This is a genomic window from Lentzea sp. NBC_00516 (genome assembly GCF_036346835.1).
GTDB classification, from domain to species: domain Bacteria; phylum Actinomycetota; class Actinomycetes; order Mycobacteriales; family Pseudonocardiaceae; genus Lentzea; species Lentzea sokolovensis.
In genome coordinates this window covers 3955531-4012856 of the sequence record NZ_CP107840.1, presented here as the reverse complement: position 1 = coordinate 4012856, position 57326 = coordinate 3955531, and the positions used below count along the sequence as shown (strand labels likewise).

At 68.9% G+C, this 57326-nt stretch carries 52 protein-coding genes, 1 pseudogene and 1 riboswitch (1 of these 54 running past the window's edge); of the genes and pseudogenes, 26 read left to right on the top strand and 27 right to left on the bottom strand.

Annotated features, from left to right (window positions below; genetic code table 11):
- The 5 genes from ctaD to OG205_RS17645 form a co-directional block, all read right to left on the bottom strand.
- On the bottom strand, positions 1 to 689 hold the start of the coding sequence (gene ctaD / locus OG205_RS17665) for an aa3-type cytochrome oxidase subunit I (RefSeq protein ID WP_330277341.1). It extends 1072 nt beyond the left edge of the window; 689 of the gene's 1761 nt are visible here — the first part of the coding sequence; the start codon lies at positions 687 to 689; its stop codon lies off the left edge, out of view.
- A gap of 38 nt (positions 690 to 727) precedes the next feature.
- Positions 728 to 2053 (bottom strand): esterase/lipase family protein, encoded by a 1326-nt coding sequence (locus OG205_RS17660; protein ID WP_330277340.1) that lies wholly within the window; start codon positions 2051 to 2053, stop codon positions 728 to 730.
- Positions 2053 to 5949, bottom strand: coding sequence for an AAA family ATPase (locus OG205_RS17655; RefSeq protein WP_330277339.1), 3897 nt, complete (start codon positions 5947 to 5949; stop codon positions 2053 to 2055). Before OG205_RS17655 ends, OG205_RS17660 begins: the two co-directional genes overlap by 1 nt.
- Before the next feature lie 67 nt (positions 5950 to 6016).
- The gene (locus OG205_RS17650; RefSeq protein WP_330278177.1) at positions 6017 to 6796 is read right to left on the bottom strand and encodes a slipin family protein; all 780 of its coding nucleotides are present in this window, start codon (positions 6794 to 6796) and stop codon (positions 6017 to 6019) included.
- A gap of 52 nt (positions 6797 to 6848) precedes the next feature.
- The gene (locus OG205_RS17645; protein ID WP_330277338.1) at positions 6849 to 11009 is read right to left on the bottom strand and encodes a glycoside hydrolase family 2 TIM barrel-domain containing protein; all 4161 of its coding nucleotides are present in this window, start codon (positions 11007 to 11009) and stop codon (positions 6849 to 6851) included.
- Between the two features lie 236 nt (positions 11010 to 11245).
- On the opposite strand from OG205_RS17645, the gene mshC reads away from it, so the two are divergent.
- The gene (mshC, locus tag OG205_RS17640; RefSeq protein WP_330277337.1) at positions 11246 to 12484 is read left to right on the top strand and encodes a cysteine--1-D-myo-inosityl 2-amino-2-deoxy-alpha-D-glucopyranoside ligase; all 1239 of its coding nucleotides are present in this window, start codon (positions 11246 to 11248) and stop codon (positions 12482 to 12484) included.
- Between the two features lie 53 nt (positions 12485 to 12537).
- Positions 12538 to 13548 (top strand): hypothetical protein, encoded by a 1011-nt coding sequence (locus OG205_RS17635; RefSeq protein ID WP_330277336.1) that lies wholly within the window; start codon positions 12538 to 12540, stop codon positions 13546 to 13548.
- A gap of 64 nt (positions 13549 to 13612) precedes the next feature.
- Here OG205_RS17635 and OG205_RS17630 read toward each other — a convergent pair whose 3' ends face one another.
- Entirely contained in the window at positions 13613 to 15319 is a 1707-nt protein-coding gene (locus tag OG205_RS17630; RefSeq protein ID WP_330277335.1) for a S8 family peptidase, read from the bottom strand.
- A gap of 499 nt (positions 15320 to 15818) precedes the next feature.
- On the opposite strand from OG205_RS17630, the gene OG205_RS17625 reads away from it, so the two are divergent.
- Positions 15819 to 16919 carry a S1 family peptidase gene (locus OG205_RS17625; RefSeq protein WP_330277334.1) on the top strand — a complete coding sequence of 367 codons (1101 nt, stop codon included), beginning with the start codon at positions 15819 to 15821 and terminating at the stop codon, positions 16917 to 16919.
- A 71-nt stretch (positions 16920 to 16990) separates the two neighbouring features.
- Positions 16991 to 17872: a hypothetical protein gene (locus OG205_RS17620; RefSeq protein WP_330277333.1), complete on the top strand. Its 882-nt coding sequence runs from the start codon at positions 16991 to 16993 to the stop codon at positions 17870 to 17872.
- Between the two features lie 7 nt (positions 17873 to 17879).
- Here the strand turns inward: OG205_RS17620 and OG205_RS17615 are convergent, their stop codons facing one another.
- Positions 17880 to 18377, bottom strand: coding sequence for a GbsR/MarR family transcriptional regulator (locus OG205_RS17615; protein ID WP_330277332.1), 498 nt, complete (start codon positions 18375 to 18377; stop codon positions 17880 to 17882).
- 83 nt (positions 18378 to 18460) lie between these two features.
- Here OG205_RS17615 and OG205_RS17610 point away from each other — a divergent pair, with 83 nt between their 5' ends.
- Positions 18461 to 19348, top strand: a complete 888-nt coding sequence (locus OG205_RS17610) for an ABC transporter ATP-binding protein (protein WP_330277331.1) — start codon at positions 18461 to 18463, stop codon at positions 19346 to 19348.
- A complete protein-coding gene (locus OG205_RS17605) occupies positions 19345 to 20928 on the top strand; it encodes an ABC transporter permease (RefSeq protein WP_330277330.1) in 1584 nt (527 codons plus the stop codon). Before OG205_RS17610 ends, OG205_RS17605 begins: the two co-directional genes overlap by 4 nt.
- On the opposite strand, the gene OG205_RS17600 is transcribed toward OG205_RS17605, so the two are convergent.
- From OG205_RS17600 to OG205_RS17590, 3 genes are all read right to left on the bottom strand, one after another.
- Entirely contained in the window at positions 20858 to 22018 is a 1161-nt protein-coding gene (locus OG205_RS17600) for an MFS transporter (protein ID WP_330277329.1), read from the bottom strand. The genes OG205_RS17605 and OG205_RS17600 overlap by 71 nt on opposite strands.
- 74 nt (positions 22019 to 22092) lie before the next feature.
- Positions 22093 to 22266: a hypothetical protein gene (locus OG205_RS17595; protein ID WP_330277328.1), complete on the bottom strand. Its 174-nt coding sequence runs from the start codon at positions 22264 to 22266 to the stop codon at positions 22093 to 22095.
- Positions 22267 to 22406: 140 nt separating this feature from the next.
- The gene (locus tag OG205_RS17590; protein WP_330277327.1) at positions 22407 to 23306 is read right to left on the bottom strand and encodes a PAC2 family protein; all 900 of its coding nucleotides are present in this window, start codon (positions 23304 to 23306) and stop codon (positions 22407 to 22409) included.
- 48 nt (positions 23307 to 23354) lie between these two features.
- On the opposite strand from OG205_RS17590, the gene metH reads away from it, so the two are divergent.
- Both metH and OG205_RS17580 read left to right on the top strand, forming a co-directional pair.
- Positions 23355 to 26894 (top strand): methionine synthase, encoded by a 3540-nt coding sequence (gene metH / locus OG205_RS17585; protein ID WP_330277326.1) that lies wholly within the window; start codon positions 23355 to 23357, stop codon positions 26892 to 26894.
- Positions 26887 to 27543 carry an HAD family hydrolase gene (locus OG205_RS17580; RefSeq protein WP_330277325.1) on the top strand — a complete coding sequence of 219 codons (657 nt, stop codon included), beginning with the start codon at positions 26887 to 26889 and terminating at the stop codon, positions 27541 to 27543. Before metH ends, OG205_RS17580 begins: the two co-directional genes overlap by 8 nt.
- A 28-nt stretch (positions 27544 to 27571) precedes the next feature.
- On the opposite strand, the gene OG205_RS17575 is transcribed toward OG205_RS17580, so the two are convergent.
- The 8 genes from OG205_RS17575 to OG205_RS17540 all read right to left on the bottom strand — a co-directional run bounded on the left by OG205_RS17575 (position 27572) and on the right by OG205_RS17540 (position 33477).
- Positions 27572 to 27709: a hypothetical protein gene (locus OG205_RS17575; protein WP_330277324.1), complete on the bottom strand. Its 138-nt coding sequence runs from the start codon at positions 27707 to 27709 to the stop codon at positions 27572 to 27574.
- A gap of 430 nt (positions 27710 to 28139) precedes the next feature.
- On the bottom strand, positions 28140 to 29180 hold the full coding sequence (locus OG205_RS17570) for a hypothetical protein (protein WP_330277323.1): 1041 nt from the start codon (positions 29178 to 29180) through the stop codon (positions 28140 to 28142).
- The gene (locus OG205_RS17565; protein WP_330277322.1) at positions 29177 to 29653 is read right to left on the bottom strand and encodes a hypothetical protein; all 477 of its coding nucleotides are present in this window, start codon (positions 29651 to 29653) and stop codon (positions 29177 to 29179) included. Before OG205_RS17565 ends, OG205_RS17570 begins: the two co-directional genes overlap by 4 nt.
- On the bottom strand, positions 29653 to 31083 hold the full coding sequence (locus OG205_RS17560) for a WXG100 family type VII secretion target (RefSeq protein ID WP_330277321.1): 1431 nt from the start codon (positions 31081 to 31083) through the stop codon (positions 29653 to 29655). The genes OG205_RS17565 and OG205_RS17560 overlap by 1 nt, the downstream gene beginning before the upstream one ends.
- The gene (locus OG205_RS17555) at positions 31080 to 31535 is read right to left on the bottom strand and encodes a YbaB/EbfC family nucleoid-associated protein (protein WP_330277320.1); all 456 of its coding nucleotides are present in this window, start codon (positions 31533 to 31535) and stop codon (positions 31080 to 31082) included. The genes OG205_RS17560 and OG205_RS17555 overlap by 4 nt, the downstream gene beginning before the upstream one ends.
- Positions 31536 to 31595: 60 nt before the next feature.
- Entirely contained in the window at positions 31596 to 32354 is a 759-nt protein-coding gene (locus OG205_RS17550) for a CbtA family protein (protein ID WP_330277319.1), read from the bottom strand.
- Positions 32355 to 32379: 25 nt separating this feature from the next.
- Positions 32380 to 32568 (bottom strand): CbtB domain-containing protein, encoded by a 189-nt coding sequence (locus tag OG205_RS17545; protein ID WP_330277318.1) that lies wholly within the window; start codon positions 32566 to 32568, stop codon positions 32380 to 32382.
- Between the two features lie 33 nt (positions 32569 to 32601).
- Positions 32602 to 32778: riboswitch (cobalamin riboswitch) on the bottom strand.
- 48 nt (positions 32779 to 32826) lie between these two features.
- Positions 32827 to 33477, bottom strand: coding sequence for a (2Fe-2S)-binding protein (locus OG205_RS17540; protein ID WP_330277317.1), 651 nt, complete (start codon positions 33475 to 33477; stop codon positions 32827 to 32829).
- Between the two features lie 108 nt (positions 33478 to 33585).
- Between OG205_RS17540 and OG205_RS17535 the strand changes: the two genes are divergently transcribed.
- Genes OG205_RS17535 through OG205_RS17525 form a run of 3 tightly spaced genes read left to right on the top strand, consistent with a single transcriptional unit; the run spans position 33586 to position 35033 of the window.
- Positions 33586 to 33849, top strand: coding sequence for a phosphoribosyl-ATP diphosphatase (locus OG205_RS17535; protein ID WP_089912086.1), 264 nt, complete (start codon positions 33586 to 33588; stop codon positions 33847 to 33849).
- 15 nt (positions 33850 to 33864) lie between these two features.
- Positions 33865 to 34725 carry an ATP phosphoribosyltransferase gene (gene hisG, locus OG205_RS17530; RefSeq protein ID WP_330277316.1) on the top strand — a complete coding sequence of 287 codons (861 nt, stop codon included), beginning with the start codon at positions 33865 to 33867 and terminating at the stop codon, positions 34723 to 34725.
- The gene (locus OG205_RS17525) at positions 34722 to 35033 is read left to right on the top strand and encodes an antibiotic biosynthesis monooxygenase family protein (protein WP_319973137.1); all 312 of its coding nucleotides are present in this window, start codon (positions 34722 to 34724) and stop codon (positions 35031 to 35033) included. The genes hisG and OG205_RS17525 overlap by 4 nt, the downstream gene beginning before the upstream one ends.
- On the opposite strand, the gene OG205_RS17520 is transcribed toward OG205_RS17525, so the two are convergent.
- Complete coding sequence (locus OG205_RS17520) at positions 34994 to 35608, bottom strand: phosphoribosyltransferase (protein WP_330277315.1); 615 nt, start codon at positions 35606 to 35608, stop codon at positions 34994 to 34996. The two genes, OG205_RS17525 and OG205_RS17520, sit on opposite strands and share 40 nt — an antisense overlap.
- A gap of 128 nt (positions 35609 to 35736) precedes the next feature.
- On the opposite strand from OG205_RS17520, the gene OG205_RS17515 reads away from it, so the two are divergent.
- From OG205_RS17515 to OG205_RS17505, 3 genes are read left to right on the top strand one after another with little or no spacing between them, the layout of a single operon-like run.
- The gene (locus tag OG205_RS17515; protein WP_330277314.1) at positions 35737 to 35919 is read left to right on the top strand and encodes a hypothetical protein; all 183 of its coding nucleotides are present in this window, start codon (positions 35737 to 35739) and stop codon (positions 35917 to 35919) included.
- Positions 35920 to 35977: 58 nt separating this feature from the next.
- Positions 35978 to 36499: an RNA polymerase sigma factor gene (locus OG205_RS17510; protein WP_330277313.1), complete on the top strand. Its 522-nt coding sequence runs from the start codon at positions 35978 to 35980 to the stop codon at positions 36497 to 36499.
- Positions 36496 to 37218, top strand: coding sequence for an OmpA family protein (locus OG205_RS17505; RefSeq protein ID WP_330277312.1), 723 nt, complete (start codon positions 36496 to 36498; stop codon positions 37216 to 37218). Before OG205_RS17510 ends, OG205_RS17505 begins: the two co-directional genes overlap by 4 nt.
- On the opposite strand, the gene OG205_RS17500 is transcribed toward OG205_RS17505, so the two are convergent.
- Together OG205_RS17500 and OG205_RS17495 are read right to left on the bottom strand one after the other, a co-directional pair.
- Positions 37219 to 37992, bottom strand: a complete 774-nt coding sequence (locus OG205_RS17500; RefSeq protein ID WP_330277311.1) for a thioesterase family protein — start codon at positions 37990 to 37992, stop codon at positions 37219 to 37221.
- Entirely contained in the window at positions 37992 to 38837 is an 846-nt protein-coding gene (locus tag OG205_RS17495; protein WP_330277310.1) for a RecB family exonuclease, read from the bottom strand. Before OG205_RS17495 ends, OG205_RS17500 begins: the two co-directional genes overlap by 1 nt.
- 85 nt (positions 38838 to 38922) lie before the next feature.
- Here OG205_RS17495 and OG205_RS17490 point away from each other — a divergent pair, with 85 nt between their 5' ends.
- Together OG205_RS17490 and OG205_RS17485 are read left to right on the top strand one after the other, a co-directional pair.
- The gene (locus OG205_RS17490) at positions 38923 to 40041 is read left to right on the top strand and encodes a site-2 protease family protein (protein ID WP_330277309.1); all 1119 of its coding nucleotides are present in this window, start codon (positions 38923 to 38925) and stop codon (positions 40039 to 40041) included.
- A 12-nt stretch (positions 40042 to 40053) separates the two neighbouring features.
- A complete protein-coding gene (locus OG205_RS17485) occupies positions 40054 to 40881 on the top strand; it encodes a tRNA (adenine-N1)-methyltransferase (protein WP_330277308.1) in 828 nt (275 codons plus the stop codon).
- Positions 40882 to 41039: 158 nt separating this feature from the next.
- On the opposite strand, the gene OG205_RS17480 is transcribed toward OG205_RS17485, so the two are convergent.
- Positions 41040 to 41897 (bottom strand): Rv0361 family membrane protein, encoded by an 858-nt coding sequence (locus OG205_RS17480; RefSeq protein WP_330277307.1) that lies wholly within the window; start codon positions 41895 to 41897, stop codon positions 41040 to 41042.
- Positions 41898 to 42609: 712 nt separating this feature from the next.
- On the opposite strand from OG205_RS17480, the gene arc reads away from it, so the two are divergent.
- Complete coding sequence (gene arc, locus OG205_RS17475; protein ID WP_090070210.1) at positions 42610 to 44409, top strand: proteasome ATPase; 1800 nt, start codon at positions 42610 to 42612, stop codon at positions 44407 to 44409.
- A 51-nt stretch (positions 44410 to 44460) separates the two neighbouring features.
- Here the strand turns inward: arc and OG205_RS17470 are convergent, their stop codons facing one another.
- Positions 44461 to 45270: a CPBP family intramembrane glutamic endopeptidase gene (locus OG205_RS17470; protein ID WP_330277306.1), complete on the bottom strand. Its 810-nt coding sequence runs from the start codon at positions 45268 to 45270 to the stop codon at positions 44461 to 44463.
- Positions 45267 to 45602 carry a hypothetical protein gene (locus OG205_RS17465; RefSeq protein ID WP_330277305.1) on the bottom strand — a complete coding sequence of 112 codons (336 nt, stop codon included), beginning with the start codon at positions 45600 to 45602 and terminating at the stop codon, positions 45267 to 45269. Before OG205_RS17465 ends, OG205_RS17470 begins: the two co-directional genes overlap by 4 nt.
- A 63-nt stretch (positions 45603 to 45665) precedes the next feature.
- On the opposite strand from OG205_RS17465, the gene OG205_RS17460 reads away from it, so the two are divergent.
- Positions 45666 to 46058 (top strand): GntR family transcriptional regulator, encoded by a 393-nt coding sequence (locus OG205_RS17460; protein ID WP_330277304.1) that lies wholly within the window; start codon positions 45666 to 45668, stop codon positions 46056 to 46058.
- Positions 46055 to 47026: a DUF5808 domain-containing protein gene (locus OG205_RS17455; protein ID WP_330277303.1), complete on the top strand. Its 972-nt coding sequence runs from the start codon at positions 46055 to 46057 to the stop codon at positions 47024 to 47026. Before OG205_RS17460 ends, OG205_RS17455 begins: the two co-directional genes overlap by 4 nt.
- On the opposite strand, the gene OG205_RS17450 is transcribed toward OG205_RS17455, so the two are convergent.
- Together OG205_RS17450 and OG205_RS17445 are read right to left on the bottom strand one after the other, a co-directional pair.
- Entirely contained in the window at positions 47009 to 47638 is a 630-nt protein-coding gene (locus OG205_RS17450) for a response regulator transcription factor (RefSeq protein ID WP_330277302.1), read from the bottom strand. The genes OG205_RS17455 and OG205_RS17450 overlap by 18 nt on opposite strands.
- Complete coding sequence (locus tag OG205_RS17445) at positions 47635 to 48702, bottom strand: sensor histidine kinase (RefSeq protein WP_330277301.1); 1068 nt, start codon at positions 48700 to 48702, stop codon at positions 47635 to 47637. The genes OG205_RS17450 and OG205_RS17445 overlap by 4 nt, the downstream gene beginning before the upstream one ends.
- A gap of 113 nt (positions 48703 to 48815) precedes the next feature.
- On the opposite strand from OG205_RS17445, the pseudogene OG205_RS17440 reads away from it, so the two are divergent.
- The 5 genes and pseudogenes from OG205_RS17440 to OG205_RS17420 form a co-directional block, all read left to right on the top strand.
- Positions 48816 to 49457: pseudogene (locus tag OG205_RS17440) on the top strand (ABC transporter ATP-binding protein); the annotation flags it as partial.
- A 56-nt stretch (positions 49458 to 49513) separates the two neighbouring features.
- The gene (locus tag OG205_RS17435; protein ID WP_330277300.1) at positions 49514 to 50269 is read left to right on the top strand and encodes an ABC transporter permease; all 756 of its coding nucleotides are present in this window, start codon (positions 49514 to 49516) and stop codon (positions 50267 to 50269) included.
- A gap of 96 nt (positions 50270 to 50365) precedes the next feature.
- The gene (locus OG205_RS17430; protein ID WP_330277299.1) at positions 50366 to 51421 is read left to right on the top strand and encodes a glycoside hydrolase family 5 protein; all 1056 of its coding nucleotides are present in this window, start codon (positions 50366 to 50368) and stop codon (positions 51419 to 51421) included.
- Positions 51422 to 51494: 73 nt separating this feature from the next.
- Entirely contained in the window at positions 51495 to 52373 is an 879-nt protein-coding gene (locus OG205_RS17425; protein WP_330277298.1) for an aldo/keto reductase, read from the top strand.
- 13 nt (positions 52374 to 52386) lie between these two features.
- Positions 52387 to 52722 (top strand): antibiotic biosynthesis monooxygenase family protein, encoded by a 336-nt coding sequence (locus OG205_RS17420; RefSeq protein WP_330277297.1) that lies wholly within the window; start codon positions 52387 to 52389, stop codon positions 52720 to 52722.
- On the opposite strand, the gene OG205_RS17415 is transcribed toward OG205_RS17420, so the two are convergent.
- A complete protein-coding gene (locus OG205_RS17415; RefSeq protein WP_330277296.1) occupies positions 52719 to 53204 on the bottom strand; it encodes an NUDIX hydrolase in 486 nt (161 codons plus the stop codon). The two genes, OG205_RS17420 and OG205_RS17415, sit on opposite strands and share 4 nt — an antisense overlap.
- Positions 53205 to 53311: 107 nt before the next feature.
- Here OG205_RS17415 and OG205_RS17410 point away from each other — a divergent pair, with 107 nt between their 5' ends.
- The gene (locus OG205_RS17410) at positions 53312 to 55708 is read left to right on the top strand and encodes an FtsX-like permease family protein (RefSeq protein ID WP_330277295.1); all 2397 of its coding nucleotides are present in this window, start codon (positions 53312 to 53314) and stop codon (positions 55706 to 55708) included.
- Between the two features lie 73 nt (positions 55709 to 55781).
- Positions 55782 to 57275, top strand: a complete 1494-nt coding sequence (gene dop / locus OG205_RS17405) for a depupylase/deamidase Dop (RefSeq protein ID WP_330277294.1) — start codon at positions 55782 to 55784, stop codon at positions 57273 to 57275.
- Positions 57276 to 57326: the final 51 nt, after the last annotated feature.

Genomic DNA, 57326 nt, shown 5'->3' with positions numbered 1-57326 from the left:
CCCATCAGCGCCGCGGTCAGGATCGGGAACGCCAGCAGGATCAGCACGGACGTGACCAGGATGTTCCAGGTGAAGATCGGCATCCGGAACATCGTCATGCCCGGCGCCCGCAGGCACACGACGGTGGTCGTCATGTTGACCGCGCCGAGGATCGTGCCCAGACCGGAGATCGCCAGACCCATGATCCACAGGTCCGCGCCGATGCCCGGCGAGTGCACGGCCGAGGAGAGCGGTGTGTAGGCGAACCAGCCGAAGTCCGCCGCGCCACCGGGCGTCAGGAACCCCGAGACGGTGATGATGGCGCCGAACAGGTACAGCCAGTACGAGAAGGCGTTCAGGCGCGGGAACGCGACGTCCGGCGAGCCGATCTGCAGCGGCAGGATGTAGTTCGCGAACCCGAACAGGATCGGCGTCGCGTACAGCAGCAGCATGATCGTGCCGTGCATGGTGAACAGCTGGTTGTACTGCTCGTTCGACAGGAACTGCAGGCCCGGCCGCCCCAGCTCGCCGCGCATCAGCAGCGCCATCACGCCGCCGATCATGAAGAACGCGAACGACGTGGTCAGGTACATGATCCCGATCTGCTTGGGATCTGTCGTCTTGAACAGCGAGAGGAAGTACGAACCCTTCGGCCGTGCACGCGCCGCCCCCGGATGGGGCACCACAGGCGTGGGCTTGATCGTGGTCATCGCGCCTCCTCCGTGCCAGACGTGAATCGTCCTCCCGGTCAGACCGAGGGGCAATCCATGACGAGCACCGCACTGGTCACCGGGACCACCGGAGCGCCTACCGAAATGCCGCTGACCTGCACGTAGTAGGCGCCGGGGGCCAATTCATCGAATTTGATCGTCATCCTCTCGGAGATCGCCGGACTGCGCGATTCGACCTGTTTGCCCTGCTCGTTCAGCAGCGCCACCTTCACCGCCCGCGCCGCCGTGTCCTTCAGCTCGACCGTGACCTCCAGGTCCTCCCCGGTCAGCACGAGGTCGGGCACCGTGAGCTGAGGCTCGGTCGCCGTCACGTTGCGCGGCACGACTGCCTTCGCGGTCAGGAACGACTCCACCGCGTCCAGTACGGCAGCGTTGTCCTGCAACGACGTGTGCTGCTCCGTCACGCGGTGCAGCGTGTTCGACGACAACGCCAACCCCCGCCGTGCGCCGCCGACCATGGGCACGGTCGCGTCCCCGTACAGGTCCTCACCCTCATATGTCCGTGAGCAGGTGACTTTGCCGTCGGCGATACGAGCGGTGGTCGCCGTCGGCTGCTTACCGCCGAGGATCGCGTACGTCTGGTCAGCGAACGAGTCGGTCAACGCGCCGTGGAACGCCATCGCGTCCGTGACCATCTTCGTGTCGAGTTCGGGCAACGAGGTCTCGGTGGTCTTGAGCAGGCCGCCCGGCGACTCGATGCACGCGTACTCAGGCAGCAGCTGGTGCAGTGACGGCATCGAGCGCGCGAACTCCGTCAGGTCGATCGCCAACGGCCCGAGCCCCTTGCGCACGCCGTTGACCAGCTGGTCCACCGCGGTGGCGGCCCCGCGATAGGGCGTGCCCATCGTGATCAGCTTGGCTGTGCGCTCGGCCATCCCGCACTGCTCGATGCACCACCGCGCCACCAGTCCGCCCATCGAGTGGCACACGAAGCTGACCTTGGCGTCCGGCCCGATCCGGTCCAGCGCCTCGTCCACCCGCCGGGCGAGCAACGCGCCGTTGTAGCGGTTCGACAGCCGCCAGTCGTAGGCGAACAGCAGCAGAGTGCCCTTCTCCACGCTGTAGCCGAGCGAGTTCATCCTGCGCGTCACCCGGTCGTAGCCCTTCAACGGCGTCCAGATGCCCGGGATGACGTGCAGGTCCGACATCAACGCGACGGGCTCGACGCCGTCACCGGGATGTTCGTCGCCGATGCCGGCGGGGAGCTTCAACCGCGCCAGGCTGCGGCCGAGCGTCAGCACCGCGCGCAACGCGGCCTTGCCGGACACCTCCCAGACCACGCCGTCGGCGTTGCGCAGCGTGCTGCCGAGAATGCCGGGCAGGACCACCACCAGATCGGTCATCAGGTCTCCTCGGCGAGCTTGCGGATGAGGGAGAGCAACGCGAGGTTCGCGGGCACCAGATAGGTCAGCTCGTGGATCCAGGCCAGACGCTGCTCCGCCGCGGGCAACGCCAGACGTTCGTCACCGGCCCGAGCGCGCGCGACCGCTTTGTACAGCGCCGCCAACGCGTGCGGCTCCAACGCCGTCACAGCCTGGGTCAAGGCCTGCGGTGACGCACCAGCGGCGAGCCCGCGCAGAATGTCGGTCACGCGCGTGGGGTCTTCCACGGCGTCCAGCACGAGGTCGAGCACATCGGCGTCCTCGTCGGCCAGCAACAGCAACGCGTGCACGGGCCTGTTGTCGCGGACGTTCTTCAGCACTTCCTTGTCCAGCAACTCCTCCCGCCGTGTGGCGAGGAGTTCGCGACGGCGCGTGGGCGTGGCGTCCATGAACTCGTCCGCGAGACTCGCGAGCAGCCACGGCCGATAGGCGAGCGCGACGCCCTGCTGCTGCGCGGTCGTACGGCGCGACTGGATGACCTGAGCCTCGATCAGGCTCGTCCCGTACAACGCCTCCGTGACGGCGACATCCGCGTCCGTGGACAACAACTCGGGGTGTGTGACCAGGAGCGCGCGCTCCTCGGCGTACGACCGCGCGAACACCCACGAGCGGGCAGTCCGCAGCAACGCACGGTCGACCGTCAGCCAGTCCGGCGTGGAGTCCCACGGCCACGGACCCGAGTCGTAGTGGCGGCGCGCGATGTCGTGCACGTCGTGCATCGCCTGCCGTGACTGGCCGACGTGCGTGAGCGCCTGGCACAGCCACTTCGCCGCCGCCGGATCACCGGCTCTCGTCGCGGCCGCCCGCAGCATCAGCAGCGTGGCGAGATGCGGGCCGTTGAACCGCGCGGTCACCCGTTCCCAGGTCTCCTCGACGATCTCGGGCTGCTTGAGTCCCGCGCAAAGGGTGTCGAGCGTGAACAACGCGGCGGCCAGTGTCGAGAGCCGGTCGGTGTTCTCCGGCAGCAGGCAGACCTCGACGGTCCTCAGCCCGGTGGCCAGCGCGTCCCTGTGCTTGTCCGCGTCACGCTGGCGGCGCATCAGGTTGTGCAGCGCCTGGGCGTGGATCCGCGAGCCGTCGGCGAGGTCGGCGGCCTGCCGGGCGGCGTTGAGGGCCGCGTCCGTGCGGTCGACCATGCTGTAGGCGACGCTCAGGCTCAGCGCCGCGTCCGCGAGCTGGGGACGGAACGCCGCGTGCCGGCCGAGCGTGCCGCTGATCTCCGCGGCCTGCCGGGTCATGCTGTCGGAGTCGGACAGCCTGCCCAGGGCGAGGTAGTCGCGGCTCAGTTCCACCAACGCGCTGACCAGGTCCGCGAGGAACACCGGGTTCGTCTGCGCGAGCGAGTAGTACAGCTCGACGGCCTGCTTCGACCGTTGCATGGCCTCGTAGCGCAGGCCGGAGTCGCTGCACCGTGCGGCGAGACACGTCACCGCGCGCGCAAGCGGTGCATCGATTTCGACCGCCGCGACGGCGTCACGAGCCGTGGACAGAGCCTCCCGCCTACGGCCGAGCATCGCGTAGACCTCGCTCAGGTCCACCAACGCGCCACTGAGGTGCGCCGCGTACGTCGGGTTGTCACCGCCGTGCGTCGTCGTCTTCGCGATGCGTTGCGCGAGCCGTTTGTGTGTAAGGCTTTCCGCTGTCGTCGGTGTCGACGCCACCAGCTCGCGGTAGCGCACGGCGGCCTCTTCGGCGGGCGCCACGGCCTGCTGGAGGCGTCCGGCGTCACGGAACCGCCGGCCGAGCTTGTTCAGCACGAAAGCCAAGTCCGCCAGGTACATCCGCAACGTGGGCACCAACGCGCGGAAGTGCTCGGCGGCTTCTTCGAGAGGCGCGACGGCCTCGTCGTCGCGACCCCAGTGCATCAGCTCGTTCGCCGCCGTCGTCGCCGCGAGTGCGATGTCCGGCAACAACATCCGGTTCATCCCCGCGAGATCGCGCAGCCCGTCCAACGCCTGCGTACCGGCGTGCCCGCAGTGCCGCCACGCGTACTTCCACAGGTAGCCCGGCACGTTCGGCGGCACGCCGGCGTCCATGCGCTGCCGGTAGAGCCGGATCAACGCGCAGGCCACCTTCTCCGCGCCAGGGGCGAACACCACGTCCCGGCTCGGCGCGAACTGCGGCCGCAGGTGGTCTGCGAACGTCTGGTGCGTCAGCTTGAAGACCGCCGTGCCCTCCTCTCCGTCCTGCACGACGTGACGGCCCAGTTCGGTGAGCACGGCGGTGATGTCGTCACGGGTGAACTCCTCGCCGGACAACGCCTGTGCGACCGCCATCCACTCGGCCTCGGGGAAACCCGCGCCGTAGCTCCACGTCAACGCGGTGAGTAGCGCACGGGCTGAGGACACCTTCGCGAGTTCACGGTCGAACGCGGCCTCCAATGAGAACCGGAGGTCGCCGCCGCCGTCGGCCAGCACCTGGTCGGTGATCATCCACGCGGTCAGGAACGGCAGCTTCGCCAGTTCGTCCACAGTGGACTGCGGTGCGCCGGATCCCAGGCGCGCCAGGACGTACTCGCGCACATCGGTCTCGCTGCCCGCCTCGTCGAGGTCGAGCACCTCGACGGGCGACAGCTCGGTCAGCAGGGGAGCGCCACCCGCGACCCGGTGCGCCTGCCGCGTCGAGACGATCACGACGGCGTAGGCCGCGAGCTTGGTCAGCAGCGAGGTGGCGATCGAGAACGACTCGCCGCGCGCCTCGTCCAGGCCGTCGACCACCAGCACCGGCGGTGTGCTCAACGCGCTGACCACGCCCACCAGTTCGGCGGCGCCCCGGCGCGGGCCGTCGGGCGCGGGGATCAGACCCGCGGCGACGAGCTGACGGCTGAGCAGGTCGGCGACGCGGTCGGCGTCCATCGCGCGGGCGTGCACGGCCGCGTCGACCGACTCGGGACCGGGGTCGGCGTGCCGGAACGACGGCCCGGCGGACAGCAGGCGGTCGCGCTCGGCCGAGTTGGACAGGCTGACAACTCGGCCGACGACCGCGGACTTGCCCGTGCCCGGCGACCCGGTGACCACCCGCAGGCCTGCCGCGCCGGACTTCACCCAGCTCACGACCTTGTCGACCTGGGCGGTGCGGCCGGTGAACCACGACCGGTTGGTCGTGGAGTCACCACCGCGGGCCGCGAGCAGAAGGTGCTTCACGACCGTGTTCGCGGCGTAGAGAGGGTTCGGCAGCATCGGCTGTGCGGATCCGTACTGCATGAAGCGCGGCCGTTGGATATCGCTGTCCCACGCGTTCAGCAGCGCCGTACCGACCGCGCCACCGTCGATCAACGCGATGCGGTCGCTCCACCGCCGTGCGTCCTCATCGGCCGTGGGACCGGCACGCAGCAGCTTGCGGAGCTTGCCGCCGAACAGGCCGTCACGGGCCGTTTCGACGCTCGAACACGACACCAGCACGCCGGCCCAGTGCACCTGACCGGCCAGCAGCTCCTCCTGGGCGGCCGCGACCGTGCGGACGGCCTCGTCGAGCTGGGCGCCCGAGTAGCAGGCGTCGATGATGATGAGCACCTGGTGCGCGCCCGACGCGGCACACCACAGCGCGAACTCGTGGAGCGTGATGCCGTCGACCACGCCGTCGTTGTCCCTGGCCAGGAGCCTGAGGTTGCCCACGACGGGGATGGCGTGCCCGCTCCACAACGCCACCAGCGCGCCGCCGTCCTGCGGCTTGGTGCGCAGCGCCTTCATGTGCGCGCGGATGTCGGCCTCGGTGGGGTCGGCCAGCGGTTCGCCCTCGTAGCCCTTGAGCAGGGCGCGCAGCTCCCGCACGTCGCTCACGGCGTGCTGCAGCGGCTGCACCAGCTCGTAGGAGCCGACGCCGATGCCGACGAACCTTCCTCTGACCCTCTCCTGCATGCCTCACTACCCCCTGTCCACACGTCGTCGTGCGGCAGAAGGTGTTACGCCGGTTAACTCACACGGACTACTCCGGCGAATCCTTGGGCAACTCGAGGTTCGTGTTCTTCTCCAGGAACCTCAGGAGCTCCACCGGGAACGGCAGCACCAGCGTCGAGTTCTTCTCCGCCGCCACCTCCACGATGGTCTGCAACAGCCGCAGCTGAAGCGCGCCGGGAGTCGCCTCCATGGTCCCGGCGGCCTCGGAGAGCTTCTTCGACGCCTGCAGCTCGCCGTCCGCGGTGATGATCCGGGCGCGGCGCTCACGTTCGGCCTCAGCCTGCCGCGACATCGAGCGCTTCATGCTCTCCGGCAGCGCCACGTCCTTGATCTCGACGCGGTCGATGTCGATGCCCCACTCCAGCGCGGGCGTGTCGATCATCAGCTCCAGGCCCTGGTTGAGGTGCTCGCGGTTGGACAGCAGGTCGTCCAGCTCGCTCTTGCCGATGATCGACCTGAGCGAGGCCTGCGCGACCTGCTGCATCGCGAACCGGTAGTCCTCGATGCTGATGATGGCCTTCGCCGCGTCCTGCACCTTGAAGTAGATGACGGCATCCACGCGCACGGTGACGTTGTCGCGCGTGATGCCGTCCTGGGCCGGCACGGGCAGGGTGACGATCTGCAGGTTGACCTTCCGGAGCTGGTCGACCCCGGGAACCAGCATCGTCAGCCCCGGCCCGCGCACGCCCTCCTGGAGCTTGCCGAACCGGAACACCAGTCCCTGTTCGAACTGTTTGATCACTCTCGCGCTCATCGCGAGGCCGAGGCCTCCGAGCACGACGAGACCACCGAGGATTTCGAAGAAGATCATGAGACCCCGCCTTTCATCGGCGAATGCCCTTGATCTCCAACGGTACGCCCTAAACGCAGCTCAGAACGGGGTTCGCCCAGTCCGAGTGGTCGTTGGCGTTGCCATCACCGTTGTCTGTCACCCGGAACGTCAGCACCGTTGCTCCAGACGTGTCGACGGTGATCGGAACCGCTGCGCTTTGTCCTGTCAGTGTTGGGCTTTGGTACGCGGACACCCCGTCCTTCAGCACCTCGAACCGGACGGTGCCGCCGCCGTTCGTCTCGTCGTCGACACCGATCGTGGCGGTGAGCGCGGAGCACTTGCCGCCGGTGTAGACCTGGAACTCCGAGTCGGCGTGCGTGCCGACGCCCTTGTCGAACTTCGCGCCGCGGACGCTCATCGGATTGCCGTCACCGCCCGAGTTCTCGCCGTTGCTGCGGTCGCGTTCGATCGGACCCCAGCCGTTGCGCTCGTCGAGGAACTCCAGCGCGGACACCTGGGTCTCGCCCTGCGGAGGACGCGGCGTGGCGGTGAAGTCCTTGGTGATCGTGCTCGTCGCCTTGCCCGAGCTGATCTCCGCGAACACCGGGCGGGTGCCGGTCTCGTCGCCTTCGCGCTTGATCGTCACCTTCGCGGAACCACTGGAGAGGTCGACGGTGCTCGGTGTGACGGTCCAGTTGTCCGGCGCGGTCAGCCTGGCCGTGGTCCTGCCGGGGCAGGGCTTCGTCACGACCAGTTCCGCCTCGACCTGCTCACCTGGTTCGAGAACGGTGTCGGCGGCGTTGAGCTGCGCGGTGGGCGCGCAGTCGACGTTGCGGCCGAGCTTGCCCGTCGCGGCCTCCACGGGCGTGAGCGGGCGCAGCAGCACGGAGTACGCGTACTCGTTGCCCGCCTCCACCTGATACTGCGGCAACGGCTCGTGGAACGTCTCGCTGACGCCCGTCACGCGATGTGCCGCGTGCAGGGTGGTCCAGCCGTCGTTCTTCTTGAGCGCGAACGGGTACGCGGCGCGGTCGAGGTCGTCGTACCGCGAGACCCGGACGTCCAGGTCGCCCGCGACGAGCAGGCCCGCGCGGCCGTTGGACAGCGTCGCCCAGCGCGTGTCCGCGTGGTTGCCGAAGTCCTGCGGCTTGTAGTAGTCGTTGAACTCGCGGTCCACTGTGGACTGGTAGACGCCGACCGGGTTGCCTGCCTTGCGGTCGTCGTAGTTCTCGCCGGGACCACGGCCGTACCAGGTGAACCTGCTGTAGTCGTCGGGAACCTTGAGCGTGAAACCGATGCCGGGCAGGTAGCTCAGGTCGCGCATGCGGTCCTGGGCGGCGACCCGGTGGCCGACGGTGATCTCGCCGTCGCCCGTGATCCGGTAGGTGAAGGTCTGGCCGAACGACGCGGTGGCCACGGCCTGGGCGGTGGACTTGGCCGTGATGATCGTGTCAGACGCGTTCTGGGTGACCGTGACGCTCGATGGCGTGGTCTTGAGGCGGTCGAGACCGTTGCGGTACCAGGAACCGTCCTCGCTCATGAACTCGTTCGACAGCGGCGCGCGCCACGCGTCCAGCTCCGGACCGGTCTTGAGCAACTCGGTGCCCCGCACGCGCATCGACGTGAGCGTGCCGGACCTCTTGCTGACGTTGTAGCGGAAGTCCTTGCCGGACACCACGATCTCGTCGTCGCTCTGGGTGGTCGTGAGCTTGCCGGGTGCTCCCGGCGTGTGCAGACCGGCGATCTGCGTGCCGCCCAGCGGGAACTGGGCGATGCCGACGTCGTTGCCCCGCCGGTCGGTGGCGCGGACGGTCAGCCAGCGTTCGGTCTCGGCTTGGAAGTCGGGCAACGTGATCGTGCCCGGCTGGAGCCTGCCGCGGTGCTCGGCGATCGTGCGGCCGTTGTCCTGGACCTGCCAGCGCAGTTCGAGGTCGTCGGTGCCGGTGAACTGGCGTTCGCTGACGGTCGTGAGCTTGTTGTCCGCGAAGGAGAAGCGGATGGGGGAGTGGACGGCCATCAGTTCGGTGGTCTCCGGCTGCGGCCTGCGGTCCGACCACACCACGCCGTCGACGCCACCGGTGCCCGCGCCGTAGGACTGCCGGCGTCCCTTGTCCTCCAGCTTCTCGAAGTCGAGCGCCAGCACGGCGGCCTTCTTCGGGTCTTGAGCCAGCTCGGCGTCGGTCAGTGCGCGGTGGTAGATCCGGACCTGGTCGACCGAGCCGTGCGCCATGCGGGTGCCGACGTTCTCCTGCATGGTCTCGGCGTTGCGGCCGATGTTGACCGGCCAGTGCGACCAGTCGATCGAGCCGCTGTAGTCGGTGGTGGAGACCTCTCGGCCGTCGATCAGCAGCCGTAGCCTCGAGCCGTCGAACGTGCCGGTGACGCGGTGCCAGTTGCCGTAGAAGTCTGTGGGGACCGTGGCCCTGACCGTGCGCCAGGTGCCGCTGTGGACGAAGAACTCCAGCGTGGTGGCGTTGGACATCTTCAGCGCGTACTGGTGGTCGCCCTTGGAGATGACGGTGAAGTCGCCGGTCCAGGTGTCGGGCTTGACCCAGGCGTCCAGTGTGAGACCGGTGGTGACCTCGTCGAGCTTGCGGTCGCGATAGACCTCGACGAAGTCGTCGAGTCCGCTGAGCTGCAACGCTTTGCCGTGTGGTCCGTCCACCTGGGACGGTTTGCCGGACAGGTAGGAGAGGATGCCGTTGGCGTCGTCGGGTGTGGTGTAGAGCGGTAGGGCGATGTTCTGCTCGGCCCAGTCCCAGATGAAACCGCCCTGCACCTGCGGATAGGCGCGCACGACGTCCCAGAACTCCTTGAAGTTGCCGAGGCTGTTGCCCATCGCGTGCGCGTACTCGCCCATGATGATCGGCTTGGTCGTGGTCTTCGCCTTGGCCTCGAGGCTCGCGGGCGACGGGTAGCGCGGGCCGGCCACGTCCGCGAACGGCGCGTCACCGTCCGGCACGTTCGGCTGGTGGTAGAGCGGACGGGTGTCGTTCTTCCGCGCGTACTCGGCCATCGTGTAGTGCGCTTTGCCGAGGCCCGCCTCGTTGCCGGTGTCCCACATGACCACGCTCGGGTGGTTCTTGTCGCGCTGCATCATCGCCACGAACCTGTCCTGGAACGCGTCCTGCCACTCGGGGCGTTCGGCGAGGCAGTTGTTCGGGCAGCCGTCGTGGTGGTGGGTCTCGATGTCGACCTCGTCGGCGATCATCAGGCCGTTGCGATCGGCGAGCTCGTAGAAGTACGGGTCGCTCGGGTAGTGCGAGGTGCGGACGGCGTTGATGTTGAACCGCTTCATCAGCTGGACGTCTTCGTCCTGGTCAGCGTGGGTGACGTAGCGGCTGCCGTGCACGCTGGTCTCGGCCCGGTTGGTGCCGCGGAACAGGACGCGCTTGCCGTTGATCTTGAACTGCCGGTAGATGATCTCGATCTCGCGGAACCCGACCGGTTGCCTGCCGGTCTGGATCACGCGGCCGTCCTTGAGCAGTTCGATCCGTAGCTCGTAGACGTTCGGGGTCTCGTCGGTCCACTTCAGCGGGTTCGTGACCTTGCCGTCCCTGACGGTGACCTCGCGGCCCTGCGGGTCGAAGAGCCTGGTCCGGACGGTGTGGCCCTCCTGCGGGCCGCCGATCTTGACGTCCGTGCTGATCGTGGCGTCGCGGTACTGGGTGTCCAGATCGGTCTTGATCGTGACGTCCTGGAGGTACGTCCTCGGCGTCGAGTAGAGCCAGACCTCGCGGAAGATGCCCGAGAACCGCCACTGGTCGTAGTCCTCCAGGTGGGAGCCGGAGCCCCAGCGGTGGACCTGGACCCTGATCGTGTTGCGGCCGGGCTTGAGCCTGCTGGTGAGGTCGAACTCGGCGGGCGTGTAGCCGCCCTGGTCGTAGCCGACGTACGCGCCGTTGATCCAGACGAAGTATCCGCTGGTCACGCCCTCGAAGCGGACCAGCGTGCGGTCCCAGTTCGCGGGCAGGTCGAACGTCTTCTCGTAGACGCCGGTGGGGTTGACGTCGTGCGGGATCGACGGCGGGGCGTCCGGGTACATCTCGGTAGGAATGTTGCGGAACATCGGGTGGTCGAGGAAGTCGGTCTGCCACGTGTGGGGGACTTTGACCGTGCGCCATCCGTCGGGCGTGTCTCTGACGTCCTGCGGCCTGTCGAACATCCGGATGCGCCACTCACCGTTGAGGCTGAGCCTGCGCTCGGGTTTCAGATCCGGGTGCGGAGGTTCCTGGTGCTCACCCGTCATTCTGGGATTCTCCAGATATGCCAAGGCATCCAGGGGTTCGGCCTGCGCGGTTGCGGGGGCCAGTGAGAGCGCTACCACCGTGGCTACGACGACACGAAGCATGCCTTCGGAAGCTAGGGGCGGTGTGAGGACGGCGTCAACGAATGTCCGCTCTTTCTGTCCGAACGGATCGAGCGCGCACGTCCCAGCACCCGGAAATCACACCCCACTCCGCAGCACGCGTTAGTGTCGGATACATGCAGACCTGGTCATCAATTCCTGTGCCGCGGGTTCCGGGGGACCCCCGCCCGCTGCGGCTGTTCGACACGGCCACGGGCGAAGTGCGTCCGACGGCTCCAGGAGACACCGCCAGGTTGTACGTCTGCGGGATCACGCCGTACGACGCGACGCACCTCGGCCACGCCGCCACCTATCTCGCGTTCGACCTCGTGCACCGCGTATGGCTCGACAACGGCCACAACGTGCACTACGTCCAGAACGTCACCGACGTAGACGATCCGCTTCTGGAGCGGGCGCTGCGGGACAAGGACGACTGGGAGGTGCTCGCGATGCGCGAGACCGCCCTGTTCCGCGAGGACATGGAGGCGCTGCGCGTCCTGCCGCCGCAGGACTACGTCGGCGTCGTCGAGGCGGTCCCCGAGATCGTCGAGGTCGTCGTCAAGCTGCTGAACGACGGCCACGCCTACCGCGCCGACGACTCCGAGTACCCCGACATCTACTTCGTGCACGACGCCACGGGCCGGTTCGGCTACGAGTCGAACTACTCCGCCGAGGAGATGCTGCGGCTGTTCGCCGAACGCGGCGGCGACCCGGACCGTCCCGGCAAGCGCCACCCGCTCGACGCGCTGCTGTGGCGCATGAAGCGCCCCGGCGAGCCCGCGTGGGAGTCCGAACTGGGCGAGGGCCGCCCCGGCTGGCACATCGAGTGCAGCGCCATCGCCCACAACCGCCTCGGCGCCGGCTTCGACGTCCAGGGCGGCGGCTCCGACCTGATCTTCCCGCACCACGAGTACTCGGCCGCGCACGCGGAGGCCCAGACCGGCCAGCACCCGTTCGCCCGCCACTACGTGCACGCGGGCATGATCGGCCTCGACGGCGAGAAGATGTCGAAGTCGCGCGGCAACCTGGTCTTCGTCTCCAAGCTGCGCTCGCAGAAGGTAGACCCGAACGGCGTCCGCCTGGCCCTGCTCTCTGGCCACTACCGCGAAGACCGCCCGTGGTCGCAGGACCTGCTGGACACGGCGCTGGCGCGGCTGGACAGGTGGCGCACCGCCGCGGGCCTCGACACCGGACCGTCCGCTGTGGACACCGTGACGCGGCTGCGCGACCACCTGGGCAACGACCTCGACACGCCTCGCGCGCTGGCCGCGATCGACGCGTGGGCGGACGAGGCGTTGACGCACGGCGGGTCGGACAAGCACGGGCCGTCGCAGATCCGTGACGCGGTGGACGCGCTTCTGGGCGTCGACCTCTAACCAGTAGTCCATGTTGTGGCGCTGCTCAGTCGCAGCGCCACAATGGACCGGTGATGGACGCGGCACGGCGCGACCTCGCGCGTATGCGGGAGTCAGCGGCGGCATGGCAGGAACTGCGCTACGAGCGCACCGACGACGGCGATGACGCCAACGAGGTGCCGCGCGCCAAGGTCCTGTGGGCGTTGCAGTACGACCGACGGCCCGAGGACCTGCCGCTGCTGCGGTTCCTGGCCGAGCAGGAGGCGTTGTGCCGCCGCAACGCGCCGTTCCAGGGCATCGGCGAGCAGGCCCAGCTGGCCGGCTATCTGCTGGCCGCGCACGGGCAGGTCGAGGACGTGTGGCGGCAGCACGCGATCAAGCGCGCCAACTTCGACACCTGGTGCGGCTACGACGAGGAGCACGTCTTCGCCGCAGGCGCTGAGACCACGGTCGCGCACGTGCGGGCGAGTGACCACCCCGATCGCGACGAGGTGCTGGAGTTCCTCCTCGACCGGGACGTGGACGACGAGGACGTGCGGGAGTGGCTGGAAGGACGCCACGAGTGGTTCCCGCTGGATCCCGGCGACGAGGACCCGCTGACGTGGGTCCAGCGCGCGAAGCTGGTGGGGGAGCGGGAGCTGGCGCGTGCCGAGCTGAACCGGTGGGCGTTGGGCCGTTCGATGGACATCAGCACGTTGACCCAGTTGCGCTACGAGCTGGCCGATCTCGGGGACTTCGCGGAGGCGTCGCGGACCCAGCGGGAGGCCCTCGCCTTCGCTGACGGTGACTGGAATCGCGCAGTCGGGTGGTGCGTTCTCGCGGAACTCGAACGCCAGGCCGGGGATCACGGCTCTGCTTGGGACGCGTTGCGGGAGTGCGGGGCCGCCTTGAGAGGTGTGGCGGACTGGCGGGAGGTCGGGCTCGGGCGCGATTTCGTGAAGGAGCTGTACCTGCTCGCCGGGGTCGCGGAGATCGGGCTCGCCAGGGAGGTGTTCGCCGAGGCGCAACGGCAGGCGCGGGACGTGCCGGGGCTGCCTCCGGTCGTGCTGCAGGCCGCGGCGGAGGCGGCGGAACGCTGCGGGTAAAAGGAAACCGCCCCCGAGGCGGAAGCACCGGGGGCGGTCTCGTTCAGCGGTTCAACTGGTCTGCTCAGACGTCGAGCGTCCAGTTGTTCAACGTGCCGGTGTCCAGGAACGCCGCGTCGCGCACGCGCAGCGTCCAGGTGCCGTTGGCAGCCTCACCAGAGAGGTTCTTGGTGTAGGTCTCGTTGATGTTGTCGGCCGAGCCGCCGGACCGGTTGTGCAGGTTGACGACCGTGCCGTCGGGCGCGACCAGGTCGACCACGAGGTCGCCCTTGTAGGAGTGCGTGATCGAGACCTTGATCGACGCGGTGGCCGACGCGTTGCCCGCGCAGCCGGAGACGACGATCGTGCTGTTCACCGTGGACAGGTCCGGGATCGCGACCGGGGTCGAGTTGGTCTTGGCGTCACAGCTGCCGCCGACCGCGTTGACGACCCACGAGAACGTGGCCGTGCCCGTCTTGTTCGCGGCATCGGTCACCGTGGCCGTGACGGACGAGGTGCCCGCCGTGGTCGGGGTGCCGGAGATCGCGCCGGAGGCGGACGCCGACAGACCGGCCGGGAGGCCGCTCACGGACCAGGTGTACGGCGCGGTGCCGCCACTGGCCGCGAGCTGCAACGACGCCGCCGTGCCGACCGTGGAGGTCTGCGTGCCGGGGTTCGTCACCGAGGGGTTGCCCGGCTGGCCGCCGCCGAACAGCGTGTAGAGCAGCTTGTTCGGCGTGTTGGCGCCGACGTTGGTGATCTTGTTGGGCGTGGAGGCGGCGTTGAGGCCGTCCCACACCGCGGCCGGGCTGTCGTTCGGGTGCGTGGCGAGCCACAGGGCTGCCGCGCCCGCGACGTGCGGGGTGGCCATCGACGTACCGGAGATGTTGTTCGTCGAGGTGTCGTTGGTGTTCCACGACGACACGATGTTCTGACCCGGTGCGTAGATGTCCGTGCAGGAGCCGTAGTTCGAGAACGAGGCGCGCGCGTCGGTGTTGGTCGACGCGTTGACCGTGATCGCCTCGGTGACGCGTGCAGGCGAGGTGCTGCAGGCGTCGGTGTTCGAGTTGCCGGACGCGATGGCGTAGGTGACGCCGGACGCGATGGAACGGCGCACGGCCGCGTCCAGGGTGGCGTCCGCGCCGCCGCCGAGCGACATGTTGGCGACAGCGGGCTTGACCGCGTTCGCCGTCACCCAGTCGATACCGCCGACGACACCGGCGGTCGTGCCGGAACCGCCGCAGGTCAGCACCTTGACGGCGACGACCTTGGCGGCCTTCGCGAGGCCGTACTCGGCGCCGGCGATGGTGCCGCCGACGTGCGTGCCGTGGCCGTTGCAGTCGGAGTTGTTGCCGTCACCGGAGGTGTTGGTGCCCCACGTCGCGCGGCCACCGAACGTGGAGTGCGTCGTGCGCACACCCGTGTCGATGACGTACGCCGTGACGTTGGACGCCGTGGTGTCGTACTGGTAGCTGTTGCTCAGCGGCAGGTCGCGCTGGTCAACGCGGTCCTGACCCCATGACGGCGGGTTCTGCTGGACGTCGAGCAGGTGCACCTCGGCGTCCTGCTGGACGTACGCGACCTTCGGGTCCGCGGCGAGACGGGCGGCCTGCTTGGCCGTCATCTTCACCGAGAAGCCGTTGAGCGCGTGCTGCCAGACCTGACCGACCTGGCCGCCGTACTTGCCCGCCAAGCCCGGTGCGGCGGCCCTCGACGCCGTGTCGGCCTTCAGCGAGACGATGTAGCTGTCCTTCACGACATCGGCGCGGTCGGCGCCGAGAATCGTCCCCACGTTTTCTTGAGCTGATGCGGCGGGGACCACGGCGGCGGCCAGACATACGGCGGCCGCGGCAGCGAGTCCCGTACCCAAGACTCTTCGCATTGCAGGGTTCTCCCTCGTGCAGGGAACAGGGTGACCAGCACGCTAGCCCTAAACCGCAGGTCAGAGGGATACGCCGTCGAGTGCGAACTGTTGACAGATTTGACATTTCGTGTCAAAGCGACAGTTGCGGACAGTCACGGAAATAGGCCGAGAGAACGCATTTGGTTTCCCTATATCAACCCGAACGCCGCGAGGTCCACCCCTCGATCGACCCTACCGTCCGGTAGACATGCCGAAGTAGCGTCGCCCAGACGGAGGAACGAACTGATCGGGCAGTTCGCCGCCTGGGGACGCCATTCATCCGGTGTCGTACGCGCTGTGTTGCAGCACAGCTGATCTCCTCATCGCGGTTGCCCGGTCCGGCGTTACACCGGCCCTGCACAAAACCGAAGACCAAGGAGAAATGCCTATGAAGCGCATGGCTGTCGCAGCTGTGGCCGTGTTGGCGGGTGCTCTCGCGACGACGGTCTCCCCTGCCGCCGTCGCCGCCGAGGGACCGTCCGCTGACCTGCTCGCCGCGATGCAGCGCGACCTCGGGCTGGACGCCACGCAGGCGGCGGAACGGTTGCGCCAGGAGAGCGCGGCCACGGTCCTGCAGCGTGTCGCGGAAGGTTTCGCCGGCGAGAGCTATGGCGGCGCGTGGTTCGACGCGTCCATCGGCAAGCTCGTCGTGGGCGTCACCGACGCGGCCAAGGCCGACCGGCTCCGCAAGCTCGGCGCGGAGCCCCGCACGGTCGCGCACAAGGCGAGTGACCTCGACGCGGCCAAGGCGAAGCTGGACGCGGCGCAGGCTCCGGCCGAGGTCACCGGCTGGTTCATCGACACCAAGGCGAACGCGGTCACGATCACCGTCAAGCGCGGCCAGACCCAGGCGGCGCAGACGCTGGTGGAGAAGGCGGGCGCGGTCGCGAAGGTCGTCGAGACGGACGAGGCCCCGCGGTTGTTCAAGGACACCCGTGGCGGTGACGCCTACTACATCAACAACGCCGGTCGCTGCTCCGTCGGCTTCGCGGTCACTGGCGGCTTCGTCTCCGCCGGACACTGCGGGTCGCCCGGCGACACGGTGACGGGCGTCGACAAGACGGCGATGGGCGAGTTCGAGAAGTCGTCCTTCCCCGGCAACGACTACTCGTTCGTCAAGACCAACTCGTCCTGGACGTCCACGGCCAAGGTGAACCACTACGGCGGCGCTGACGTCGTCGTGTCCGGTCACACCGAGTCCGCGGTCGGCGCCTCGATCTGCCGTTCCGGCTCGACCACGGGCTGGCACTGCGGCGAGGTCCAGGCCAAGAGCCAGACCGTGAACTACCAGGAGGGCTCGGTCAGCGGCCTCACGCGCACGAACGTGTGCGCGGAGCCCGGTGACTCGGGTGGCTCGTGGGTCAGCGGCACGCAGGCACAGGGCGTCACCTCGGGTGGCTCCGGCGACTGCACCAGCGGCGGCACGACCTACTACCAGCCGGTCAACGAGATCCTCGAGACCTACGGTCTGACGCTCACCACGGGCTGACGTAAATGAGGTGAGGGGGAGCTTCCGATGGTGGAAGCTCCCCCTCATCGCGTTTCAGCAGGGGGAACAGGGTGGCGGACCGCATGGAGCTGGAGATCGTCGTCGGACCGCGCGACGAGGAGATCGGCTCGAAGCTGGACGAGGCACCTGGCTGGCCCGGATACGCGCGGGAACTGCGCGAGGTGTTCCGAGTGGCGATTGAGGCGAGCGGAGTCGCCACGCTGCAGGTCAGCGGGCTGATGGTGCACGAGCCGTTGCCCGACCGGCTCTCGTGGCTGCGCGAGGGGACGAGCATTCCCGCGGCCGAGGCCGCCGACTTCTACGCGGAGACCGTGGGGCGCGGGGCCAGCCCGCTCTTCTGCCTGGTGAGCGACGTTCTGCGGATCGAGCTCGACTGGGACGGACGGGTGTTCCTGCCGACGACGCAAGAGGTCTGCGACGCGTTGGACGACCTGCCGGAGGAATACCTGGAGATCGGGTGGCGGCCGCGCGAGCCGGACCCGCAGCCGGACGGCATGGTCGAGTCCGTGGCGGACGAGGAGTTCTGGGCTCAGGTGCGGCTCGCGGCGCGGCACAAGCTGACGTTGCTGTGCGAGCGGTGGGCGTCCGGGCAGTGCGGCACCCGGTGGTTCCTGCTGACCCCGGAGAACGCCGACGGCGTGATCGCCGCGATGGAGCCGGGCTCACTCGTCAGCGTCGCGGTCGATCCCGAACTGCGGGTTCGTTTGCTGGACAAGGGTTTCACGGCGTTCACCGCACCGCTGAAGGCGGGCGCGCTGGTCTATCGCGAGGTCCCGGTCGGCGTCGAAGACGACGCGGAACTGGCCGAGGTGACCGGCGCCGGGTTCGACCTCTTCCTGTCAGCCGCGGCACAGGCCGAGCTGTACGCCGTGGTCCCGGACGCGGACGGCGCAGCACTCCGGCAGTGGGACGACCCGAAGCAGTTCCTCTGAGCCAGAACTAGTCCTGACGCTCTTGCATCCACTTCTCGCGGTGCACGCGCCAGCGGTCCAGCATCGAGCCGAGCTCGCTGTGGGCGAACCGGAAGAACTCCCGGGTCTCGTCCAGCCGCAGTCCCGCGTCGGTGTCCGGGCCGAGCGCCGTGACGCCCTCGCTGAGCACCTCGTCGATCATCACCAGCATCTGGTCCTTGCGGAACGTCGCCTCGTACCAGACGTTGTCGCGCATCCGGTAGATGTCGCGGCGTGATCCGGGCTCGCGCTCGCGGCTGACGATCTGGACGGTGGTCAGGTAGCGCACCGCGCCCGACACCGCGGCCGGGGAGATCTGCAGGAGGTCGGCGATCTCGGCTGCGGTGAGCCGTCCCGAGTCCGTCGTCAGCAGTGCCGCGAGGATGCGAGCCGGCATGCGCGGAACGCCGGTGTCCGCCAGAATCCCGCCGAACCGTTCGACGAACTGGCTCACCGCCTGCGTGTCACGCTCCGTAGTACTCGTCACGGCGGCATCATCCCCTTTCGTCAGCCGATCGAGCAAAATTTACGTCCTTCACGAAGTTGTGAAAGAAGTGTAGCTTACCGGGCATGACATCTGCGATATCCGTGTCGGGCCTGGTGAAGACCTTCGGCTCGACGCGTGCACTGGACGATCTCAACCTGGACGTCCAGACCGGTGAGGTGCACGGCTTCCTCGGGCCGAACGGCGCGGGCAAGTCGACGACGATCCGGGTTCTCCTCGGCCTGCTGCGTGCCGACTCCGGCACCGCGCGGCTGCTCGGCGGCGACCCGTGGAAGGACACCGCGGCTCTGCACCGCCGGCTCGCCTACGTTCCCGGCGACGTCAACCTCTGGCCCAACCTGACCGGTGGCGAGGTCATCGACCTGCTCGGACGGCTCCGCGGCGGCTTGAACAAGAAGCGCCGCGAGGAGCTCCTGGAGCGCTTCGAACTGGACCCGCGCAAGAAGGGCCGCACCTACTCCAAGGGCAACCGGCAGAAGGTCGCACTGGTCGCCGCCCTGTCGAGCGACGTCGAGCTGCTGATCCTCGACGAGCCGACCTCCGGCCTCGACCCGCTGATGGAGTCCGTCTTCCAGGCCTGCATCAACGACGAACGCGAACGCGGCCGCACGGTGCTGCTCTCCAGCCACATCCTTGCCGAGGCCGAGGCGCTGTGCGACCGGGTGAGCATCATCCGCAACGGCCACATCGTCGAGACCGGCACGCTCGCCGACATGAGGCACCTGACCCGCACGTCCATCTCCGCGGAGCTCGCGGGGCCGCCGAACGGGCTGACGTCGATGGCCGGCGTGCACGACCTCGTGGCCGAGGGCAACCGCGTCCGGTTCGAGGTCGACTCGGACAAGCTCGACCTCGTGCTCAAGCAGCTCGTGTCCACCGGCGTGCGCACGCTGACCTCGCAGCCGCCGACCCTGGAAGAGCTCTTCCTGCGCCACTACGAGGACGTGAAATGACCGGCACCTGGCAACTGGTCCGCCTGGCCCTGCGCCGCGACCGGATCCTGCTGCCCGTCTGGGTGCTCTTCCTGGTCGGCGTCACCTACTCGACGACGACCGCGCTCGAGGAGCTGTACGACACGCAGCAGTCGCGGGACCTGCTCGGCGCCACCGCGAACGCGAACTCCGCGTTCCTGGCGATGCTCGGCCCGTTGCACGACTGGTCGTCGCTGGGCGGCCTGGTCGTGTGGCGCTGGGGCGTCTTCTCCGGCCTGTTCATCGCGATCATGGCCATGCTGGTCGTCACGCGGCACACGCGCGCGGAAGAAGAAGCCGGCCGTACCGAGCTCATCGCGGCCACGGTCGTCGGACGGCACGCGCCGCTCGCCGCCGCCGTGATCGTCGCGGGCGGCACGAGCCTGCTGATCGGTCTGCTGCAGGCACTGGCGCTGATCGGCAAGGACCTCGCTCCGGCGGGCGCCTTCGCGTTCGGCCTCTCCACCGCGAGCGTCGGGCTGGTGTTCACCGGCGTCAGCGCGTTCACGGCGCAGCTCTCGGAGAACTCGCGCGTGTCCAACGCGATCGCGGGCGGTTTCCTCGGCGTCATCTACCTGCTGCGCGCGGCCGGCGACGCGGCGGGGGAGTCGGGCCCGCAGTGGCTGACCTGGTTCTCGCCGATCGGCTGGACCGAGCACGTGCGGTCGTTCGGCGACAACAGGTTCTGGGTGCTGCTGCTCCCGCTGGCGGCGTTCGTCCTGCTGGTGGGCGTCTCCTCGTACGTCGTGACCCGCCGCGACGTGGGGCTCGGTCTGCTCCCGGCCCGGCTCGGCCCGCCGCACAGCACGATCAGCACGCCGTTCGGGCTCGCGTGGCGGCTGCAGAAGGGTTCGCTGATCGGCTGGTCCATCGCGTTGTTCGCGGTGGGCGTGATCTACGGCAGCGTCGCCCAGGCGGTCGGGCAGATGGTGCAGGACAACCCGGCGCTCGGGCAGATCGTCAGCAAGATCGGCGGCGCCGACGCGATGGTGGACGCCTTCTTCGCCACCATCACGCAGCTCATCGGCCTGATCGCCTCCATCTACCTGGTGCAGGCGATCCTGCGGCTGCGCTCGGAGGAGACCTCGTTCCGCGCCGAGCCGATCCTGGCCACACCGGTCTCGCGCTGGAGCTGGGTCGCCTCGCACGCGGTGTTCGCCCTGGCCGGCGGTGCGGTCGTGCTGGCGGCGTCCGGCCTCGGGCTGGGCCTGGTCTACGGACTGCAGATCGACGACGTGGGCACCGTCGTGCCGCGGATGCTCGGCGCGGCGTTGGCCCAGCTCCCGGCGGCCTGGGTGATCGCGGGCGTGGCGCTGGTCCTGTTCGGACTGTTCCCCCAGCTCACCGGTGTGAGCTGGGCGGTGGTGTCGGTGTCGCTGGTGATCACGCTGCTCGGCCCGGCCCTGCAGCTCGATCAGTGGATCATCGACGTCTCGCCGTTCACGCACGTCCCGAAGTACCCGGACATCACCTTCGGGCCGCTCGCGTGGCTCACCGCGGTGGCGGTGGTGCTGCTGGTCGCGGGGTTCGCCGGGTTCCGGCGCCGAGACGTGACAACGTGACGATCGCGGGGATGGTCATCAGCAGGCCCGCCGGGACGAGGAACCCCAGCAGCGGATGGGCCTGGTAGAGCGGGACGAACGCCAGCGGGGACGCGGCCGCGCCCATGAAGCGCAGTGACTGCGCGACACTGACGCTGCCGCCCTTGTTGGCGTTGTCGCTCTGCAACACCAACGCGTTGATGCTCACCAGCACCCCCTGAGCGGCCGCACCGGTCAACGCCCACGCGAGTACCACGATGGCGGCCAGCGGCGTCGTGCCGGCCGCCGCGACGAGGCCCGCGCCGAGCGTCGCGCCGATGATCACGGTGGTCGCGGCACCGAACCGGTCGATCGCCTTGCCGACGAACCGCGCGGTGGCGAAGCCGACGATGCCGAACCCTGTGAGCAGCACACCGCGTTCGCCCGCGCTGAGCCCGAAGACGTCGTCGAGCCGGAACGCCACGAGGAACGACAACCCGCCCAGACAGCCCCAGCCGATGAACCCGACGAGCGCCGGCCACAGCGTGCTCGGCACGAAGGCACTGCGCAGACTCGTGTTGCGCTCCGGTTCCGCGTCCGTCTGAGGCACGCCCAGAATCGCCAGTCCGACGGCCACCACGGCGATCACGACGAACGCCAGCCGCCAGTCGATCTCGGCGGTGAGCCCGCCGACGAGCGGCGCGGACGTCTGCCCCGCGGCCTGCATCGACCCGAACAGCCCGAGCGCGCGGCCGAGCTTCTCCTTCGGCGTCGAGGCGGCGATCACGGCCAGCAGCACCGGCGTCGTGAACGAGTTCGCCGCACCCTGCAACGCGCGTGAGGCCAGCAGCACCTCGAACGTCCAGGAGGAGGCCGCCAGCAAGGACGCCAACGCATAGGCGACGTAGGCGATCCGGACTGTCCGTTGTGGACCCCAGCGCTGCGCGAGCGTGCCGGAAGCCAGCATCAGCACCGCGAACGGCACGAGGTAGTACGTCAGCGTCGCCGCGGCGGACCCCGCCGAGCGGCCGAAGCTGTCGCCGATCTCGGGCAGGATCGACGTCGTCACGGCGCCGCCGAACGGCCCGATCAATGCGCCCGCGTACAACCCGGCGCGTGCCAACCGTCCCAACGGGCACCTCCGCCGCCCACCCTATTGCGGTGGGCGGCGGAGAGCGCCCGAAGGTGGTTGTTGTCGCTAACTTTCTATCCGTGGAGGCCGCTCGTGAACTTCTGGAACGACTCCCTGACGTCGCTCACGGTCGTGTGAGGACCGTTCTCCCCGAGGGAGTCGACGGGGGAGAGGGGAGCTGCACTGGCGGGAGACACGGCCAACAGCACGCCGCCGCCCGCAGCAAGGCCGACAACGATCTTGCGCACGAGAGACACGGTGGTTCCTGTCTGAAGATGGATCTTGCTACCCATTCCTCGGCGCCGGGAATCCTCAACTCGATCACTCGGAAGCGTGAAAAAGCCGTCCCGGTCCAAATGACCGAGACGGCTTCTGACCTGCGTGAAGGCTAGCGAGGACCGGTCGACGGCCAGCCGGGACCACGCCCGCGGCGGCGCAGGTAGCGCTCGAACTCCGCGGCGATGTCGTCACCCGAGGCCTCGGTGATCTGGAGCTCCGCGTCGCCGCGCTCTTCCAGGGCGCGCACGTAGTTGCGCACGTCCTCGTCCTCGTCGGCCATCTCGGTGACCGTGCGCTCCCACTCCTCGGCCTGCTCCGGCAGCGCGCCGAGCGGGACCTCGATGTCGAGCACCTCCTCCACCCGGTGCAGCAGGGCCAGCGTGGCCTTGGGGGAGGGCGGCTGCGACACGTAGTGCGGCACGGCGGCCCAGAACGAGATGGCCGGGATGCCCGCCTGCACGCACGCGTCCTGGAACACGCCGACGATGCCGGTCGGGCCCTCGTACTTCGAGTGCTCCAGGCCAAACTTCTCGGCGGCGTCCGCGTCGTAGGCCGTGCCGGTGACCGGGACCGGGCGCGTGTGGGGCGTGTCCATCAGCAGGGCGCCCAGCGTCACCACCGTCGTCACCCCGAGAGCGTCGATGTGGCCCAGCAGTTCGGCGGCGAACTTGCGCCACCTCATGTTCGGTTCGATGCCGTGCACGAGGATCACGTCCACGTCGGAACCGGGAGGGCGGCACACCGACAGCCGCGTCGTCGGCCAGTCGACCCTTCGCGTGACGCCGTCCACCATGCGCACGGTGGGGCGCGTCACCTGGAAGTCGTAGTAGTCGTCCGGGTCGATCTCGGCGAGCGGGGTGGCGTCCCAGGTGAGTTGGAGGTGCTCGATCGCGGTGCTGGCGGCGTCGCCGGCGTCGTTCCAACCTTCGAACGCACAGACCATGATCGGAGCCGTGAGCGGGATGCGCGGGTTCGGAGGGGTCGGGGATTCCTGGGACGGATCGTTCACGGCGCCAGACTACGGCCTCCCTCGAGCAACTCATCGTAGGCTTGGCCCATGCGTGATCGCGGAGAGTCGCCGTTGCTGGAAGCGCTGGTGAACCGTGTTGTCGTCGCTGACGGCGCCATGGGCACCATGCTTCAGGCCGTTGACCTCTCTCTTGACGATTTCAACGGTCTTGAGGGCTGCAACGAGATCCTGAACGTCACCCGCCCGGACGTCGTGAAGGCAGTGCATCGAGGCTATCTCGAAGTCGGCTGCGACGCCGTGGAGACGAACACGTTCGGCGCGAACCTCGCGAACCTCGCCGAGTACGACATTCCGGACCAGATCTTCCACCTGTCCGAACGCGGCGCGGCGCTGGCACGGGAGGTCGCGGACGAGTTCGGCACGTCCGGGCAACCCCGGTTCGTGCTCGGGTCCGTCGGTCCCGGCACGAAGCTGCCGACGCTCGGCCACGCTCCCTATGCGACGTTGCGCGACGCCTACCAGGAGCAGTGCAAGGGCCTGCTCGTCGGCGGTGTCGACGCGATCATCGTCGAGACCTCGCAGGACCTGCTGCAGACCAAGGCGTCCGTCGTCGGCGCCAAGCGCGCGATGACCGCCGAGGGCCGGCACGTCCCGATCATCGCCCAGGTCACCGTCGAGACGACCGGCACGATGCTGCTCGGCTCGGAGATCGGCGCCGCCCTGACCGCGCTGGAGCCGCTGGGCATCGACCTGATCGGCCTCAACTGCGCCACCGGTCCCGCCGAGATGAGCGAGCATCTGCGCACGTTGTCCAAGCACGCGCGCATCCCGTTGTCGGTGATGCCGAACGCCGGACTCCCCGAGCTGGGCCCGAACGGCGCGGTCTACCCGCTGAGCCCGGAGGAACTGGCTCAGGCGCTGTCGGGGTTCGTTCGCGAGTTCGGCGCGCGGCTCGTCGGCGGTTGCTGCGGCACGACCTCCGAGCACCTGCGTCAGGTGGCCGAGGCGGTGCGCGACCTGGGACCGTCGGCGCGCCGGCCGCGCCCGGAGCCCGGTGTGTCCTCTCTGTACCAGGCCGTTCCGTTCAAACAGGACGCCTCGGTGCTGATGATCGGCGAGCGCACGAACGCCAACGGCTCCAAGGCGTTCCGTGAGGCGATGCTGGTCGAGAAGTGGGACGACTGCATCGAGATCGCGCGCGACCAGACGCGTGAGGGCGCCCACCTGATCGACCTCTGCATCGACTACGTGGGCCGCGACGGCGAGGCGGACATGCGCGCGCTGGCGTCCCGTTTGGCCACCGCGTCGACGTTGCCGATCATGCTCGACTCGACCGAACCGAACGTGCTGCAGGCCGGTCTGGAGTGTCTTGGCGGCCGCAGCGCGGTCAACTCGGTGAACTACGAGGACGGCGACGGCCCCGACTCCCGGTTCCAGAAGATCATGCGGCTCGCCTCGGAGCACGGCGCGGCGGTCGTGGCGCTGTGCATCGACGAGGAGGGCCAGGCCCGCACCGCCGAGTGGAAGGTCCGCGTCGCCACCCGGCTGATCGAGGACCTGACGACCAACTGGGGCATGCGCGTCAACGACATCATCGTCGACTGCCTGACGTTCCCGATCTCCACCGGCCAGGAGGAGGTCCGCCGCGACGCCGTCGAGACGATCGAGGCGATCCGCGAGCTCAAGCGCCGTTTTCCGGACGTGCAAACGACTCTGGGCCTGTCGAACGTCTCCTTCGGACTGAACCCGGCCGCGCGCCAGGTGCTGAACTCCGTGTTCCTGCACGAATGCGTGCAGGCGGGTCTCGACACGGCGATCGTGCACGCCTCCAAGATCGTGCCGATGGCGCGCATCCCGGACGAACACCGCGCGGTGGCGCTGGACCTGGTCTACGACCGCCGCCGCGAGGGCTACGACCCGTTGCAGAAGCTCATGGAGCTGTTCGAGGGCGTCACGACGAAGTCGAACTCCGCCACACGGGCCCAGGAACTGGCCGCGCTGCCGTTGTTCGAACGCCTGCAGCGCCGCATCGTGGACGGCGAGCGCAACGGCCTGGAAGCCGACCTGGATCTCGCCCTGGACGAGCGCCCGGCGTTGCAGATCATCAACGACACGTTGCTGGCGGGCATGAAGACCGTCGGCGAGCTCTTCGGCTCCGGCCAGATGCAGCTGCCGTTCGTGCTGCAGTCCGCCGAGGTCATGAAGACCGCCGTCGCGCACCTCGAACCGCACATGGAACGGTCCGACGCCGACGGCAAGGGCCGGATCGTGCTCGCCACCGTGAAGGGCGACGTCCACGACATCGGCAAGAACCTCGTGGACATCATCCTGTCCAACAACGGCTACGAGGTCGTGAACATCGGCATCAAGCAGCCGATCAACACGATCCTGGAAGCCGCCGAGGAGCACCGCGCGGACGCGATCGGCATGTCCGGCCTGCTGGTCAAGTCGACCGTGATCATGAAGGAGAACCTCGAGGAGATGAACTCCCGGGGTGTCGCGGCGCGGTGGCCGGTGCTGCTGGGCGGCGCGGCGCTGACGCGCGCGTACGTCGAGAACGACCTGACGGAGATGTACTTCGGCGACGTCCGCTACGCCCGCGACGCCTTCGAGGGCCTGCGTCTGATGGACGCGATCATGGCAGCCAAGCGCGGCGACGCTCCTCAGCTGGACGCCGAGATGCGGGAGAAGGCGGCGGAACGCAAGGTCCGTCGCGAACGTTCGCTGCGCATCGCGGCGGCCCGCAAAGCCGTTGCGGTGGAGGAAGAAGTCGTGACCGGCCGCTCCGACGTGGCTGCCGACAACCCGATCCCGGCCCCGCCGTTCTGGGGAAGCCGGGTCGTGAAGGGCATTCCGGTCGCGGACTACTCGGCGTTGCTGGACGAGCGTGCGACGTTCATGGGCCAGTGGGGCTTGAAGGGCGCGCGCGGCGGCGGTCCGACCTACGAGGAGCTGGTCGAGACCGAGGGCCGCCCACGCCTGCGCTACTGGATGGAACGCCTTGTCTCGGAAGGTGTTCTTGCCCACGCCGCCGTCGTCTACGGCTACTTCCCGTGCGTCTCCGACGGCGACGATCTGGTCGTTCTGGAAGAGCCGTCAGTGGATGCGGCGGAGCGCTTCCGGCTCACTTTTCCGCGCCAGAAAAGGGATCGAAGGCTGTGCCTGTCGGACTTCTGGCGCTCGAAGGAGTCCGGCGAGGTCGACGTCATCGCGTTCCACCTCGTGACGATGGGCCGGCCGATCGCCGACTACGCGAACGAACTGTTCGGCAAGAACGCGTATCGTGAGTACCTGGAAGTCCACGGACTGGGGGTCCAGCTCACCGAAGCGCTGGCCGAGTACTGGCACAAGCGGGTCCGCGAGGAACTCGTCTGGCCCACCGGCGGCACCGTCGCCGCCGAAGACCCCGCCGCCGTCGAGGAGTACTTCAAACTCGGCTACCGCGGCGCACGCTACTCGTTCGGCTACGGAGCCTGCCCTGAAATGGAAGACCGCAGGCGCGTCGTCGAGCTGCTCGATCCGTCGCGCATCGGGGTCTCGCTGTCCGAGGAACTTCAGCTCCACCCGGAACAGTCCACCGACGCCTTCGTGGCGCACCATCCGGAGGCGAAGTACTTCAATGTCTGACCTGCACGCTGTCCTGTGGGACATGGACGGCACGCTGCTGGACTCCGAGAAGCTGTGGGACATCCCGCTCTACGAGTACGCGGAAAAGCTGGGAGGCGTGCTCTCCCTGGAGACCCGCGAACGCATGGTCGGCAGCAACGTGTCGACGACGATGCGCCTGCTGTTCGCCGACGTCGGCATCGAACCCACCGAGGCCGACATGGCCGACGGCGCCGCCTGGATCTCCCGCCGCACCGAAGAGGTGTTCCGCGCCGGCCTGCCGTGGCGTCCGGGCGCAGCCGAGGCCCTGCGTGCGGTGCGCGCCTCAGGCGTGCCGATGGCTCTCGTGACGTCGACCGAGCGCTCGCTGACCGAGGTGGCACTGGACACGATCGGGCGGGACCTGTTCGACGTCACCGTGTGCGGCGACGAGGTGGACGGGCTGAACAAGCCGCTGCCCGAGCCGTACCTGAAGGCGGCCCGGTTGCTGGGCGTGGACGCTGGGAGCTGTGTCGCGATCGAGGACTCGCCCACCGGGGTGGCCGCGGCGGTGGCGGCCGGGTGCACCGTGCTGGTGGTGCCGTGCGACGTCGAGGTGGAGGCGGGGGAGCGGCGGATCTTCCGCGACTCGCTCGTGGGAGTGGACGCGGACGTCCTGAAGGCCCTCTAGCCCCAGACTCCTGGCGTCTGCTGGGCGCTCAACTTCTTGAAGTGCAACCAACAGCAGAGGCGAGCAGAACACCGCCGGCGTCAAACGCGATGGTGATCTGCAGGTCAGCCACGGCCAGGCTGAACGGATCATCGATCGGAAAATTGTCTTCGATGCGGTCGACCACCCGGTCGATGGGAGGCAGCCAGCCGTGAGGATCCACGCCGTTGATCGCGAGCGACGCGGTGGGACTCGGTCAACGTCAGCACTTTCGTGCCTTTGGCAAGGTTGCACGGCATGCAGGCGCCTCCGACGTTGCCCCAGTGATCGCCGCCGTTCCGAGGCTTCGCGATCAGATGCTCGGCGTGTCGGGTCTTCGCGGTACCGCACAGGTAGCAGGTAGGACAGAGTCTGCGGACCATGTCTGGACAGGCCGCTGTCTCGAATTTGCCGTGTGCGATCCACCTCAACGCTCCCGCACAGCAATCAAGGTGAAGGTCCGGCCGGTCAGGCAGACACTGCAATGGTCTCTGCTCATGCCACGGCCTACGCCAATCATGTCGGTGATGTGGACAGCCAGGTCGGTCCGTCTTCGACATGATGCTGCGTTCGCCGGATCAGCTCCAGCAGTCGCGCGGCACAAGAGTGGGCGAGATCGGTGCCCATTCAGGAACGGCGGGCAGCGCCCGTCCCGCAGACGTGTCCACCGGCCGCGTCGTCGGCAGGTCCAGCCACGTCGTCCGCTCCGCCCCGAGCTCACTGGACAGCGGGAACAGCATCCCCACGGCCTGCCGCAGCCGGATCTCGTCGGCCAGTTCGGCAGCACGCGGCGTGGCGACGAGCCATTCGCGCAGCGGCCCCCACAGCCACAGCGCGGGCCCGTCCGGCAGGTCGATCCTGATCTCCGTCCCGTCGGCGGCGCATCGGCGGATCGGGGCGAGCCCGCCGTGCACCGAACCCGCCTGGACCACGTGCCAGGCGGCCAGCGGCACGTGCAGCGACGACGACGGCACCGTCTCGGTCACCAGGTCCGGAGCCGCCGTGCCGAATCCCAGCACCGTCCTGCGCACCGACACCGACAGCCGCACCCCGTTGGCCAGCGGCTCGGTGATCACCGGCAGCGACTCCGGATATGGCACAGGGGAAGGCATCACCGGTGCGGACGGCGCGCGGACCGGGGACGGTTCGCCGGTCCGGGCGGACGCGACGGGCTCCCAGTTCGCATTCAGCGGGCGTGGGGGAGCGAACTCCGCGCCACCAGGCTCGAAGCCGTTCCGCAGCTTCGGGTTGACCTTCCACACCTCGGTCGCGGCGAGGCCTCCGTGCCGCGCGACCCGGCGGCGGCGTCGTTCGATCTCGGCCGCGAGCCCGCGGGGATCGGCGGTGGGCACGATGATGTCGTCGGCGTACCGGATCCAGACCGCTGGGCCGCGCGGGAGCACGATCTTCTCGGTGATGCCGTCGCTCTGGTCGATGCGGTGCGTGAGTTCGTCGCGGAGTTCGCCCGGCTGCACGAGCACGACCGCTGCGAGCGGTATGCCGAAGACCGGGGAGTCGACCAGAGCGCCGTTCGCCAGACGGCTGAAGTAGACGCGGTCCTGTTCGATCACCACGGCCAGCCCTGCGGACAGCGGCACGATGATCGGCGCGTCGGTCATCGGCGCAACTCCGGCGGTAGCAAGGGAATCAGGGTGTTGAGGTAGTTCGCGGCGGTCGTGTTGTGCCGGACGCCCTTGCGGTGCACGGTGATCCTGCCGCCGCCCAGTTCCAGGCCTGCCGTCGACTCGGTGGGCGCTGCGGTCAGGGCCGGGGTCAGGCGCCGTACGAACGCGAAGTCGTCGCAGAACACCAGGAAGCGGTCGTCGAACGCGGGCACGCCCAGGGCCACCGCGCCCGCGTTCTCGTCACGCGGGTCCGGCACAACACGCTCCATGACGCGCAACGGCGGGCACGGGCCGAGGACGGTGCTCACCGACACGATGGTCTCCGTGCGCGCGTTCACGTCGTCTCCCGGGGCGGACGCGAGGCCGACGATCTTCGTCTCCGAGTGGACCGTGAACGTGCGCCCGCCCGCGGACAGCGTGGACGTCGCCGACTCCTCCGGCCAGAGCCACTTCCGCCACCAGCGCATCAGATGTCGAGCTCCTGGTCCGTGTTCGAGGACTCGTCGCCCTTCGACCCGTACGACACGGTCTTGTAGATGCCGTCGGCGTACCCGGCGACCTTGTTCGCGATCTTGACCGGGTCCGTGTACTTCGCGCCGTCGGGGCCGCTCTTGTCCAGCCCTGCGGCCTTCTTCACCTGGTCCTTCGCCGCCTTGCCCAGGGCCTCGCCGAACGAGCCCGGCTTGTCGGCCACGCCCTCGCGGAAGGTGTTGCCGATCTTCGAGTTCCTGAGCACCTCGCGGATCCGCCGCAGCACGTCCATGATCTTCTGGATCACCGAACGGACCTTGCCGACCTCCTTGCCGGCCTTGGCGGTCGAGATCCCGGCCTCGACCGGGGTGGCGGCAGCCGCGGCGGCCTCGGAGGCCCCGCACGTCGGGACGGCCGCGATCTGCGCGGCGACCCACGTGACGACCAGCCACTCGATCAGGTCGCTCAGGATCCCCTTGATGATGTCCTCGGCCACCTGCATGAACATCGAACTGCCCTGCAGCAGCGACGCGATGTGGCCCGCGGTGCCCGCCGTGCCCTCGATGCCGTGGTGGAACCCGCCGAGCTTGGCCGCTGCCTTGTCGCCCGCCTCGGACTTCCAGCTCTGCAGGCCCTGCCGCAGTTGCTCGTCGAACGTGCGCGCCAGGTCCTCGGTCCGCGTCGCGATGTCGTTGAACGCGCCCGCGGCCTTGCTCGTGGCCGCCGGGTCGCCGGTGACCAGGTCCACGGCCTGCTTCAACGGCGCCACGACGTCGAGCAGCCAGCCAAGTCCTTTGCTGATCAGGAAGTTCAGCGGATCGGAGATCGCGCCGGCGAGCTTCATGCCGTCCTGCATGAAGTTGTTCATGTCGGAGATGACGCTGACGACGTCCTTCGCGATCGCGGCGCCGTCGCCCTTCTGGAGGTCGTCGCCGAGCTTCGCGCTGTCCTTCATGAGCGAGTAACTGCTGCCACCGAACGGGATCAGCTTCGCGGACGTCTTGCCGACGTTGTCTCCAGAGTATTGCTCGCCGTAGCTTTTGCCGAGCGCGCCGAGGTTCGAAGTCCCTTTGCCGCCGGACACCATCGGAGGCGCGGTGGCGCTGTCCAGTCCTGTTTGGAGGGTCTTGCCGAACGCGTCCGTCGTCGTCTGCTCGTGGCCCGCGTAAGTCTGCGCGGTGGCGGTGAGAGCGGAGTCGATCTTGCCGAAGCCCTCGGTCATCTTGCCGAAGTGGCCGTGCAGGTCACCGAGCAACTCGTCGTACTGCTGGTAGAGACCGAGCAGGTGCCCGAGCGCGCCCCAGCTCACGGCGGGCACGGACGCGGTGGTGGCGGCGTCGTTGAGCTTCGTGGACGTGCCGGAGAGCGTGCCGATGGTCTTCGCGCACCGGGCGATCTCGTCCGCGTGCACGACGATCCCGGTCACCAGCGGTCGTCCCCGCGGAAGATGCTGCCGGTGTCGCCGTCGTCGTCCGCCGGGGGACGGGCCGGTGGTTCGGCGGGCCGGCCGAAGATCTCCTGCTGGGTGGCCAGCACCCGTTCGGCGATCGGGAGGCCGGTGTGGCCCTGCACGATCTCCGCCTGCTGACGCGCGGCCGCGGCGACGGCCAGTTGCAGCGTCGACATCACGGCCTGGGAGAGCTGCGTGGTGCTCAGGCGCTTCGCGTCCTCGGTGAACCGGATCTCCTTGATGGAACCGGACAAACCCGCGACGACCGTGACGGAACGGTCGGGGGACTGGGCGCTGGCCTCCACCGTTCTGAGCTCGCTGCCCATCGCGTCGTACTCGGCGGCACGAGCGTCGGCGGCGCGGTTCGCTTGCTCGAAGAACTCGAGCTTCTGACGCATCTGTTCCAGCAACTCAGCGCTGTCAGGCATGCGCCGAACGTACCAATCACGGCTGGGCGGGGTGGTCGCAGCTACGGCCACCCCACACCATCAGGCGACAGCGGCCTTCTCAGTGGCCTTGGCCTTGCGCGCGGCCGGGTCGATCAGCAGGCCGAACACCACGCCGATGCCGACGTAGAGCGTGGCGAGCTGGGCGAGCGAACTGAGGCGGAACTGCCACAGCACGTTCACCGGCATGTCCGCGGGGATCGTGTCCGGCGGCGCGGGGAACGCCAGCAGCACCACCGCGACGGCAGCGGCCACCGCGAGCAGCACGGCCGTGGTCCGCACCGGCTGCGACTGCGCGCGCAGCTGTTCGGCGAGCCAGCTCGCGGCCCACACGATCACCAGACCGGCCACCACCACGCCGAGGTAGAGCGCGGTCCGGTAGTTCACCGTCTCCGGGTCGCCCACGGCGGGCGGGTTGGCCGGGTACTTGAGCCACGGCAGCAGCGCCACGGCACCGAACACCGCGGCACCGAACGCGACACTGCGGCTGAACGGCGTGCTGCCGGTGAACCAGCGCTTCGACAGCGCGTAGGCCGTGGCGAACACCAGGCCCACCGCGATGCCGACGATCACCACGCCGAGCATGCCGCCCGCGATCTGGGCGCCACGGCTGACCAGCTCTTCCTCGCCGCCGTGCGTGTGGCCGGCCTCTTCGCCGGCGGGTGCCCGTGCCTCCTCGACCGCGAGCGCGGCGCGAATCGGGATCTCGGTCACCAGGAGCTGCACGAGCGCGGACGCGACACCGGCGATACCGCCGGCCGCGACTCCGCGCAGCGCAAGGGACTTGTACGTCGTCGTCATGTCTTCCCTGCCTGGGATCGGGGGATCAGTGGCAGGGGACGCCGAGCGCGTGGCGGCCGTCGTGGAAGAACTCGTGCAGCAACTCGGAACCCGCGCCGAGCGCGAGACCGTTCTCCTGCAGGACGAGGTACGTGACGATCAGGCCGAGAAGTGCGGCGGCGAACGCCCACTTGGGCACCTGGACGGCGGACAGATTTGCTGCGGGGCTCGTCATGACGGGCTCCTCCATACCTCGTGGAAGGTCAACTCTCCTTGCGGCGCCGCAGCCGGTCTCCTGACTCCCGGATCAACGCTGCCCCCGCGTCTTCCCAGCCCTCTCGCGAGGACCAGTGACGTGCTCGGCGGGGATCGCTTCCCGGTCACAGTGGCGAGGACCGCGCCGGATTTTCACCGGCTTCCCGTCACTGCGGCGCGTGCACCGTAAGTTGATCGGCCCGTTAAGCACAACCGGCCATAAGAGTTGTTGCGTTCCTCACTTCACAAGTGGACAGTCACCACACTTCCCACCTGCGGCGACGCGGTAGTAGAGACAACACGACCGACGCCGGAACGAGACCTCTCCGGGAAAAGTCAGAAATTCCCCCGCCTGTTCGAACGGCGGGGCGATCATGAGCCGTTTGCCGCGTTCTTCCGCTTCCTCGGCGGTGAGCATGCGTGCGCGCACAACCATTTTGAGCGCACCCGCGATGTTCGACATGGCGTTGCCCCACAACAATCCACGTGCCACCGGCGTGACGTCCTGAATCGCCTCCACCACCGGTGCGAGCGCCTCGGCGGCCTCCGGGCCCAGTCGCGGCTGGTCGATGCGGACGCTCAGGCCGTTCGTGAGGTGGTGCTGCCACCAGAGGTTCTCCGGGCGGACGTCGATCGGAATGCCCGCGGCCGTGAGCGGGCTGAGCAGCCGGGCCGTGTAGCTGAGGAAGAACAGGCTGGCCGCTACGCGTGGTTCTTCCGCTTTGTACCGGATCGCGATGGCGTCGATCGTGGTCTTGAGCGCCGGGCCCTCCAGCAGTGCCGTTCCCGGCAGCCAGGACTCGTCCGGTCGGCCGACGTCGAGCGCGAAGAACGGGTTGATTCCGCGCACCCGGCGCAGCGCTTCGAGGACCTCGGCGAACTCAGACACAGAAGTTCACGCTACCGGGTGTCCATGCAGGACAGATCACGTCCACGGCCTGGGACAGATGCGACCGCGGTGTGGACGGGGGTCGCCGGGATGGGAGGATGTCATGCCGTGAAGACCTTCGATTCCCTGTTCGCTGAACTGACCGAACGAGCCGCCACCAAGCCGGAGGGTTCCGGCACCGTTGCTGCGCTCGAGGCCGGGGTCCATGCGCAGGGCAAGAAGGTCCTGGAGGAGGCGGGCGAGGTCTGGATCGCCGCCGAGTACGAGTCCGACGAGAAGCTCTCCGAAGAGATCTCGCAGCTGCTCTACCGCCTCCAGGTGCTCATGCTGGGCCGTGGGCTCACCCTCGAAGACGTCTACAAGTACCTCTGACGGAAGACTTTTCACATGCTGCGCGTTGCAGTCCCGAACAAGGGCGCGCTCGCTGAACGCGCCTCCGCCATGCTCACCGAGGCCGGCTACCGGCAGAGGCACGAGCCGCGCGATCTGACCGTGCTCGACAACAACAACGAGGTCGAGTTCTTCTTCCTGCGCCCCAAGGACATCGCGATCTACGTGGCGTCCGGCGACCTGGATCTCGGCATCACCGGCCGCGACCTGGCCGCCGACTCGGGCGCCGACGACAACGGCAACTCCGTCGAGGAGTTGCTGGCGCTGGGCTTCGGCTCGTCGACCTTCCGCTACGCGGGGCCTCGCGGCACCGACTGGAAGGTCTCCGACCTCGAAGGCAAGCGCCTCGCCACCGCGTACCCCAGGCTGGTGGGCCGCGACCTCAAGGCCCGCGGCATCACCGCGACGGTGATCCGGCTCGACGGCGCCGTGGAGATCTCGATCCAGCTGGGCGTGGCCGACCTGATCGCCGACGTGGTGGGCTCCGGCCGCACCCTGCGCCAGCACGACCTGGTGCCGTTCGGTGAGCCGATCTGCGAGTCCGAGGCGGTCCTGATCCACCGCCACGGCTCGGAGCTCACGGCCGCCAAGAAGCAGCTGACGGCCCGCATCCAGGGCGTCGTGTTCGCGCAGCAGTACCTGATGCTCGACTACGACTGCCCGCGTTCGATCCTCGACGACGCGATCGCGCTGACTCCGGGTCTGGAGTCTCCGACGGTCGCGCCGCTGGCCAACCCCGACTGGGCGGCCGTGCGGGCGATGGTGTCGCGCAAGGAGGCGAACAAGGTGATGGACGAGCTGGCCGCGATCGGTGCCAAGGCCGTGCTGGCCTCGGACATCAGGTTCTGCCGGCTGTGATCACGGAGCACGCCCTTCTGGACGTGCTGCCGGGTTCGGCCGAGGAGTTCGAGTGGGCGTTCGGCGAGGCGCGGGAGCTGATCTCCGCCTCGCCGGGCTTCCGCGGCCTCGAACTGCTGCGGTGCCTGGAGACGCCGTCGCGCTACCTGCTGCTCGTGCGCTGGGACTCGGTCGAATCGCACACCGTCGGGTTCCGGCAGGGGCCTGACTACGCGAAGTGGTCGGCTCTGCTGCACCGCTTCTACTCGCCGTTCCCCGTGGTGGAGCACTACGAGAGCGCGCTGAGCACCTCTTCGTCCGTGGTTTGATCGAAGGTCTCGTACCAGCGGCTGACCGCGCCGAAGCGGCGTGGGAGAAGGACCGCGATCACCGGCGTCGTGAACGTGGCCAGCGATTCTCTGGCGGCCACCGGGACGGCGAGGGTCGTGGTCCGCGGTTCGTGCCGGGCGATCCAGTGCAGTGCCGCCTTGGCCGTGACGCCGGTGGCCAGGCCGTCGTCCACGAGGATCACGTCGCGGTCTTTGAGGGTGAGCGGCTTGTCTCCGCGGTAGAGGGCTGTGCGTCTTTTGGCTTCTTCGCGTTCTTCGTCGCAGGTGTTGCCCAGTTGCTCTTCGGTCAGGTTCAGGGCTCGGAGCACTCTCGGGTCGTAGATGGGTTCGCTGTCCGCGGTGACGGCGCCCACGCCGTATTCGGGGTGGCCTGGGGCGCCGATCTTGCGTGCCACGACGACGTCGAGTTCGGCGTTGAGGTGGTGGGCGACTTCTTTGGCGACCGGGACGCCGCCTCGGGGGAGGCCCAGGACCAGCGGGTCGTGCCACGGGAGGTCCGCGAGTCGCGCGGCGAGGGCGCGGCCCGCTTCCTGCCGGTTCGCGAACCTCTTCACAGTCTCGTTGACGCTACGCCCTCCTACTGGAAGTTGGCGTACCGCGTCGACCTGGAATCGTTTTGACCCGGTCGAGTGAATTCCGGCGCCTGGTTGCGCGAAACGGCTTCTGATCGCCCCTGAGCGTCATGACGAGACGCAACGGAAGCCCGGTCGGCCGTGGCGAGGCAGCCGTACTGGTCAACGGACTGCTTGCGGGCGTTGGTTCCCTGTACGTCCTGACGGGCTCGGCCGTCGTGACGGCCGGCGCCGCGGTGCTGGCAGCGGGACTCGCGGCGCTGTCGATCCTCGACCGGCCGAACGGGTCGTGACGGGATGACACTGTCGCGCGATCTCCTGGGTGACCCGGCACCCGACGCACGGAGACCGATGGCGCAGGAAGAACTCCCGGACCGCGAAGCGGACTTCCTGCGTTTCTACGAGGCGGAAAAGGGCGACCTCTTCGGCCATCTGCTCTACATCGGCTTTGCCGGCCACATCGCGGACGAAGCCACGTCAGAGGCGCTCACCGAGCTCTACTGGTCGTGGTTCAAGGTGCACACCAACCGCCGGATGTGGGTGCGCACCACGGCCAGGCGCATCGCGGGGGACAAGGCAGGGATGACGCCGGCCAAGTTGCTGAAACGGTTGCTGGCCAAGGGAGACAGGCCCGGCGAAGGCCGCCACGACACCGGCATCGACGCGGTCGTGGAACGCAACAGCGACCTCGTGCGGGCAGTCAACGACCTGCCGAGGCGCCAGCGCGAGGTGATCGCGCTGCGCATGGACGGCTTCACCAACAAGGAGATCGCGGCCGAACTGCGGATCTCGGAGCGCGCCGTGCAGGACCGCGTCAAGAAGGCGGGAGACGCGATTCGCCCGATGTTCGCCACTGGGGAGGAGAAACGATGAACGACGACCTGGACGAGATGCTGAAGGCACGGCACGAGGTGTTCGTCGCCGACTTGGCCGCCGCGCTGCCCCCCGCACGGCTGCCACACGCGCCACCGCCGGTGCGGGTGCCGTGGACGATCCGGCTCGGAGGCGGGGTGATCACACGGCTGGACCTGGTCGTGTTGTGGTTCCAGGGATTCAGCCCACAGAAACTGGTCGCGACCGTGGCCGCTGCCAGCTTGGCACTGGGGGTGCTGCTCGTTGTGTCCGATCGGCACGGCCCGATTGACGAGAACAGTCTTCTCGCGGTTGAGCAGCCGGCGGACGTGCCGACGATCGTGACGTCCACAGTGCCGGCGAACTCTTCCGCGGTGGTACCGCGACTCACCGAAGTAGCGGGCGTAGCGGGGTTCACGACGGAAGAGCTCACCGTGTTGTTCCCGCCGAACTCCGCAGACCTCAGGGAATCCGACGTCGAGGTGTTGCGCGCACTCGCTCGGGCGTTGTGGGAGGACGATCAGGTCAGCGTCGTCGGTCACACGGCCAGGCTCGGGCCGCCCGCCACCGCCGTTGACCTCAGCCTGCGACGGGCCGAAGCGGTGCGACAGGAACTGGTGCGAGGCGGTGCCGCCGGTCTGGCGGTCTACACGTACGGCGAGGGCTACGAACGCGCACGCACCGGAGTCGACGCGCGCGACCGTCGAGTGGTGGTGACGGTGAGGCGAGCAAGCGCGTGATCAGGAGCGCTCGCGCACGAACAGCGCCTGCGCCGTCGTGCCCACCGGCCCCTCCACGTCGTGCACCACGCTGGTCGCGAGCCCGACCCCGTCCGGCCCGATGGTCGTCCGCGCGTCCATGCCCACCCACTCGCCGACGGGTCGGCGGTGCAGGTGGACCGTCAGGTCGGTGTTGATGGCGTACCACTTGCGAATGTCCACACGGGACGAGACGCCGCTGGCCGAGTCCACGACGGAGAACAGTCGCTCTTCCGGTGAGGGGTCGAAGCCCTCGACCACGGCCATGCGGGGGCGGGCCCACACCTGGGCGTCGCCTGGCGTGAAGATGCCGCCCGACACGGAAAGCCACTCGACGGCGGCGAGGTAGCCGCCGCCCCAGAAGTCCGGGATCTCCATCGGTGCGGCGGAAGCGGGTGGTGCCATCGCGGGGACTTCGCCTCCCGCTACGGCCGTGGTGTCCGAGTCGACGATGCGCCACGCGCGCGCCGTCAGCACCGCACGGCCTTCGTGCGACAGCGAAGCCGCGAGCAGTTCTACCGAGCGGCCTGGGCGTTCGACCGAAGTGGACACCGTCAGGTCGGCTACCGGCACTGGGCCCAGCACCTCGAACGTCACGCGGGCCAGCGAGGACGACGGGTTGCCCAGAGCGAGCAGCGAGCGCACCAGCAAGGCCGAGGGTGGGCCGAGGTGCTGGCTGTCCGGGCCCCACGGGCCGACGGTGTGTTCGGTGGAGCGGAACGTGTCGTTGCCCAGCGGCAGGTAGAAGGCCGTCATCAGTCGCGGTCCTGGAGGGTCTCGGTGTCGTCGGGCTCCGGCCAGCCGGGGTAGGGCGGCGGGGTGCCGTCGAACGCCGGGCAGAAGGCCTTGTGGTCGCAGTAGTCGCACAGGCGGCTGGGGTTCGGGCGGAAGTCGCCTGTCGGGGCCGCGCGCATGATGGCCTGCCAGATCGCGTCGAGGGTGCGCTCGAAGCGGGCCAGTTCCGACTCGTCCGGGGTGTAGGCGAGGGCCTGGCAGTCGGCCAGGTACATCAGGCGCAGCTGGCGGGGGACGACGCCGCGCAGCTTCCACAGGACCAGCGCGTAGAACTTCATCTGGAACAACGCCTTCGCCTCGCCCACCTCGCGGGGGGCGGCGCCGGTCTTGTAGTCCACGACGCGGATCTCACCCGTCGGGGCCACGTCCACGCGGTCGATGTAGCCGCGCAGCAGCACGCCGGACGGCAGCTCGGACTCGACGAGGAGTTCGCGCGACTCCGGTTCCAGGCGCCGGGGGTCTTCGAGGCCGAAGTAGCCGTCGAGCAGCTTCGTGGCGGACGCCAGCCACTCCGCCTCCTCCTCGCTGCCCTCGACCTCGAACAGCGTCGAGAACTCCGGGCGCTCGGCCTTCACGCGCTCCCAGGCCGGCGTGATCATCGAACGCGCGCGGTCCGGCACGCGGTCTGCTGCCGGCAGGGCGAACAGGTCTTCCAGCACCGCGTGCACCACCGTGCCCCGCACCTGCGCCTTCGTCGGCCTCTCCGGCAGCCGGTCGACCGCGCGGAACCGGTAGAGCAGCGGGCACTGCTTGAAGTCCCCTGCCCGGGAAGGCGAGAGCGCGGGCCTGCGCAACGTGGTGCTCATGGTTCGCACCCTAGGACAGAGGTCTGACAATTCCTGAGACGCCCACCGAACCGCGGGATCACACCCGGAGCCCTACAGTTCACCCGTGGCCGCGCGGATCAGTGAACGAGAGGGCGGCCTGCTGCTGTTCCGGGTGGCGGGCATCCCGGTGATCCTCGCGCCGTCGTGGTGGATCGGCTCGGCGATCGTGGTGGCCTTCTACGCGCCGCTCGTCGACGATCTCGCCCCCGGCACGCCGCCGGGCGTCGGTCTTCTGCTCGCCGCGCTCTTCGCGATCTTCCTCGGGCTCTCAGTGCTGGCCCACGAACTCGGCCACTGCGTCGCGGCGCTGCGGCTCGGCCTGCCGGTCAGAAGACTGCGGCTGTACCTGCTGGGCGGCCTGTCCGAGATCATGCGCACCCCCGGCAAACCCAGTCACGAAGGCGTGGTCGCGGGCGCCGGGCCGATCGTGTCCATCGCGCTGGCGGCGATCTTCGGCATCGGCGCGCTGGTCATGGAACCCGGCGACGTCGTGTGGGTGCTGGTCTTCCAGATCGCCGCCGCGAACGTCGCCGTCGCCGTCTTCAACCTCCTGCCCGGCCTGCCGCTCGACGGCGGCCGGATCGTGAGGGCGGGCGTGTGGGCGATGACGGGGCAACGGGCGATGGGCACGCGTGTCGCCGTGGTCGGTGGGTTCGCCGTGGCCATCGCATTGGTGGCGTGGGCGCTGTACGGCGTCGCGGAAGGCGCGGACGACCGTTGGTTGCGTTTCGGGGTGTGCGTGCTGACGGCGTGGGTCGTCGTCGCCGGCGCGAGGAGCGAACTCGCGAGCGAACGCCGCCGCACGTGGCCCGCGGGTGTCACCCTCAGCGACCTGATCCTCCCGGTGCTCCAGCTGCCGGCCGAGAGCCCCGTCGCGGACGCGCTGAGCACCTCGGCGGGCCGCGGCGTGGTGCTGGTGCGGGCCGACGGCGTGGCGGCCGGTCTGCTCGACACCGAACTGGCCACGAAGCTCGCCGCCGCAAGTCCTTTCGCGCCCGCGGAGCAGGCGGCCGAGCCGATCCTGCCCGAGACCGTGCTGCTCGCCGACGAGCCCGGCGAGGAGATCGTCGAACGCGTCCAGGGCACCGCAGCGTGGCAGTTCCTGGTCGTCGACCTGGAGGGCCGCCCGGCGGGCGTGCTGCGCAGGGAGGACCTGCGTGCGGCCATTGAGAAGGGCGTTTGACACCATTGCGCGGTGATTAGCGCAAGTGGACCGTTCCAGCCGGGTGACCGGGTACAGCTGACCGACCCCAAGGGCCGGCACTACACGGTCGTTCTCGAACCCGGCAAGGAGTACCACACCCACCGCGGCGCCATCCCGCACGACAAGCTGATCGGCCAGCCGGAAGGCTCGGTCGTCGCGTCGGTGGGCGGCACGAACTTCCTGGCACTGCGCCCGCTGCTGCCCGACTACGTGCTGTCGATGCCGCGCGGCGCGCAGGTCATCTACCCGAAGGACGCCGCGCAGATCTGCATGTACGGCGACATCTTCCCGGGCGCGCGCGTCCTGGAGGCGGGCGCGGGCTCCGGCGCGCTGTCGTGCTCGCTGCTGCGCGCGGTGGGGGAGAAGGGCAGCGTCCAGTCCTACGAGGTGCGCGACGACCACGCGGTGCACGCCATCCGCAACGTGGAGACGTTCTTCGGCGAGCGCCCCGGCAACTGGTCGATCACCGTCGACGACGTGAAGAACCACGAGGGCGAGGTCGACCGCGTCATCCTCGACATGCTCTCGCCGTGGGAGGTGCTGCCCACGATCGCGAAGAACCTCATCCCCGGCGGCGTGCTGGTCGTCTACGTCGCCACCACCACTCAGCTCTCCGTCGTCACCGAGGCGCTGCGCGAGATGACGTGCTTCACCGAGCCCCACGCGTGGGAGACGCTCGTCCGCCCGTGGCACGTCGTCGGCCTGGCCGTGCGGCCGGAGCACCGGATGATCGGGCACACGGCGTTCCTGCTCACCACGCGCAAGCTCGCGGACGGCGTGACGGCGCCGCGGCCGCAGCGTCGCCCCAGCAAGGGCTGATCCTGGCCGCTTCCGGCCAGAAGGCATCGTTCGTGGGCGCACGTCGCGGAGGCGTACTGCACTGTCGGCCACAGTGCGTTCAGCGCTGATCCGGATACGGCGAGAGGCCCGCACTTCACCGAAGTGCGGGCCTCTCGTCATGTCGTGCCGGTCGGCGACTACCGGGTCGGCGTCGGGACCTTGATGTCCTTGACCAGCATGCAGACCTTCCACTTGCCCGACACCTTCTTGAACTTCGTGTCGGAGTCGATGGTCTGGGTCTGGCCGCCGTAGTCCGCGGTGACGGTGATCTTGACGGTCGCCTCGTTGCCGGAGACGGTCGCGCTCTTGTAGACCATCTTGGGCACCGGGAGCTTCTTCATCTCCTCGGCGAGCTTCTTCTGCTCGGGGGTGGCCTTCTTCTCGGCCTCGGCGGCCTCGTCGAGCATCTCCTGGCAGGCCATCGACTTGGCCTTGCTCTCGTTCTTGGAGGTGGCCGCGGCGATGTACTCCTCGGCGGCCTTCTTGACGTCGGCCTCGTCGTCCGAGCCGCCGCTGTTGCCGTTGTCGCTCGAGCCGGAGTCCGGCGACGAGCTGCTGGAGTTGCTCGAGCTGTCGCCCGTGAGCATGACGGCGGCGGTGATGCCACCACCGACGAGCACCAGCACGCCGATGACGACGCCGATGATCATGCCGGTGTTGCTCTTCTTGGGAGGCGGAGGGCCGCCGAACCCGCCGTAGCCGGGCTGCTGGCCGTACGGGGGCTGGCCGGGCGGCTGCTGGCCGTACTGGCCCTGCTGCTGGAATCCGCCGCTGGGCGGTCCCTGCTGGCCGAACGGGTCCTGCTGCGGCTGGCCGTACTGACCCGGCTGCTGGCCGGGCTGCTGCCCGTATCCGGGTGGCGGCTGCTGGCCGTAGCCGGGCGGGGGCTGCTGGCCGTACCCCGGCTGCTGCGGCGGCTGCTGCTGCCCGTACGGACCTCCGGGCGGCGGCGGCTGCTGCCCGTACGGGCCGGGCTGCTGCGGCGGGTAGGTCATGAAACTCCCCCGATGCGGATGAGGTGATCTTTCGTGGACATTGTCGTACTTCGCCGGACAACTCGCGGGCGAATGGGGTCTATCGACACGCACGAGTGGTTATGCACACGTCCTGTACCCGCGATCTGGCCGCGCAAAGGTCGTGTCTGATAACGATTGTGGCAACTCCACCGGGATTTGAGCGCGATGCTCTGCGCTGTCGGGGTGGTGCGCCGGTCGCGTCGGCGAGACCACCCGGTTGGCGGCACGCCCTCCGGAGGCATCGGAGCCTCGCTCGCGCGGGTCCTCCGACGGGCACGAACGGAGTGGGTTGCGGTGCGTGACCGCCGATCGGACCAACGGCTGGTCCACCTGGTGGGACGGTGGCGGATTGCCGCCCGTCGACGGGTCGTGGCCCATACCAGGTGTGCTCGTGATCGTCCGAGGGTGGTCGCGGACCGTAGGGGCCGGGTGCCCGCACAGGTGCTCCCATGACCCTCTCCTCGGACTTCTCGCAGGTCGTCTGGCGTGTCGAGGCGCGAAACGCCGGTAGTGGTTTCTGAGACGCACCGTAGCGGTTGGACGGTCGGACCGGACACCGAGATGGAGCAGTTGACCTCAGTTGGAGGGTTCACCGTTGCACCACACGAGCGAAGATGATGTTGTGAGTACCCCATTTTGTCGGTGATCGCCGGTACCGTAATCGGTACGAACACGGGAGGAGGGTGCCGACATGCAGCACGGTCATCCCGGCAGCCAACCCGATGAGGGTGGCGAGCTGAACCAGGGCAACATTTCTGCTGAGCTGACTGCGCAGATCAGGTTCCTCGAGGACGAGATCGCGTCGTTGCGTCGCAAGCTGACCGAGTCGCCGCGCCACACGCGGTTGCTCGAGCAGCGCTTGGCTGAGGCGACAGAGCGCGTCAGCCAGCTGACCGAGCGAAACACGAAGCTCATAGACACCCTCCGCGAAGCACGAAGCCAGCTGCTCGCGCTGCGTGAGGAAGTCGACCGGCTGGCGCAACCGCCCAGCGGGTACGGCGTCTTCATGGCACGTTTCGACGACGGGACCGTGGACGTCTTCACGTCCGGCCGCAGGATGCGCGTAGCCGTGTCCCCCGCGGTCGAGCCGGAGAAGATCGCCTACGGCCAGTCCGTGCGTCTCAACGAGGCGCTGACGGTCGTCGAGGCCGGCGGGTTCGAGCGTTCCGGCGAGGTCTGCTCTCTGCGGGAGGTGCTGACCGACGACGACGGTCTGGACACCATTTCCCGCGCGCTGGTCGTCGGCCACGCGGACGAGGAGAGGGTGGTCTGGCTCGCCCAGCCGCTGCTCGACTCGCCGCTGAAGCCCGGCGACTCGCTGCTGGTCGACTCGAAGGCGGGTTTCGCCTACGAACGGGTCCCCAAGGCCGAGGTCGAGGACCTCGTGCTCGAGGAGGTCCCGGACATCGACTACAGCGACATCGGTGGCCTCTCCAGGCAGATCGAGCAGATCCGCGACGCCGTGGAGCTGCCGTTCCTGCACGCCGACCTGTTCCGCGAGTACGAGCTGCGCCCGCCCAAGGGCGTGCTGCTCTACGGCCCTCCCGGTTGCGGCAAGACGCTCATCGCCAAGGCGGTGGCGAACTCCCTGGCCAAGAAGGTGCGGGAGATCCGCGGCGAGACCGACAAGCAGGCCAAGTCCTACTTCCTCAACATCAAGGGCCCCGAGCTCCTCAACAAGTTCGTCGGTGAGACCGAGCGGCACATCCGCCTGATCTTCCAGCGGGCTCGTGAGAAGGCGTCCGACGGCACCCCGGTGATCGTGTTCTTCGACGAGATGGACTCGATCTTCCGCACCCGTGGTTCGGGTGTGTCGTCCGACGTCGAGACGACGATCGTGCCCCAGCTCCTCGCCGAGATCGACGGCGTCGAGGGCCTGGAGAACGTCATCGTCATCGGCGCCTCCAACCGTGAAGACATGATCGACCCGGCGATCCTCCGCCCCGGCCGACTCGACGTGAAGATCAAGATCGAGCGACCGGACGCCGAGGGCGCGAAGGACATCTTCAACAAGTACCTGACGCCCAACCTCCCGCTGCACGCCGACGACCTCGCCGAGTTCGGCGGGGACCCGAAGGCCTGCATCGAGGGCATGGTGCAGCACACCGTGGAGCGCATGTACGAGGAGTCCGAGGACAACCGGTTCCTGGAGGTCACCTACGCCAACGGTGACAAGGAGGTCCTGTACTTCCGGGACTTCAACTCCGGCGCCATGATCCAGAACATCGTCGACAGGGCGAAGAAGGCGGCGATCAAGTCGCTGCTGGACACCAAGCAGCCCGGACTCTCCGTCCGGCACCTGCAGGCCGCCATCCTCGACGAGTTCGCCGAGAACGAGGACCTGCCGAACACGACGAACCCGGACGACTGGGCTCGCATCTCGGGCAAGAAGGGCGAGCGGATCGTCTACATCCGCACGCTCGTCACCGGGAAGAACCAGGACGCCGGCCGCGCGATCGACACGGCCACGAACACCGGCACGTACCTGTAGTACCGCTTCACCGAACCGCCCCGGTCGCTGCACACGGCCGGGGCGGTTCTCTTATGCGGTGACGCGCCTTCTGGCCGTGGTGAGAGCGGCGATCAACGCCGCCATCACGACCCAGCCCGGCCAGCCGCTCAGGCCCATCGACCACAGGTCCGGTGCGGCGAGCTCGGTCGCATCGGTGACGGCGACGTTCACGAAGCCGATCACCAGGGTGTTGTTCGCGGCGTGCGCCACCGAGCACGCCCACACCGAGTTCGTGTGCAGCCGCAACATCCCCAGCAACGTGCCGAGCAGCACGGTGAACACCATGAACGGGATGAACGCAGGCCACGCCGGTGACCCGACATAACCGGGTAGGTGCCACGCGGCCCAGATGACCCCGCTCAGACCGAACGCACCCCACCTGCCGAACCGCATCAGCCGCGGCAGCAGGAAACCGCGCCAGCCCCACTCCTCGCAGAACGCGAGCGGCAGCACCAGCACGAAGAGCAGCCCGGCCTGGGCCAGCGCCTTCAGCGCCACCTCGCCGTCCGGCCCGGCGCCGAAGACCTGGTGCAGCCCGGAGAACCCGGCCAGGTCGAGCCCGAGCACGCCCGTCACGCCGCCGATCGCCACGGCGAGCGCGGCCAGGCCGAGAACCGCGGCCAGCGCCATCGCGCTCTGACCCGCCACCTGCCGCACCGGTTGCCTGGTGAGGCCCGTGCCGTGCAGGTCGAACCGGCGCGTCGTGACGAGCACGGCGACGCCGACGCCGAGCATCCCGCCGGGTGCGATGACGTCGATGCCGGTGCCCAGGCGCAGCAGCCAGAGCAGCCACGGGATCGTGAAGGCGATCGCGAGGAAGGTCCACACCGGACGGCTCACGTCACCGCCTCCAGTGCCGCGATGACGTCGTCCGGCGCGCTCACCAGGAGCTCGCCGTACCCCTCGGTGATCACCCAGACCGCTGTTCGTCCACTTCGGACCGACACCAGCTGACGCCCGCGCCTGCCCGTCCAGATCCCGGCCTTGCCTATCCCGACCATCTCGGCGCCGGCGACGCGCACGCCGTGCAGGGTGCGGAACGGATGCCGTTCCCGCCGCACCTCGCGGATCGCCCCGAGCGGCACCTCGTAGCGCCGCCGCCACGTGAAGATCCGTTCCCACGCGGTGAACTCGACGACGAGCCTGCCGTCGTGGATCGCTGTCCTGGCCATGGCCACTTCCTCCCCAAGGTGAGCATCTGTTCTATTACTTGTATAACAGATAGACTTGAGGGCGTGCTACTGACGATCGACCTCGACAGCGACACGCCGATCTACCAGCAGATCCGCGACCGCGTGGTGGAAGCGGTCGCGGCGGGGACGCTGAAGGCGGGCGACCCGCTGCCGTCCACGAGGCAGCTCGGGGTCGATCTCGGCATCAACTTCCACACCGTGAGCAAGGCCTACGACCTGCTGCGTCAGGAAGGGGTGATCCGGATCAACCGCAAGAGCGGCGCGGTCGTGCGCCGCGACCACGGCTCGGGACCGCCGGAGGCCGGGTTCGCCGACGCGTGGCAGTCCCGGCTGCGCACCCTGCTCGCCGAGGCGACGACGCAGGGCCTCACCCGCGACGACGTGCTCGGGCGCAGCCAGGACGTGCTGGACGGATTCGCCGGGGGGCGTTCATGACCACCATCGCGCAGGCCGGCTGGCTCGTGCTCGTCACGGCGGCGTTCCTGGTGCTGCCGTCGACGGCCAGGCCCACCCTGCCGTTCGGGATCCGGGTGCCGCACGAGCGAACGGGCGAGGTGCGCTCGATCCGCGTCGGCTACCGCGTGGCCGTCGGGGTGTCCGGTGCCGCCGCCGTGATCGCCACACTGCTCGGCGTCACAGGGCTCACGGTCGCGCTCGTCGTCGCGTGCCTGCTCGCCCACTGGGCCGCGGCGGGCTTCGTCAGCCGTGCCAAGCGGTCGTGGCCCCCGGTCCGCCAGGGCGTCACGACCGACACCGGTCTGCGCACCGATCCGGTCCGCCTGCCGTGGCCGCATCTGGTGCCCGCCCTGGTGTTCGTCGCGGGCACGGCGGTGCTCGGGCTGGCCCGTCGCCAAGCCTGGGACGCCCTGTGGCCGGTCACGAACCAGGCCGTCGTGCTCGTGATCGCCGTGCTTGCGGCGGTGACCCTTCCGCGAGCACGCCCCGACCTGGATGCCGCACGGCCGGAGAGCTCCGCACGCTCCTACCGCGCCTATCTGACCGGAACACTGCGGAACGTTGTTCTGCTGGCCACGGGCGTCATCGCCGCACTGACCGTGAAGGCGTTGGAGCTGTGGGACGTCGTCACGCCGGGACCTGTCTGGACCGTGCTGGCCGTCGCGCTGGTGGCCGTGCCGTTCGCCGTCGTGGTCGTCTGGCTGATCAGGGCGGGCGACGCGGGGCACCGCCTCGACCGCGATGACAGCGAGGACACCGGTGTGGCGCAACGCGATGACGACCGCCACTGGCACGTGGGCGGCCTCGTGTACGCGAACCGCGCCGACCCGGCGTTGCTCGTGCACCAGCGCGTCGGCTCGCGGTGGACGCTCAACCTGGGCCACCCCGCGTCGTGGCTGACGCTGGCCGCGCTGCTCGTGGTCTTCCTGCTAGTGGACCAGCCCTGACTCGTAGGCCGCGATCACCAGCTGGGCGCGGTCGCGGGCGTGCAGCTTCGCCAGCAGGTTCCCGATGTGCGTCTTCACCGTGCCGGGGCTGACGTGCAGCTCGGCCATGATCTCCGCGTTGGACCGGCCGCGGGCGATCAGCAGCAGGACCTCCTTCTCCCGTTCGGTCACGCGGTCCAGCCCGCGCACCACGGGCGAGGCGGGACGCCGGACGAACTCGGAGATCAGCCGGCGCGTGACCGTCGGCGACAGCAGCGACTCGCCGGACGCCACGACCCTGACCGCGGCCAGCAGTTCGGCGGGTGGGGTGTCCTTGAGCAGGAAACCCGAGGCACCGGCCCGCAACGCGCCGAAGACGTACTCGTCCAGGTCGAACGTGGTCAGCACCAGCACGCGCGGGCCGTCCAGCAGCCGCGTGGCCTCGATGCCGTCCATCTCGGGCATGCGGATGTCCATCAGCACGACGTCGGGCTTCGCCGAGGACGCCAGCGCGACGGCCTCGGCGCCGGTGCCGGCCTCGCCGACGACGGTCAGGTCCGGCTCGTTGTCGACGAGCATGCGGAAGCTGGCGCGCAGCAACGCCTGGTCGTCGGCGATCAGCACGCGGATCATCGGTGCGGCAGTTCCGCGACGACCCGGAAACCGCCGGACTCACCGGGGCCCGCGCTGAACGTGCCGCCGTACACGGCCACGCGTTCACGCATGCCGATCAACCCGTGTCCCACTCCGAGCTCCCTCACCCCAGGCCCGTCGTCCGCCACGTCGACGCGGACGGCATCCGGTGTCACCTCTACCAGCACCGTGCACGACGCGGGCGCCGCGTGCTTCACGACATTCGTCAGCGCCTCCTGCACGATCCGGTACGCCGACAGCCCGACGCCTTCCGGCACGACCGCGTCACCCCGCACGTCCAGCGTGACGCGCACGCCCGCGAGCGACGCGCGGTCGGCCAGGTCGGCCAGTCCGCCGAGACCGGGGGAGGGCGCGAGTTCGGCGTCGGCGCGCAACACGCCCAGCAGGCCGCGCATCTCGGTCAGCGCCGCCCGGCTCGTCTCCGAGATCACCTGCAACGCCTCGTAGGCGTGCTCGGGTGAACGCACGTGTGCGGCGTTGCCGGCCTGCACGGCGATGAGAGACAGGTTGTGCGCCACCACGTCGTGCAGTTCGCGGGCGATGCGCAGCCGTTCGTCGGCGAGCGCCTGCTCGGCCTGCTGCGTCGTCTCCCGCGCGATCATCGAACGCCGCAACCGCGTCGTGTAGCCGATCACCCACACCGCGCCGAGCACGGCGAAGCCGACCAGCAAGGTCTCCGGTTCACCTCCGGACACGCCGGAGGTGGCGATGACGGTGATCACGAGCCCTGCCAACGACCATGCGCGGGTGCGTTCGACCGCCACGGTGTAGAGCGCGAAGCAGATCGCGCCGACCGGGGCTCCGAGCGCCTGGACCGGCAGCACCTGGCCCATCACCACGGCCACCGTGGCCAGCGTGGTGATCACCAGGGTCGTCACCGGCCACAGGCGGCGCACCGCGACCGGCAACGCGACGAGAGCGGCCCCTGGCAGGACGAGCCACCACGGCTTGTCCTGGTCCTCCACCATGGCGTAGCCGACGAGCACGCCGATCACCACGGCGGCGGTCACGTCGACCAGGTAGAGGTGCAGTTTCGCGATCACGGCGTCGACGGTAAACGAGCCTTGCGGAGACGCGCCTCGGACCACGGTCCGATTCCCGGGATCGGAGCACGGTCCGATCCGCGGAAGGGCCTCAGGGAGCCAGCCTTTTCCGCATGATCGAGGTGCGGAACCTGACGAAGAGATACGGCGACACCACGGCGGTCGAGGACCTGTCGTTCACCGTCCATCCTGGACTGGTGACGGGCTTCCTCGGCCCGAACGGGGCCGGCAAGTCCACGACGATGCGGATGATCCTCGGTCTGGACCGGCCCACGGGCGGCAAGGCCCTGATCGCCGGCAAGCGGTACCAGGACCTCGACGAGCCGCTGCGGCACGTGGGCGCGTTGCTCGATCCCGCCGCCGTGCACCACGGCCGCAGGGCGCTCGACCACCTGCGCTGGATCGCCGCGAGCAACGGCATCAGCCAGAAGCGTGCGGTCGAACTGCTGGAGCAGGTCGGCCTGGGAGGCGTGCGGCACAAGCGGATCAGGGCGTTGTCGCTCGGCATGAAGCAACGGCTCGGCGTCGCGGCGTCGTTGCTCGGCGACCCCGGCGTGCTGATGTTCGACGAACCGGTCAACGGCCTCGACCCGGAGGGCGTGCGGTGGATCCGCGACCTGATGCGCGGGCTGGCGAAGGAGGGCCGCACGGTCTTCGTCTCCAGCCACCTGATGAGCGAGATGGCGCTGACCGCCGACCACGTCGTGATCGTCGCAAGAGGACAGCTGGTCAAGGAGACGCCCATGGAGGCGTTGACCCGCAACGGTTCGCTGGAGGACGCCTACCTCGAACTCACCTCCGGGAGGGGACTGTGAAGAACGCGCTCGCCGCGGAGTGGCTCAAGCTCCGGACCGTCCGCTCGTCGTACGGGCTGATCATCACCGTCGGCCTGATGGTGGTCGCGGGCGCGCTGCTGTCGTGGCTGATCGTCCAGGACTACGACACCTCGTCGCCCGCGGAACAGGCGACGTTCGCCTCCGCCGACAGCAGCGTGGTGATCACCCCGGTCGTCCAGTTCCTCGTCGCCGCGCTCGGCGCCCTGGTCGCGACCTCCGACCCGAGGCTGACCGCGCTGACCGCCGTGCCGGACCGGAAACGTTTGCTGGCGGCCAAAAGCGTGCTCGTCGCCACCGCGTCCGTGGTGATCGGTGCCATCGCGCTCGTGCTGAGCGTCGGGTCGAGCTGGCTGTTCATGGGGGACCGGCCGCCGCCTATCGCACCGTGGGACGGCATCGGCGACGTGCTGCCGTGGGCGGGCGCGGCCGTGCTGTCGATCCTGGTGACAGGTCTGACAGGCCTCGGCATCGGTCTCGTGGTGAGGTCGACGGCCGTCACGATCGTGGTGGTGGGTGTGCTGCTGTGGGGTCTGCCCGCCATCACGCCGATGCTGCCGGAGCCCTGGAACATGGACGCGTCCGCGGTGATGGTGCCGTACCTGGTGTGGGAGGTCGCCGGGGTCGTGAACGACGCGCCCCTAGGTCCATTGGCCGCCGCCGCAGTTTTGGTCATTTACGTACTGGTGACGCTGGGTGCCGGGACGGTGACTCTTCTGCGACGAGACGCTTGACTCGCTCTTGGGGCGGCCCTAAGGTCATCTATACCTTTAATCGGTAAGGAAACTTACCTAACTAATCCGCCGCCGACATCCGAGAGGAGACGCTGTATGTCCTGGCAGAAGTCTGTGGTGGCGTTCGCCGCGGCAGTCGTGCTCCCGCTGACCGGTGCGATGGCGGGAAGTTCCGTCGCCGCCGCTCCCGAGGGCACCTTCGCCGCTGCCGCGCTGCCGCCGGGTTCGCCCGCGGCGGTCAACGGTCAGCTCAAGGTGTGCGGCGTGAAGCTGTGCAACAAGAACGGCAAGCAGATCCAGTTGCGCGGCATGAGCACGCACGGCATCCAGTGGTACTCCCAGTGCGTCAAGACCGCGTCCCTGGACGCGCTCGCCAACGACTGGAAGGCGGACGTCCTCCGCATCTCGATGTACATCCAGGAAGGTGGCTACGAGACCAACCCTCGCAAGTTCACCGACCTGGTGCACGGCTACATCGAGGAGGCCACCAAGCGCGGCCTGTACGCGCTCGTCGACTGGCACCAGCTCTCACCGGGTGACCCGAACGCCAACACCGCGCGCGCCAAGACCTTCTTCAAGGAGATCGCGCAGCGGCACAAGGACAAGACGAACATCATCTACGACATCGCCAACGAGCCGAACGGCGTGACGTGGGCGAAGGTCAAGTCCTACGCGGAGGCCGTCATCCCGACGATCCGCGCGGAGGACCCGGACAGCCTCGTGCTCGTCGGCACGCACGGCTGGTCGACGTTCGGCCTGTCCGACGGCAAGAACATCAACGAGGTCAGCCAGAACAAGGTCAACGCCTCGAACCTGATGTACACGTTCCACTTCTACGCGAAGGACCACAGGGACAGCTACCTCAACGCCCTGAAGACGGTCTCGAGCCAGGTGCCGGTCTTCGTCACCGAGTTCGGTTCGCAGGAGGCCTCCGGTGACGGTCCCAACGACTTCACCATGGCGAACAAGTTCATCACGTTCATGAAGGACGCGAAGATCTCCTGGACCAACTGGAACTTCTCCGACGACAACCGGACCGGCGCGGTGTTCAAGAGCGGCACGTGCTCCGGTAGCGGCTTCAGCGGTGAGGGTCCCCTGAAGGACGCCGGCAAGTGGGTGCGCAACCACATCCGCACCGCCGACGACTTCTGATCTTCCCGAACGACCGACCCCGGCGGGTCACGTGAGCGGCGGTCCTGCGGGGCCGCCGTTTACCGTTGTCGGCATGGCTCAACTCGCGCTCGGTCTCGCCTCCCTCGGTCGTCCCGCCTACATCAACCTCGGCCGTGAGGACGCACTGCCCGCCGTGCGCGACGTCGAGTCCATGCGCGCGCAGTGCCATCTCGTGCTCGACACGGCCTACGAACTGGGCATCCGATGGGTCGACGCGGCCCGTTCATATGGACTGTCCGAGGACTTCCTGTCGTCGTGGCTGCCCGGCCATGACGACGTGACGGTCTCCAGCAAGTGGGGCTACGCCTACACCGCGGACTGGCGGTCCGACGCCGAGGTGCACGAGGTCAAGGAGCACTCGCTCGCCCGTTTCACCCGGCAGTGGCAGGAAACCACGGCCCTGCTGCCGCGCGTCGACCTCTACCAGGTGCACTCGCTGACGGCCGACAGCCCGTTGTTCGACGACCGCGCGCTGCAGGACGCGATGGCCGGGATCGGGGCGCCGCTGGGCTTCTCGACGTCCGGGCCGCGGCAGGCCGACGCCATCCGCAAGGCCCTGGAGCTCGGCATCTTCCGGTCCGTCCAGTCGACCTGGAACGTGCTGGAGACCTCGGCGGGGGAGGCTCTGCGGGAGGCGCACGACGCCGGTTTGCGCGTGATCATCAAGGAGGGCGTGGCCAACGGAAGGCTCGTCGTCGACCCTCCGCAAGCGGTTGCGGCCCAGGCGAAAGAGCTCGGCGTCGGGCCGGACGCGGTCGCGCTGGCGGCGATCGCGCGGCAGCCGTGGGTGGACGTCGTGCTGTCCGGTGCGGCGAGCCCGGAGCAGCTGCGGTCCAATGTGGACGCGCTGCGGATCGCGGTGGACCTGCCGGACCTGGCCGAGCCCGCCGAGCAGTACTGGAAAATCCGTTCTCAGCTCAGCTGGAACTAGTTACGGTGGCGCCGTGAGCGATGCGCCCGTCGAGGCTTTCGAACCCCCTTACTACGCGGTCGTCTTCACCACCGTGCGAACGCAGGAGCAGAGCGGTTACCGCGACACCAACGCGCGCATGGAAGAACTGGTGAAGGACGTCCCCGGATATCTCGGGATGGACCACGCGCAGAACCCCGGCGGGCTCGGCATCACCGTCGCGTACTTCCGCGACGGTGATGCCCTCACGCAGTGGCGCACCAACGCCGAGCATCAGGCGGCGCAGCGGCGCGGCCGGGCCGAGTGGTACGACAGCTACACGATCCACGTGGCGAAGGTGGAGCGCAGCCACACCTTCAAGCGCGCCTAGAGTTTCAACCACTCCCGCCCGATCTCCCGGCCGTCCGGCACGAGCGGCCAGCCCGGATCCTCGATCTTGCCGCGCAGCTCGCCGGCGTTCATCCACCCGCCCCAGGCGACCTCCTCTGGCTGGTGGACGAACGGGCCGTCGCTGCGCGTCTCGTAGACCCACGCGTGATAGCGCGTGAGCTCGTCGACGTAGGTGGTCCGGAAGAGCGGCGTCAGCGGAGCCTCGACGCCGAGCTCCTCGCGCAGCTCGCGGATCGCCGCCTCGTCCGGCGTCTCGCCCGCGTCGATCACGCCGCCCGCCGAGAAGTCGTACAGGCCGGGATAGATGTCCTTGGTGTCCGTGCGGCGGTGCACGTAGATCCGTTCGCCGTCGAGCGAGAACACCACCGTCAGGACGCAGCCGTGCCAAAGGTTCTCCGCGCGCATGCGGGCGCGGGTCACCTCGCCGACCACGTTCGCGGCCTCGTCGTAGAGGTTGATCATCCCCGTGTCCTCCTGTGGTCGTACGCGAGCTTGCTACCCCAGTCCGACGCCCGCTGATCGCCTTCCTTCCTACCTTCGTGAACGTCAGACGTCACCGAGGAGGATTCGTGTCCACTTCCCTGCGGCTCGGCGTTGCCGAGTTCCGCGCCCGGCCGGGCCGCGCACTGCTGCCCGGCGTCGCGCTCGTCGTCGGCGTCGCCTGCCTGCTGGCCGCCCTCGTGCTGAGCGACGCGCTCACCAGGTCGGTCGACGAGGGCGCGCCCCTCACACCGTCGTCGGTGAGCCACGTGGTGGACACCAAACCCGTCGAGTACGACGCGGGCGCCACCGAGGCGAACCGCCCGACGCTCGACGACGCGTTGCTCGCGAAGCTCTCCTCCGTCGGCAGGGCCGTGCCGGTGCAGATCGCCCAGGCAGACCTCCTCGACGGCAACGGCCGGGCGGGGGAGCACCGCGCCGAGGTGCACGTGCAGCAGCCCGACCTGGTGCGCTGGCCGCTGGCCGAGGGGAAGGCCCCTGCCGCCGACGGCGAGGTCGCCGTCGACAAGATCACCGCTTACGAGCGCGGCCTCAAGCCCGGCGACAGGATCAAGCTCGCCGCCGCGGACGGCAGGCCGGTCGAGGTGACCGTCAGCGGGGTCATGAAGAAGGGCGGGATGGACTCGCGGCCGATCCTGGTCGCGGGACCGGATCTCGCGAAGAAGCTCGACCCGCGACCGTTTACCAAGGAGATCTGGGTGATCGGCGGGGCCAGGGACGCCGTCGCGAGCGCGGCGGGCGCCGCCTACGTCGTGTGGGACCCGGCGCCGGACGCGGACAGCATCGGCAACGAACTGACGTTCCTCCTGCTGCCGTTCAGCGTGCTCGCGCTGGCCACGGCGGTGTTCGTCGCGGCGGCCACGTTCCGGGCGGTCTACGCGCAGCGCCAGCGGCAGACGGCGTTGCTGCGGTGCATCGGAGCCCAGCGCGGGCCGTTGGTGCGCAGGGCCCTGTTCGAGGCGTTCGTGACGGGTGCGCTGGCGGGTGTCGCGGGCGCGTTGCTGGGCGGGCCGATGGCGTGGCTGCTGGCCAGGACGTTCGACGTCACCGGCATCTCCGTGTTGTTCGGTGCGGTGCAGCTCAGCCCGGAACTGCTGCCGTCGCTCGGGTACGTGATCCTCGGAGTCGTCGTCGCCGCGCTGTTGAGCGTGATGGCGGCTGTCCGTCCCGCGATCAACGCCGCGCGCGTCTCGCCGTTGGCCGCTCTGCGTGACGCGGAGAACGAGGTGCCGCCTCGCGCCGTGCGTCGCCTTCGATGGGTGTTCGGCGTGCTGTTCACCGGCGGTGCCGCGCTGCTCGCGATGGCGGCGATCGCCGCCAAGGGCTCGTCCGCCGCCCCGCTGGCCGTCACGTTCTCCGCGATCGCCGCGGTGACCGGCCTGTTCTGGATCCTCGGCCCGGTCACGGTCCCGCTCATCGCTCGGCTGTTCGGCAAGATCGGTGGCACTCAATGGAAGCTCGCCGGCGCCGAGGTGCGCAGGATGCCGCAGCGGTCGGCCTCGGTGGCGCTGCCGTTGCTCCTGGCGAGCTCGATGGTGACCTTCTTCCTGGTCGTGCTGGGCGGGGCGGAGGAGTTGACGTTCCAGTACGCCAACGAGGAACGTCCGGACGCGACCGTGGTGGACGCGGGCGACCGGCCGCTGCCGGAGATCCCCGCGCAGCCGGACGTGGCCGCGAGCGTTGTGCTGCACAAGACGTCGGACAGTGCCGCGAGCGTCGACCCCGAGCAGTTCAAGGCCTGGCTCAAGGCCCAGAACGTGTCCGGCGCCGAGCAGCTCACGGCCGGGACCGCGATCGTGCCACCGCACTGGGAGGGCCGGCCGTTCGTCGAGGCCGGCGGCACGCAGTACAAGGTGGTCGGCACGATCCCCGGCAGCATCACCGGCTACACGCCGATCATCGCCGGTCCCACGTCGGGACCCGCGGAGAAGGTGCTGGTCGCGTTGAAGCCCGGTGTCGACCCGGCCCAGTTCCGGGCGGGACTGCAGGCGGCACTGCCGAACAACCCGACGGTCATCGTGCAGACGGACGCGGACGAACGGGCCGAGGCCGCCCGGTACATGCACCTGGGCACCGTCCTGATGATGGTGCTGCTCGGACTGTCCGTGGCGGTCGCCGTGACCGGCATCGGCACCGCGCTGACCATCTCCGTCCAGGAACGCCGCAAGGAGCTCGCACTCAGGCGCGCCTTGGGCGTCACTCAGGGCGGACTGCAGGGCGGAGTCATCGCTGAAGCGATCATGCTGGCCCTGGTCGGGGTGATCGGTGGAGGCGTGCTCGGGTTCGTCTACGCGGAGGTCGCGTTTCTCTCGATCGGCGTCCCGCTGACGCTGCCCGCTCTCAAGGTGGTGTTGCCGCTGGTCAAAGGCGCGGTGATCGTCGTTCTGCTCGCCGTGGTCGCCGCTTTCGGACCTTCTCGCGGCGCGTCCCGCATTCGTCCTGCCGCCGGACTGGCGTCCGGGTGAATAGGGTGAGGGGAGCTTCAACGCGAAGCTCCCCTCACGCTTGGTGTCGGGGTGAGGTCATAAGGTGTGAGCTATGCGGCGGATCATGGGAACCGAGGTCGAGTACGGCATCTCAGTGCCGGGCGACGCGACCGCGAACCCGGTGCTCACTTCGACACAGGTGGTGCTCGCGTACGCGGCGGCGGCGGACATACCGCGCGCCAGGCGGGCGCGCTGGGACTACGAGGTGGAGTCACCGTTGCGCGACGCGCGGGGGTTCGACCTGGGCTCACCCGGCGGGCACCCCGCCGACTCCGACGTCGAGGACCTGGGCGCGGCGAACGTCATCCTCACCAACGGCGCGCGGCTCTACGTCGACCACGCGCACCCCGAGTACTCGGCGCCCGAGGTCACCAACGCGCGCGACGCGGTGATCTGGGACAAGGCCGGGGAGCGGATCATGGAGGAGGCCGCGATCAAGGCGGCGTCCGTGCCAGGCCAGCCCCGCCTGCAGCTCTACAAGAACAACGTCGACGGCAAGGGCGCGTCGTACGGCACGCACGAGAACTACCTGATGCAGCGCTCGACGCCGTTCACGGCCGTCATCGCGGGCCTCACGCCGTTCTTCGCGTCGCGCCAGGTCATCACCGGGTCCGGCCGCGTGGGCATCGGGCAGTCCGGCGAGGAAGCGGGCTTCCAGCTCTCCCAGCGCTCCGACTACATCGAGGTCGAGGTCGGCCTCGAGACGACGTTGAAGCGCGGGATCATCAACACGCGCGACGAGCCCCACGCGGACGCGGACAAGTACCGCCGCCTGCACGTCATCATCGGCGACGCGAACCTCGCCGAGTACTCCACGTTCCTCAAGGTCGGCACCGCGTCGCTGGTGCTGGACATGATCGAGGCCGGGCAGCGGTTCGACGACCTGCGCATGGTCGACCCGGTGCGCGCGGTGCACCAGATCAGCCACGACCCGACGCTGAAGTTCAAGGTCGAGATGACCGGTGGCCGCAAGTTCACCGGCCTCGACGTGCAGTTCGCCTACCACGAGCGCGCGCTGGCGTTCGTGGACAAGGAGGGCGTCGGCGACCGCGAGGTCCTGCGGATCTGGGGTGAGGTGCTCGAAGCGCTGGCCCGTGACCCGGCGGAGTGCGCGGACCGGCTCGACTGGGTCGCGAAGCTGCGGCTGCTCGAGGGCTACCGGCAGCGCGACGGCCTGGAGTGGGGCGCGGCCAGGCTCAACCTGGTCGACCTGCAGTACTCCGACGTCCGCCTCGACAAGGGCCTCTACAACCGCCTCGTCGCGCGCGGCTCGATGAAGCGCCTCGTGAGCGAGGAGGAGGTCCGCGCGGCCATCACCTCGCCGCCCGAGGACACGCGTGCGTACTTCCGCGGCCGGTGCCTGGAGCGCTACCCGACCTCGGTCGCGGCCGCCTCGTGGGACTCGGTGATCTTTGATCTCGGTCGAGAATCCCTGGTGCGAATTCCGACCCTGGAACCGCTTCGCGGGACGAAAGCGCACGTCGGAGCCCTTCTGGAGGCCTCGGACACCGCCGAGCAACTGGTGGACGCACTGACTCGCGGGTGATCGTCTACCCGAGTGGCTCAGGATTTTTGTCGGTGCCGCTGGGTAGTGTTC

Bases quoted from the DNA above. Each gene is read 5' to 3' on its own strand.
- OG205_RS17480 (WP_330277307.1), bottom strand. From the start codon at position 41,897: ATGACCTACCCGCCGCAGCAGCCCGGCCCGTACGGGCAGCAGCCGCCG.
- OG205_RS17505 (WP_330277312.1), top strand. From the start codon at position 36,496: ATGAACGACGACCTGGACGAGATGCTGAAGGCACGGCACGAGGTGTTC.
- OG205_RS17450 (WP_330277302.1), bottom strand. From the start codon at position 47,638: ATGATCCGCGTGCTGATCGCCGACGACCAGGCGTTGCTGCGCGCCAGC.
- dop (WP_330277294.1), top strand. From the start codon at position 55,782: ATGCGGCGGATCATGGGAACCGAGGTCGAGTACGGCATCTCAGTGCCG.
- OG205_RS17605 (WP_330277330.1), top strand. From the start codon at position 19,345: ATGACCGGCACCTGGCAACTGGTCCGCCTGGCCCTGCGCCGCGACCGG.
- OG205_RS17545 (WP_330277318.1), bottom strand. From the start codon at position 32,568: ATGACGAGCCCCGCAGCAAATCTGTCCGCCGTCCAGGTGCCCAAGTGG.
- OG205_RS17415 (WP_330277296.1), bottom strand. From the start codon at position 53,204: ATGATCAACCTCTACGACGAGGCCGCGAACGTGGTCGGCGAGGTGACC.
- arc (WP_090070210.1), top strand. From the start codon at position 42,610: ATGCAGCACGGTCATCCCGGCAGCCAACCCGATGAGGGTGGCGAGCTG.
- OG205_RS17510 (WP_330277313.1), top strand. From the start codon at position 35,978: ATGGCGCAGGAAGAACTCCCGGACCGCGAAGCGGACTTCCTGCGTTTC.
- OG205_RS17655 (WP_330277339.1), bottom strand. From the start codon at position 5,949: ATGCAGGAGAGGGTCAGAGGAAGGTTCGTCGGCATCGGCGTCGGCTCC.
- OG205_RS17565 (WP_330277322.1), bottom strand. From the start codon at position 29,653: ATGCGCTGGTGGCGGAAGTGGCTCTGGCCGGAGGAGTCGGCGACGTCC.
- OG205_RS17660 (WP_330277340.1), bottom strand. From the start codon at position 2,053: ATGACCGATCTGGTGGTGGTCCTGCCCGGCATTCTCGGCAGCACGCTG.
- OG205_RS17425 (WP_330277298.1), top strand. From the start codon at position 51,495: ATGGCTCAACTCGCGCTCGGTCTCGCCTCCCTCGGTCGTCCCGCCTAC.
- OG205_RS17570 (WP_330277323.1), bottom strand. From the start codon at position 29,180: ATGACCGACGCGCCGATCATCGTGCCGCTGTCCGCAGGGCTGGCCGTG.
- OG205_RS17555 (WP_330277320.1), bottom strand. From the start codon at position 31,535: ATGCCTGACAGCGCTGAGTTGCTGGAACAGATGCGTCAGAAGCTCGAG.
- mshC (WP_330277337.1), top strand. From the start codon at position 11,246: ATGCAGACCTGGTCATCAATTCCTGTGCCGCGGGTTCCGGGGGACCCC.
- OG205_RS17455 (WP_330277303.1), top strand. From the start codon at position 46,055: ATGACCACCATCGCGCAGGCCGGCTGGCTCGTGCTCGTCACGGCGGCG.
- OG205_RS17515 (WP_330277314.1), top strand. From the start codon at position 35,737: ATGACGAGACGCAACGGAAGCCCGGTCGGCCGTGGCGAGGCAGCCGTA.
- OG205_RS17500 (WP_330277311.1), bottom strand. From the start codon at position 37,992: ATGACGGCCTTCTACCTGCCGCTGGGCAACGACACGTTCCGCTCCACC.
- OG205_RS17495 (WP_330277310.1), bottom strand. From the start codon at position 38,837: ATGAGCACCACGTTGCGCAGGCCCGCGCTCTCGCCTTCCCGGGCAGGG.
- OG205_RS17430 (WP_330277299.1), top strand. From the start codon at position 50,366: ATGTCCTGGCAGAAGTCTGTGGTGGCGTTCGCCGCGGCAGTCGTGCTC.
- OG205_RS17550 (WP_330277319.1), bottom strand. From the start codon at position 32,354: ATGACGACGACGTACAAGTCCCTTGCGCTGCGCGGAGTCGCGGCCGGC.
- hisG (WP_330277316.1), top strand. From the start codon at position 33,865: ATGCTGCGCGTTGCAGTCCCGAACAAGGGCGCGCTCGCTGAACGCGCC.
- OG205_RS17625 (WP_330277334.1), top strand. From the start codon at position 15,819: ATGAAGCGCATGGCTGTCGCAGCTGTGGCCGTGTTGGCGGGTGCTCTC.
- OG205_RS17635 (WP_330277336.1), top strand. From the start codon at position 12,538: ATGGACGCGGCACGGCGCGACCTCGCGCGTATGCGGGAGTCAGCGGCG.
- OG205_RS17610 (WP_330277331.1), top strand. From the start codon at position 18,461: ATGACATCTGCGATATCCGTGTCGGGCCTGGTGAAGACCTTCGGCTCG.
- OG205_RS17465 (WP_330277305.1), bottom strand. From the start codon at position 45,602: ATGGCCAGGACAGCGATCCACGACGGCAGGCTCGTCGTCGAGTTCACC.
- metH (WP_330277326.1), top strand. From the start codon at position 23,355: ATGCGTGATCGCGGAGAGTCGCCGTTGCTGGAAGCGCTGGTGAACCGT.
- OG205_RS17645 (WP_330277338.1), bottom strand. From the start codon at position 11,009: ATGACGGGTGAGCACCAGGAACCTCCGCACCCGGATCTGAAACCCGAG.
- OG205_RS17580 (WP_330277325.1), top strand. From the start codon at position 26,887: ATGTCTGACCTGCACGCTGTCCTGTGGGACATGGACGGCACGCTGCTG.